The 55864-nt window shown below is 68.2% G+C and carries 53 protein-coding genes and 1 riboswitch (1 of these 54 cut by a window edge); of the genes, 35 read left to right on the top strand and 18 right to left on the bottom strand.

Features of this window, described 5'->3' with window-relative positions; genetic code table 11:
- On the bottom strand, positions 1-96 hold the start of the coding sequence (gene proV, locus RT97_RS24840) for a glycine betaine/L-proline ABC transporter ATP-binding protein ProV (RefSeq protein ID WP_042581521.1). 1158 nt of this gene lie to the left of the window's left edge; only the first 96 of its 1254 coding nucleotides appear in the window; its start codon is at positions 94-96; its stop codon lies beyond the left edge, outside the window.
- 499 nt (positions 97-595) lie between these two features.
- Here proV and fumC point away from each other — a divergent pair, with 499 nt between their 5' ends.
- Complete coding sequence (gene fumC / locus RT97_RS24835) at positions 596-1993, top strand: class II fumarate hydratase (RefSeq protein ID WP_042581520.1); 1398 nt, start codon at positions 596-598, stop codon at positions 1991-1993.
- 56 nt (positions 1994-2049) lie between these two features.
- On the opposite strand, the gene RT97_RS24830 is transcribed toward fumC, so the two are convergent.
- Positions 2050-2667 carry an NAD(P)-dependent oxidoreductase gene (locus tag RT97_RS24830; protein WP_042581519.1) on the bottom strand — a complete coding sequence of 206 codons (618 nt, stop codon included), beginning with the start codon at positions 2665-2667 and terminating at the stop codon, positions 2050-2052.
- 100 nt (positions 2668-2767) lie between these two features.
- On the opposite strand from RT97_RS24830, the gene RT97_RS24825 reads away from it, so the two are divergent.
- Positions 2768-3688: a LysR family transcriptional regulator gene (locus RT97_RS24825; protein ID WP_042581518.1), complete on the top strand. Its 921-nt coding sequence runs from the start codon at positions 2768-2770 to the stop codon at positions 3686-3688.
- Between the two features lie 24 nt (positions 3689-3712).
- Here the strand turns inward: RT97_RS24825 and RT97_RS24820 are convergent, their stop codons facing one another.
- The gene (locus RT97_RS24820) at positions 3713-4348 is read right to left on the bottom strand and encodes a YqhA family protein (protein WP_042581517.1); all 636 of its coding nucleotides are present in this window, start codon (positions 4346-4348) and stop codon (positions 3713-3715) included.
- 147 nt (positions 4349-4495) lie between these two features.
- On the opposite strand from RT97_RS24820, the gene acs reads away from it, so the two are divergent.
- Both acs and RT97_RS24810 read left to right on the top strand, forming a co-directional pair.
- A complete protein-coding gene (gene acs / locus RT97_RS24815) occupies positions 4496-6493 on the top strand; it encodes an acetate--CoA ligase (RefSeq protein ID WP_042581516.1) in 1998 nt (665 codons plus the stop codon).
- A 385-nt stretch (positions 6494-6878) separates the two neighbouring features.
- Positions 6879-7385, top strand: coding sequence for a signal transduction histidine kinase (locus RT97_RS24810; RefSeq protein ID WP_042581515.1), 507 nt, complete (start codon positions 6879-6881; stop codon positions 7383-7385).
- Positions 7386-7400: 15 nt separating this feature from the next.
- Here RT97_RS24810 and RT97_RS24805 read toward each other — a convergent pair whose 3' ends face one another.
- Positions 7401-7709 (bottom strand): c-type cytochrome, encoded by a 309-nt coding sequence (locus RT97_RS24805; protein WP_042581514.1) that lies wholly within the window; start codon positions 7707-7709, stop codon positions 7401-7403.
- Between the two features lie 109 nt (positions 7710-7818).
- Between RT97_RS24805 and RT97_RS24800 the strand changes: the two genes are divergently transcribed.
- Both RT97_RS24800 and RT97_RS24795 read left to right on the top strand, forming a co-directional pair.
- Positions 7819-8073, top strand: coding sequence for a TIGR04438 family Trp-rich protein (locus tag RT97_RS24800; RefSeq protein WP_042581513.1), 255 nt, complete (start codon positions 7819-7821; stop codon positions 8071-8073).
- 53 nt (positions 8074-8126) lie between these two features.
- Positions 8127-8951, top strand: a complete 825-nt coding sequence (locus RT97_RS24795; RefSeq protein ID WP_042581512.1) for a DUF3592 domain-containing protein — start codon at positions 8127-8129, stop codon at positions 8949-8951.
- A 4-nt stretch (positions 8952-8955) separates the two neighbouring features.
- On the opposite strand, the gene ilvD is transcribed toward RT97_RS24795, so the two are convergent.
- Entirely contained in the window at positions 8956-10650 is a 1695-nt protein-coding gene (ilvD, locus tag RT97_RS24790) for a dihydroxy-acid dehydratase (RefSeq protein WP_042581511.1), read from the bottom strand.
- A gap of 100 nt (positions 10651-10750) precedes the next feature.
- Here ilvD and RT97_RS24785 point away from each other — a divergent pair, with 100 nt between their 5' ends.
- The 8 genes from RT97_RS24785 (at position 10751) to RT97_RS24750 (ending at position 18745) form a co-directional block, all read left to right on the top strand.
- Entirely contained in the window at positions 10751-11689 is a 939-nt protein-coding gene (locus RT97_RS24785; protein ID WP_042581510.1) for a LysR family transcriptional regulator, read from the top strand.
- Between the two features lie 99 nt (positions 11690-11788).
- Positions 11789-12058 carry a hypothetical protein gene (locus RT97_RS24780; RefSeq protein WP_042581509.1) on the top strand — a complete coding sequence of 90 codons (270 nt, stop codon included), beginning with the start codon at positions 11789-11791 and terminating at the stop codon, positions 12056-12058.
- A 138-nt stretch (positions 12059-12196) separates the two neighbouring features.
- Positions 12197-13021: a prolipoprotein diacylglyceryl transferase gene (gene lgt / locus RT97_RS24775; protein ID WP_042581508.1), complete on the top strand. Its 825-nt coding sequence runs from the start codon at positions 12197-12199 to the stop codon at positions 13019-13021.
- Positions 13022-13156: 135 nt separating this feature from the next.
- Entirely contained in the window at positions 13157-13825 is a 669-nt protein-coding gene (locus RT97_RS24770) for a GntR family transcriptional regulator (protein WP_042581507.1), read from the top strand.
- Between the two features lie 46 nt (positions 13826-13871).
- Positions 13872-15338 carry a malonyl-CoA decarboxylase gene (locus tag RT97_RS24765; RefSeq protein ID WP_042581506.1) on the top strand — a complete coding sequence of 489 codons (1467 nt, stop codon included), beginning with the start codon at positions 13872-13874 and terminating at the stop codon, positions 15336-15338.
- Between the two features lie 61 nt (positions 15339-15399).
- Positions 15400-16389 carry a Bug family tripartite tricarboxylate transporter substrate binding protein gene (locus RT97_RS24760; RefSeq protein WP_042581505.1) on the top strand — a complete coding sequence of 330 codons (990 nt, stop codon included), beginning with the start codon at positions 15400-15402 and terminating at the stop codon, positions 16387-16389.
- Positions 16386-17186: an enoyl-CoA hydratase/isomerase family protein gene (locus RT97_RS24755; protein ID WP_042581504.1), complete on the top strand. Its 801-nt coding sequence runs from the start codon at positions 16386-16388 to the stop codon at positions 17184-17186. Before RT97_RS24760 ends, RT97_RS24755 begins: the two co-directional genes overlap by 4 nt.
- A gap of 23 nt (positions 17187-17209) precedes the next feature.
- A complete protein-coding gene (locus RT97_RS24750; RefSeq protein WP_042581503.1) occupies positions 17210-18745 on the top strand; it encodes a malonate--CoA ligase in 1536 nt (511 codons plus the stop codon).
- A gap of 6 nt (positions 18746-18751) precedes the next feature.
- Here the strand turns inward: RT97_RS24750 and RT97_RS24745 are convergent, their stop codons facing one another.
- The 3 genes from RT97_RS24745 to RT97_RS24735 form a co-directional block, all read right to left on the bottom strand.
- Positions 18752-20455, bottom strand: a complete 1704-nt coding sequence (locus RT97_RS24745) for a serine hydrolase (RefSeq protein ID WP_042581502.1) — start codon at positions 20453-20455, stop codon at positions 18752-18754.
- A gap of 67 nt (positions 20456-20522) precedes the next feature.
- A complete protein-coding gene (locus RT97_RS24740; RefSeq protein ID WP_042581501.1) occupies positions 20523-21584 on the bottom strand; it encodes a phenylacetaldoxime dehydratase family protein in 1062 nt (353 codons plus the stop codon).
- Positions 21585-21601: 17 nt separating this feature from the next.
- Positions 21602-22636 (bottom strand): carbon-nitrogen hydrolase family protein, encoded by a 1035-nt coding sequence (locus RT97_RS24735; RefSeq protein ID WP_042581500.1) that lies wholly within the window; start codon positions 22634-22636, stop codon positions 21602-21604.
- Between the two features lie 166 nt (positions 22637-22802).
- On the opposite strand from RT97_RS24735, the gene RT97_RS24730 reads away from it, so the two are divergent.
- Entirely contained in the window at positions 22803-23765 is a 963-nt protein-coding gene (locus tag RT97_RS24730) for a helix-turn-helix domain-containing protein (protein ID WP_042581499.1), read from the top strand.
- 7 nt (positions 23766-23772) lie between these two features.
- Here RT97_RS24730 and RT97_RS24725 read toward each other — a convergent pair whose 3' ends face one another.
- The 4 genes from RT97_RS24725 to RT97_RS24710 form a co-directional block, all read right to left on the bottom strand.
- Positions 23773-24198 (bottom strand): universal stress protein, encoded by a 426-nt coding sequence (locus RT97_RS24725; RefSeq protein WP_042581498.1) that lies wholly within the window; start codon positions 24196-24198, stop codon positions 23773-23775.
- Positions 24199-24276: 78 nt separating this feature from the next.
- On the bottom strand, positions 24277-25098 hold the full coding sequence (locus RT97_RS24720; protein WP_042581497.1) for a sulfite exporter TauE/SafE family protein: 822 nt from the start codon (positions 25096-25098) through the stop codon (positions 24277-24279).
- Positions 25099-25380: 282 nt separating this feature from the next.
- Positions 25381-25725 carry a cell division protein ZapA gene (locus tag RT97_RS24715; protein ID WP_042581496.1) on the bottom strand — a complete coding sequence of 115 codons (345 nt, stop codon included), beginning with the start codon at positions 25723-25725 and terminating at the stop codon, positions 25381-25383.
- Positions 25722-25946 carry a hypothetical protein gene (locus tag RT97_RS24710; protein WP_042581495.1) on the bottom strand — a complete coding sequence of 75 codons (225 nt, stop codon included), beginning with the start codon at positions 25944-25946 and terminating at the stop codon, positions 25722-25724. The genes RT97_RS24715 and RT97_RS24710 overlap by 4 nt, the downstream gene beginning before the upstream one ends.
- 166 nt (positions 25947-26112) lie before the next feature.
- Positions 26113-26378: riboswitch (cobalamin riboswitch) on the top strand.
- Positions 26379-26480: 102 nt separating this feature from the next.
- Here RT97_RS24710 and RT97_RS24705 point away from each other — a divergent pair.
- Genes RT97_RS24705 through RT97_RS24635 form a run of 15 tightly spaced genes read left to right on the top strand, consistent with a single transcriptional unit; the run spans position 26481 to position 42281 of the window.
- The gene (locus RT97_RS24705; RefSeq protein ID WP_042581494.1) at positions 26481-28415 is read left to right on the top strand and encodes a TonB-dependent receptor domain-containing protein; all 1935 of its coding nucleotides are present in this window, start codon (positions 26481-26483) and stop codon (positions 28413-28415) included.
- Complete coding sequence (locus RT97_RS24700) at positions 28400-29824, top strand: cobyrinate a,c-diamide synthase (RefSeq protein WP_042581493.1); 1425 nt, start codon at positions 28400-28402, stop codon at positions 29822-29824. Before RT97_RS24705 ends, RT97_RS24700 begins: the two co-directional genes overlap by 16 nt.
- Positions 29814-30389, top strand: coding sequence for a bifunctional adenosylcobinamide kinase/adenosylcobinamide-phosphate guanylyltransferase (locus RT97_RS24695; RefSeq protein WP_080898418.1), 576 nt, complete (start codon positions 29814-29816; stop codon positions 30387-30389). Before RT97_RS24700 ends, RT97_RS24695 begins: the two co-directional genes overlap by 11 nt.
- On the top strand, positions 30389-31258 hold the full coding sequence (locus RT97_RS24690) for an ABC transporter substrate-binding protein (protein WP_042581491.1): 870 nt from the start codon (positions 30389-30391) through the stop codon (positions 31256-31258). The genes RT97_RS24695 and RT97_RS24690 overlap by 1 nt, the downstream gene beginning before the upstream one ends.
- A complete protein-coding gene (locus tag RT97_RS24685; RefSeq protein ID WP_080898417.1) occupies positions 31234-32280 on the top strand; it encodes an iron ABC transporter permease in 1047 nt (348 codons plus the stop codon). The genes RT97_RS24690 and RT97_RS24685 overlap by 25 nt, the downstream gene beginning before the upstream one ends.
- The gene (locus RT97_RS24680; RefSeq protein ID WP_042581489.1) at positions 32277-33050 is read left to right on the top strand and encodes an ABC transporter ATP-binding protein; all 774 of its coding nucleotides are present in this window, start codon (positions 32277-32279) and stop codon (positions 33048-33050) included. The genes RT97_RS24685 and RT97_RS24680 overlap by 4 nt, the downstream gene beginning before the upstream one ends.
- A gap of 14 nt (positions 33051-33064) precedes the next feature.
- Positions 33065-33634 carry a cob(I)yrinic acid a,c-diamide adenosyltransferase gene (gene cobO, locus RT97_RS24675; protein ID WP_042581488.1) on the top strand — a complete coding sequence of 190 codons (570 nt, stop codon included), beginning with the start codon at positions 33065-33067 and terminating at the stop codon, positions 33632-33634.
- Between the two features lie 5 nt (positions 33635-33639).
- A complete protein-coding gene (bluB, locus tag RT97_RS24670) occupies positions 33640-34335 on the top strand; it encodes a 5,6-dimethylbenzimidazole synthase (protein ID WP_042581487.1) in 696 nt (231 codons plus the stop codon).
- Positions 34335-34808, top strand: coding sequence for a MotA/TolQ/ExbB proton channel family protein (locus RT97_RS24665; protein WP_042581486.1), 474 nt, complete (start codon positions 34335-34337; stop codon positions 34806-34808). The genes bluB and RT97_RS24665 overlap by 1 nt, the downstream gene beginning before the upstream one ends.
- The gene (locus RT97_RS24660) at positions 34805-35161 is read left to right on the top strand and encodes a DUF2149 domain-containing protein (RefSeq protein ID WP_042581485.1); all 357 of its coding nucleotides are present in this window, start codon (positions 34805-34807) and stop codon (positions 35159-35161) included. The genes RT97_RS24665 and RT97_RS24660 overlap by 4 nt, the downstream gene beginning before the upstream one ends.
- Entirely contained in the window at positions 35158-39201 is a 4044-nt protein-coding gene (gene cobN / locus RT97_RS24655; RefSeq protein ID WP_042581484.1) for a cobaltochelatase subunit CobN, read from the top strand. The genes RT97_RS24660 and cobN overlap by 4 nt, the downstream gene beginning before the upstream one ends.
- A 21-nt stretch (positions 39202-39222) precedes the next feature.
- The gene (gene cbiB / locus RT97_RS24650; protein ID WP_042581535.1) at positions 39223-40191 is read left to right on the top strand and encodes an adenosylcobinamide-phosphate synthase CbiB; all 969 of its coding nucleotides are present in this window, start codon (positions 39223-39225) and stop codon (positions 40189-40191) included.
- A complete protein-coding gene (locus RT97_RS24645; RefSeq protein WP_042581483.1) occupies positions 40188-41198 on the top strand; it encodes an aminotransferase class I/II-fold pyridoxal phosphate-dependent enzyme in 1011 nt (336 codons plus the stop codon). Before cbiB ends, RT97_RS24645 begins: the two co-directional genes overlap by 4 nt.
- Positions 41199-41202: 4 nt before the next feature.
- The gene (locus RT97_RS24640) at positions 41203-41556 is read left to right on the top strand and encodes a CidA/LrgA family protein (RefSeq protein WP_042581482.1); all 354 of its coding nucleotides are present in this window, start codon (positions 41203-41205) and stop codon (positions 41554-41556) included.
- Complete coding sequence (locus RT97_RS24635; protein WP_042581481.1) at positions 41553-42281, top strand: LrgB family protein; 729 nt, start codon at positions 41553-41555, stop codon at positions 42279-42281. The genes RT97_RS24640 and RT97_RS24635 overlap by 4 nt, the downstream gene beginning before the upstream one ends.
- A 3-nt stretch (positions 42282-42284) precedes the next feature.
- Here RT97_RS24635 and RT97_RS24630 read toward each other — a convergent pair whose 3' ends face one another.
- Together RT97_RS24630 and RT97_RS24625 are read right to left on the bottom strand one after the other, a co-directional pair.
- Entirely contained in the window at positions 42285-43130 is an 846-nt protein-coding gene (locus tag RT97_RS24630) for a PhzF family phenazine biosynthesis protein (protein WP_042581480.1), read from the bottom strand.
- 12 nt (positions 43131-43142) lie between these two features.
- Entirely contained in the window at positions 43143-44120 is a 978-nt protein-coding gene (locus tag RT97_RS24625; protein WP_042581479.1) for a Bug family tripartite tricarboxylate transporter substrate binding protein, read from the bottom strand.
- 125 nt (positions 44121-44245) lie between these two features.
- Here RT97_RS24625 and RT97_RS24620 point away from each other — a divergent pair, with 125 nt between their 5' ends.
- The gene (locus tag RT97_RS24620) at positions 44246-45085 is read left to right on the top strand and encodes a helix-turn-helix domain-containing protein (RefSeq protein WP_042581478.1); all 840 of its coding nucleotides are present in this window, start codon (positions 44246-44248) and stop codon (positions 45083-45085) included.
- 30 nt (positions 45086-45115) lie between these two features.
- Positions 45116-45589: an OsmC family protein gene (locus RT97_RS24615; protein ID WP_042581477.1), complete on the top strand. Its 474-nt coding sequence runs from the start codon at positions 45116-45118 to the stop codon at positions 45587-45589.
- A gap of 280 nt (positions 45590-45869) precedes the next feature.
- Here the strand turns inward: RT97_RS24615 and RT97_RS24610 are convergent, their stop codons facing one another.
- The 4 genes from RT97_RS24610 to RT97_RS24595 all read right to left on the bottom strand — a co-directional run bounded on the left by RT97_RS24610 (position 45870) and on the right by RT97_RS24595 (position 50204).
- Positions 45870-46484 carry an Isoquinoline 1-oxidoreductase subunit gene (locus RT97_RS24610; RefSeq protein ID WP_216595188.1) on the bottom strand — a complete coding sequence of 205 codons (615 nt, stop codon included), beginning with the start codon at positions 46482-46484 and terminating at the stop codon, positions 45870-45872.
- Complete coding sequence (locus RT97_RS24605) at positions 46484-48688, bottom strand: xanthine dehydrogenase family protein molybdopterin-binding subunit (RefSeq protein WP_042581475.1); 2205 nt, start codon at positions 48686-48688, stop codon at positions 46484-46486. The genes RT97_RS24610 and RT97_RS24605 overlap by 1 nt, the downstream gene beginning before the upstream one ends.
- A gap of 4 nt (positions 48689-48692) precedes the next feature.
- Positions 48693-49154, bottom strand: a complete 462-nt coding sequence (locus RT97_RS24600; protein WP_042581474.1) for a (2Fe-2S)-binding protein — start codon at positions 49152-49154, stop codon at positions 48693-48695.
- Between the two features lie 135 nt (positions 49155-49289).
- Complete coding sequence (locus tag RT97_RS24595) at positions 49290-50204, bottom strand: LysR family transcriptional regulator (protein ID WP_042581473.1); 915 nt, start codon at positions 50202-50204, stop codon at positions 49290-49292.
- A gap of 181 nt (positions 50205-50385) precedes the next feature.
- On the opposite strand from RT97_RS24595, the gene RT97_RS24590 reads away from it, so the two are divergent.
- The 3 genes from RT97_RS24590 to RT97_RS24580 all read left to right on the top strand — a co-directional run.
- Positions 50386-51273, top strand: coding sequence for an alpha/beta hydrolase (locus tag RT97_RS24590; RefSeq protein ID WP_042581472.1), 888 nt, complete (start codon positions 50386-50388; stop codon positions 51271-51273).
- Positions 51274-51424: 151 nt separating this feature from the next.
- Entirely contained in the window at positions 51425-52681 is a 1257-nt protein-coding gene (locus RT97_RS24585) for an efflux RND transporter periplasmic adaptor subunit (protein ID WP_042581471.1), read from the top strand.
- 164 nt (positions 52682-52845) lie between these two features.
- A partial coding sequence (locus tag RT97_RS24580; RefSeq protein ID WP_042581470.1) for an efflux RND transporter permease subunit occupies positions 52846-55864 on the top strand: 3019 nt, incomplete at its 3' end.

The following is a 55864-nucleotide window of genomic DNA, read 5'->3' as shown; positions in this document are numbered from 1 at the left end:
CTTCTTCGAAAAACCTTGCCGGACCAATTCGAGTGCTTCGTCCGGCGAATCGCCGAACACCTTGAAGACATGGTCGATGAGAATTCCTTTGGCCATATGCCGGGGCTCCTTGTTGAATGGTTGGACACAGCACCGCCCCGGCAAAGCACGGGACGGCAACGGCACGCCATCAGCCGGCAAGGCTGCCCGAACAGAGTGCGCGAGAAGGCGCGTGCAATGGCCGGGCGAGCCTTGGAGGCTGCCGGCAGGCACTGAAGACGACGTGGCGACGAAACCAGTGCCCGCCGAAAAGTGGCGTGGCAGTGGGGCCGGAACGATCCGGCCGGTGCCGGGCAGGGCCCGGCGGGGGAGAACCTTGCACCGCGACGGGATTCGGAGATCCGCGAGTAGTGCAGGGCCGATCAACATGACTTGTTGGTCGTCTGAAGCCAATGATTATAACTTTTTGACATGACGCGAGTCAATCCAGGGGGCGTAACGTGATGTCGGCGGCGGCCCAATGGCCCCGTCAGATGCGAGCTATTCTTGTTGGCCGATACTCGGGCCCGCGCCCGACCAGGCGGCGCAACCATCCAAGACTGCGGAGCTTTTTCTCATGACGACTTCCCCCAAGACCCGTGCCGAGCGCGATACCTTCGGTCCGATCGACGTGCCGGCCGACAAGCTGTGGGGCGCGCAAACGCAGCGCTCGCTGCAGAACTTCGACATCTCCGGCGAGCAGCAGCCGCGCGAGATCATCAAGGCGCTGGCGCAGGTCAAGCGCGCCTCGGCCGTGGTCAACCACGCGCTGGGCCTGCAGGACGAGAAGAAGACCCAGGCCATCGTGGCCGCGGCCGACGAGGTCATCGCCGGCAAGCATCCGGGCGAGTTCCCGCTGGTGGTCTGGCAGACCGGCTCGGGCACGCAGACCAACATGAACGTCAACGAGGTGCTGGCCAACCGCGCGAGCGAAATCCTCGGCGGCGAGCGCGGGGAAGGGCGCCTGGTCCACCCGAACGACGACGTGAACCGCAGCCAGTCGAGCAACGACGTGTTCCCCACCGCCATGCACGTGGCCGCCGTCGAGGCGATCACGCACAAGCTGCTGCCCGCCATTGCCAAGCTGCGCGGCACGCTGGAACAGAAGTCCAAGGACTTCGCCGACATCGTGAAGATCGGCCGCACCCACCTGCAAGATGCCACGCCCCTTACGCTGGGCCAGGAGTTCTCGGGCTACGTCGCGCAGCTGGCACATGGCGAAGCGCACGTGCGCGCCGCGCTGCCGCACCTGAGCGAACTGGCGCTGGGCGGCACGGCCGTGGGCACAGGGCTCAATGCGCCGAAGGGCTACGCCGAGCAGGTTGCCGCCGAACTGGCCAAGCTCACCGGCCTGCCGTTCGTGACCGCACCGAACAAGTTCGAAGCCATGGCCAGCGTCGATGCGCTGGTGCATGCCCACGGCGCGCTCAAGACGCTCGCGGCCAGCATGAACAAGATCGCCAACGACGTGCGCTGGCTCGCGAGCGGCCCGCGCAGCGGCATTGGCGAACTGAGCATTCCCGAGAACGAGCCGGGCTCGTCGATCATGCCGGGCAAGGTCAACCCGACGCAGAGCGAAGCCGTCACGATGCTGGCCGCGCAGGTGTTCGGCAACGACGTGGCCATCAACATCGGCGGTGCCTCGGGCAACTTCGAGCTGAACGTATTCCGCCCGATGGTGGCGCACAACTTCCTGCAGAGCGTGCGCCTCTTGGCCGACGGCATGGTGAGCTTCAACGACCACTGCGCTGTGGGCATCGAGCCGAACCGCGAACGCATCACCGAGCTGGTGCAGCGCTCGCTGATGCTGGTGACGGCGCTGAACACGCACATCGGCTACGACAAGTCGGCCTACATCGCCAAGAAGGCGCACAAGGAAGGCACGAGCCTGCGCGAGGCGGCGATCGCCTCGGGCCACCTGACGGCCGAGCAGTTCGACCAGTGGGTGGTGCCGGAGAACATGACGGGCCGTTGATCCGATCAGCCCATGACAAAAAGGACCCGCTAGGGTCCTTTTTCATTGCCGGCCGATCAGTAGCCGATGGTGTAGCGCTGGCGCGAGTGCGCGGGCTTCTCGAGCTCGTCGATGAACGCGATCGCGTAGTCCTCGAAGCTGATCCAGCTGCGGCCTTCGGCGCTCACGAGCAGATCGTCCTTGCCGAGGCGGAACTTGCCCGTGCGTTCGCCGTCGACGAATTCGGCCGAAGGCGACAGGAAGGTCCAGTCGAGTTCCTTCTCGCTGCGCAGCGCATCGAGGAACACGCCGCCGGCCGTGGCTTCGGCGCGGTAGGCGTCGGGGAAGTTCGGCGTCTCGATTACCTTGAGGCCGGGCGCCGCGAACAGGCTGCCGGCGCCGCCGACCACCAGCAGGCGCTTGACGCCCGCGCGCTTGACCGGCTCGATGATGGCCGCGGGCGGCACGGTGGCGAAGTGCGCGGCGCTGAACACGGCGTCGTGGCCGGCCAGCGCCTTCTCCAGCGCGGCGCCGTCGAGCGCGTCGACGTCCACGGCCTTCACATTGGCGCGGCCCGACAGCTTTTCGGTGGCCTTGCGTGCGATGGCGGTGACGGTGTGGCCGCGGCGCAGCGCCTCGTCGAGAAGGCGGCCGCCGGCGCGTCCGGTGGCGCCGATGATGGCGATGTGGCTCATGAGTGACTCCAGAAGTGGATGGGATGAATCGCATCTTAGGTTTCTGGTTTCGAAAGAAATACCTCGAAATCCGCGCTTCTTTATTCCTAGAATCGTTCGAATGGACCGATTGAACGCAATGCGGGTGTTTGTGAACGTGGTGGATTCGGGCAGCCTGTCGGCCGCGGCCGAAAAGCTGGACATGTCCCGCCCGGTGGTCACGCGCTATGTGGCCGAGCTGGAGCAATGGACCGGCGCACGCCTCTTGCACCGCACCACGCGGCGCCTGAGCCTCACCGCCGCCGGCGAGGAACTGCTGCCGCGCTGCCGCCAGGTGCTCGAGCTCGCGGGCGACATGCAGGCCGCGGTGCGGCATCCGGCCGAGGCGCCGAGCGGCCAGTTGCGCATCACCTGCAGCGCCTCGTTCGCGCAGGCGCAGCTGGCCGATGCGGTGGCCGACTACGTGCGGCGCTATCCAGCGGTGGCGGTTGACCTGGTGCTGCTCGACCGCGCGGTGAACCTGGTGGACGAGCGCATCGACCTGGCGATCCGCGTGGCGGTGGAGATCGATCCGAACCTCATCGCGCGGCGTCTCACGGTGTGCCGTTCGGTGGTCTGCGCCTCGCCGGCCTACCTGAAGGAACACGGCCGCCCGCTGCGCGTGGAAGAGCTGGCCCAGCGCAACTGCCTCACGCATTCGTACTTCGGGCGCAGCCTCTGGAATTTCACGCGCAAGGACAGCGGGGAGCCGGTGTCCGTCGCCGTGGCCGGCAATGTATCGACCAACGACGCCACGAGCCTGATGCATCTGGCCCGCGCGGGTGCAGGCATTGCGATGCTGCCGACCTACCTGACGTCGGAACTGGTGCAGGCTGGGGAACTGGTGCCGCTCTTCGCGGATTTCGAGCCGCAGGTCGTCGGCATGTACGCGGTGTATGCCTCGCGCAAGCACATGTCGGCCGCGCTGCGCTCGATGCTCGACTTCCTGGCCGAGCGCTTCACCGAGGTGCCGGCCTGGGACGCGCCGCGCGCCGCCGCATAGGACGGGAGCGCGCGGGCTTTCCGGTCAGTGGGGCGCGCCGCCGTGCGAGGCGTTCGCGGTCATCAGCTTGTCGGTGTAGGCGATGGCGATGGCCGAGAACAGGAAGGTGATGTGGATCACCGTCTGCGCGATCAGCACGCGGTCGGTGTAGTTGTCCGCGTTGATGAAGGTCTTGAGCAGGTGGATCGAGCTGATGCCGATGATGGCGGTCGCCAGCTTCACCTTGAGCACCGATGCGTTCACGTGGCTGAGCCATTCGGGCTGGTCGCGGTGGCCTTCCAGGTTCATGCGGCTCACGAAGGTCTCGTACCCGCCCACGATCACCATGATCAGCAGGTTGGAGATCATCACCACGTCGATCAGCGCCAGCACCACCAGCATGATGACAGTCTCGTTGAGGGAGCCGACCGGGGCGGTCGTCTTGTAGCCGATGCTGGTGATCAGGGCCTGCAGCGCGGTCTGGCTGCCGAATGCGGCTTCGACCAGGTGCAGCAACTCGACCAGGAAGTGCACCACGTACACCGCCTGCGCGACGATCAGGCCCAGGTACAGCGGCAACTGCAGCCAGCGGCTGGCGAAGATCAGCTTGGGCAGCGGCCCCATCGGCAGGGTCCGGGTGGGCGGCGGATTCAAGGGGTCGAAAGGATCGGGAGCGGACATCGGGTGGGGGTTCGTGGAGGACCGGCGATTTTATGGGTGCCCCCGTGTCGTACCCGTGATAACCCTGCGAACTAACATCGGACGCGTCAGTGACCCGTAAGTGGCCCGGTCGACATTACGGCCGCACCCATCCAGGAGACAAAGCGAATGAGCAGCGCATCTAAAAACATTGAATCCGTACTGGTCGAGAACCGCGTGTTCCCCCCCGACGCCCGCGCCACCGAGGGCGCCAGGATTTCCGGCATGGCCGCTTACGACGCGCTGTGCAAGGAGGCCGAACAGGACTTCGAAGGGTTCTGGACCCGCCTGGCCAAGGGCAACCTGCAGTGGACCAAGCCGTTCACGAAAACGCTCGATGAGTCCAAGGCCCCGTTCTACGAATGGTTCGGCGACGGCGAGCTCAATGCCAGCGCCAACTGCCTGGACAAGCACATCGGCACTCCCGTCGAGAACAAGACCGCCATCGTCTTCGAGGCAGACGACGGCACCGTCACCAACGTCACCTACAAGGAACTGCTCGACCGCGTGAGCCAGTTCGCCAACGCGCTCAAGGCCTCGGGCATCCGGAAGGGCGACCGCGTCATCGTCTACATGCCGATGACGGTCGAAGGCGTGATCGCCATGCAGGCCTGTGCGCGCATCGGCGCCACCCACAGCGTGGTGTTCGGCGGCTTCTCGGCCAAGGCGCTGCAGGAGCGGATCATCGACGCCGGCGCCGTGGCCGTCATCACTGCCAACTACCAGCTGCGCGGCGGCAAGGAACTGCCGCTCAAGGCCATCGTGGACGACGGCATCGCGCTGGGCGGCTGCGAATCGATCAAGACGGTGTTCGTGTACGAGCGCACGCCCACCGCATGGAACCGCGTCGAAGGCCGCGACAAGACCTTCACCGAAGCGCTCCAGGGCCAGAGCACCGATTGCCCGCCCGTGGCGGTGAACGCCGAGCACCCGCTCTTCATCCTCTACACCTCGGGCTCCACCGGCAAGCCCAAGGGCGTGCAGCACGCCACCGGCGGCTATCTGCTGTGGGCCAAGCTCACGATGGACTGGACCTTCGACATCAAGCCGGACGACGTGTTCTGGTGCACCGCCGACATCGGCTGGATCACCGGCCACACCTACGTCGCCTACGGGCCGCTCGCGGCCGGCGCCACGCAGGTGGTGTTCGAAGGCATTCCGACGTTCCCGCATGCGGGCCGCTTCTGGCAGATGATCGAGAAGCACAAGGTGTCGGTGTTCTACACGGCGCCCACCGCCATCCGCTCGCTCATCAAGGCGGCCGAGGGCGACGAGAAAGTGCATCCGAAGAACTGGGACCTCTCGAGCCTGCGCATCCTCGGATCGGTCGGCGAGCCGATCAATCCGGAAGCATGGATGTGGTACCACCGCAATATCGGCCACGAGAAATGTCCGATCGTCGATACCTTCTGGCAGACCGAGACCGGCGGCCACGTCATCACGCCGCTGCCGGGCGCCACGCCGCTGGTGCCGGGCTCTTGCACGCTGCCGCTGCCGGGCATCATGGCCGCGATCGTCGACGAGACCGGCAAGGACCTGCCCAACGGCGCGGGCGGCATGCTGGTCATCAAGCGGCCGTGGCCCTCGATGATCCGCACGATCTGGAACGACCCCGAGCGCTTCAAGAAGAGCTATTTCCCAGAGGAAATGGGCGGCACGATCTACCTGGCCGGCGACGGCGCGGTGCGCAGCGAAGACCGCGGCTACTTCCGCATCACGGGCCGCATCGACGACGTGCTGAACGTCTCGGGCCACCGCCTGGGCACGATGGAAATCGAATCGGCGCTGGTGTCCAAGACCGACCTCGTGGCCGAAGCCGCCGTGGTGGGGCGCCCCGACGACGTGACCGGCGAGGCGGTGTGCGCCTTCGTCGTCCTGAAGCGAGCCCGCCCGACGGGCGAGGAAGCCAAGCAGATCGCCAACGAACTGCGCAACTGGGTGGCCAAGGAAATCGGCCCCATCGCCAAGCCCAAGGACATCCGCTTCGGAGACAACCTGCCCAAGACGCGCAGCGGCAAGATCATGCGGCGCCTCTTGCGCAGCATCGCCAAGGGCGAGGCGATCACGCAGGACACCTCGACGCTGGAGAACCCGGCGATCCTGGAGCAGTTGTCGCAGACAAACTGATTCAGGATCCGGCCGAAGGCCGGTCAGCGCGAAGCGCGCCGCCGGTGAAGACGGCACTCATATCGCGCAGCGATGTGATGTGCCGGCAGAACCCGGCGATCCTGGAGCAGTTGTCGCAGACAAACTGATTCAGGATCCGGCCGAAGGCCGGTCAGCGCGAAGCGCGCCGCCGGTGAAGACGGCACTCATATCGCGCAGCGATGTGATGTGCCGGCAGAACCCGGCAATCCTCGAACAGTTGTCAGAACGCCTGTAGGACGTGGCCGCCTGTCCGTCCGGCAGCGCCGTACGGGCCCTTTGCCTGAGGTAAAACCAACCCGTTGCCGCGCGCCTGGAGGCGTGCGGCGCCGGTTGTTGTGTTCGATCTTTTCAGAGGAGGCCCCCCATGGGCGTGAGATCCGCTTTCCTGTTCGTCATCGTGTTGCTGATTGCAGCGCTCGCCGCATTGAACTGGGGGACGCTCGCGGCCCCCACCGATGTGTGGCTGGGCTTCATGACCGTCTCGGCGCCGCTGGGGTTGATCATGCTGGGCCTCACGGTGGTGCTGGCCGCCTTCTTCCTGGTCTATGTGCTGTACCTGCACAGTTCGGTGCTGCTGGACACCAAGCGCCACACCAAGGAAATGCAGGTCCAGCGCGACCTCGCCGACAAGGCCGAGGCTTCGCGCTTCACCGAACTGCGCAACTTCTTGGAGGCGCAGGAGAACAAGCACATGGCGCACAACGCCGACCGCCACACGGCGCTTGTGGCTCGCATCGACCAGCTGGAGCACGCGGTGCGCCTGCGCTCCGAACAGACCGACAACACCTTGGCCGCTCACATCGGCCAGCTCGAAGACCGCATCGAGCGCCGGCCGGTGGTGGTTCCGGCCGATATCAATCCTCAGGGTTGAAAAAGCAAAAGCGCATCAACGTGGCGTGGCAAGAACCCACGCCGCCAGCTTCTTCGCATCGGCTTCGCTGACTTGGTTGTTCGCCGGCATCGGCACCGGCCCCCACACCCCGGAGCCACCCTTCACGATCTTGGTGGCGAGGGCGTCGATGGCGCCCTTGTCGTCCTTGTATTTCGTGGCCACGTCCTTGAAGGACGGGCCGAGCACCTTGCGATCGACGGCGTGGCAGCTCATGCAGTTCTTCGACGTGGCCAGGGCCAGGTCGGCGAAGGCGGGCGCCGCGAGGCCAAGGCCCAGGGCTGCGGCGAACAGAACTCTTTTCATGGGGAGATTTATTTCGTAAGGGCTGGGTTACATTCGATGCCAACGCGATTGTAGGTAGCGCCGTGGACCGGCGTCCGGATGCGTTGACAACAACCCGGAGGGATTCGCGATGTGGTTTCTGTTGTTGGGCCTGCTGGGCCTGGGCCTCAAATATTTCGAAGTCGGTGCCGTCGCCGGCTGGAGCTGGTGGATCGTCCTGTCGCCGTTCGCACTGGCCGTCGCGTGGTGGGCATGGGCCGATTCGTCGGGCTACACCAAGCGCAAGGTCATCGAGCGCGAAAACCGTCGCAAGCAGGCGCGCATCGACCGCCAGAAAGCCAACATGGGCCTGCCGACCAGCAACGGCCAGCGCCCGCGCCGCTGAGCGCATAGCCGCTCCCCGGCCACCCTCCCGCGCTGCCTGAACCGAAGCGCGCCATGGATGACGAAGCCGCCACCCACGCGCTGCTCGTCTTCGCACTCTCCCTTTTCGTCGGACCGGCCATCGGCGCGCTCGTGGGCTGGCGAAAGAACCTCTTCTGGGGCGTCGGCATCGGTGCGCTGCTGATCGGCTGCGCAGGCCTCTACGGCGCGGCCACGGTCGGCTGGCAGCGCTATCAATCGATTGCCGGTACGGTGCTGGTGGAAGGGCACTTGGTCGAGTTCGTCGAGGAGCGCAGCAAGGACAGCAAGGGCCGCACGACGACCACGCGCGCCCCGGTTGTCGAATACACCGCGTCCGACGGGCAGGCGCGCAGCGTCAAGGGGCTCGGCGGCGGGCTGTCTGGCAAGGAGCCGGGCGACCCGGTCGAGGTGCGCTACAAGCCAGCCGATCCGTCGCAGGCCTTGGTGGCCGATTTCCAGAACATGTGGGGCATCGTGTGGGGGCTCGGCCTCTTCGGCGGGTTTCCGGCGATGTTCGGCCTGTTCTTCACCGGCATGGCGATCAAGGAAGGCCGGCCCCGGCCCGCATTCGCAGTGAAGGTCCGCGAGGCCACGCCCGCGCAGAAGCGCTGGCGCACGCGCGGCACGGTACTCGCCAACTTGGTGTTTCTCGCGGGCTTCGCCGTGTGCTTTCTCTACCCCGACGAAAGTTTCGGCAAGGGGCTCGGCGCCGGCTTCATGACCATCGGCGCCGGCGCCTTGCTGCACTTCGTCGTGCAGAGCTTTCCGCCTGCAATGGAGTTCGAGTTCCGCAGCATCCTGGGCATCGTGGGCCTGGGCTTCATCGCCTTCGGCTACGGTGCCTGGATGATGATGTGATCGATCAGAACTTGTCGAGCACCGCGCCCGAGCTCGCGCTCGAGGCGTTGAACGCGAACTTGGCCTGCACGCCGCGCGTGTAGCGCGGTGCGGGAGCCTTCCAGCCTTCGCGGCGCTTGGCAAGCTCTGCTTCGGGCACGTTCAGTTCGAGCTTGAGTTCGTGCGCATCGATGGTGATCGAGTCGCCTTCGTTCACGAACGCGATCGTGCCGCCCGCCGCCGCTTCGGGCGCGACGTGGCCGACCACCATGCCCCAGGTGCCGCCCGAGAAGCGGCCGTCGGTGATGAGGCCCACGCTCTCGCCCAGGCCCGCACCGATGAGCGCGCCGGTGGGTGCGAGCATCTCGGGCATGCCCGGACCGCCCTTGGGGCCCAGGTAGCGCAGCACCATCACGTCGCCGGCCACGATCTTGCCGTCGAGGATGGCCTTGAGCGCCGACTGCTCGTCGTCGAACACGCGCGCCGGGCCGGTGATGACCGGGTTCTTCAGGCCCGTGATCTTGGCGACCGCGCCTTCGGGCGAGAGGTTGCCCTTCAGGATGGCCAGGTGGCCTTCGTCGTACATCGGCTTGTCGATCGGGCGGATCACGTCCTGGTCGGCGCGCGGCACGTTGGGCACGTCTTTCAGCACTTCGGCGATGGTCTGGCCGCTGATGGTGATGCAGTCGCCGTGCAGCAGGCCCGCGTTCAGCAGTACCTTCATGACCTGCGGAATGCCGCCGGCCTGGTGCAGATCGACCGCCAGGTACTTGCCCGAGGGCTTCAGGTCGCAGATGACCGGTACCTTCTTGCGCATGCGCTCGAAGTCGTCGATCGACCATTCGACGCCGGCCGTGTGCGCGATGGCCAGGAAGTGCAGCACCGCGTTGGTCGAGCCGCCGGTGGCCATGATCACGGCCACGGCGTTCTCGATCGCCTTCTTGGTCACGATGTCGCGCGGCTTCAGGTCTTTCTTGATCGCCTCGATCAGCACCTTGGCCGATTCCTTGGCCGAGTTGGCCTTCTCGTCGTGCGGGTTCGCCATCGTCGAGGAGTAGGGCAGCGAGATGCCCAGCGCCTCGAACGCGCTGGACATGGTGTTGGCCGTGTACATGCCGCCGCACGAGCCCGTGCCGGGAATGGCGCGCTTCTCGATCTCGTGCAGGTCTTCGTCGCTCATGTTGCCTGCGGCGTTCTGGCCCACGGCTTCGAACACGCTCACGATGTTGAGGTCTTGTCCCTTGTAGCGGCCCGGGAGAATGGTGCCGCCGTAGACGTAGATGGCCGGCACGTTGGCGCGCAGCATGCCCATGAGGCCGCCGGGCATGTTCTTGTCGCAGCCGCCGACCACCAGCACGCCGTCCATCCACTGGCCGCCCACGCAGGTCTCGATGCAATCGGAAATCACCTCGCGGCTCACCAGCGAGTACTTCATGCCCTCGGTGCCCATGGCCATGCCGTCGGAGATGGTGGGGGTGCCGAACACCTGCGCGTTGCCGCCGGCTTCTTCGATGCCCGCGATGGCCGCGTCGGCCAGCTTCTGCAGGCCCGAGTTGCAGGGCGTGATGGTGCTGTGGCCGTTGGCCACGCCGACCATCGGCTTCTTGAAGTCGCTCTCTTCGTAGCCCATGGCATAGAACATCGAGCGGTTGGGGGCGCGGCTCTTGCCTTCGACGATGTTGGCGCTGCGGCGGTTGATCTGGATCGGCTTGGTGTCCATGGTGTCTCTTCTATCGTGGGGAGATCGGGGGAGCCAAGTATCGGACTTCTTATTGATTGGTTCCAATCCAATTTGAAGCATGGATTGATATGCTCGGCATATGAATGAAGCACTGATCGACCTGCGTGCCTGGCGCCAGTTCGTCGCCGTGGCCGAGGAACTGCATTTCGGCCGAGCGGCGCTGCGGCTGCACATGACGCAGCCGCCCGTGACGCAGGCGATCGCCCAACTCGAAAAAACGCTGGGCGTGGTGCTGTTCGACCGCACCCGAAGGCGCGTGGCACTCACGCCCGCCGGCGAGGCGCTGCTGCCTGACGTGCGCGAGTTGCTGGCCCGGGCGCAGGCGCTGCCGGCACGGGCGCGCGCCGCAGCCGCAGGGCAGGTGGGGCGGGTGCGCATTGCGTTCGTCTCGACCGTCGGCTTCGAGCAGTTGCCCGCCTGGGTGCGCGAGTTTCGCGTGCTGTGCCCCGAGGTGGCGCTCGAGCTGGTCGAGGCCACCGGTGACGTGCAGCTCGAGGCCTTCGCGCGCGGAGAGATCGATGCCGGACTGATGCTGCATTCGCCCGGCGCCGCGCCGCCCGGGCTCACGCGGCTGGCCGTGTCCGAGGAGCCGCTGGTGCTCGCGCTGCCGGCCCGGCACGCGCTGGCCCGCACGCAGAAGCTGATGCTGGCCGACGTGCTGGCCGAGCCGCTGGTGATTTTTCCGCGCCGCATCGTGCCTTCGCTGCACGACGCGATCTTCGGGCTCTATCACGCGGCGGGCCGTGTGCCGCAACTCGCGCAGGAGGCCATCCAGATGCAGACCATCGTCAACCTGGTTTCCGGGGACATCGGCGTGGCCTGGGTGCCGGAGAGCGTCACGCAGTTCCGGCGCGCGGGCGTCGTCTACCGGCGCGCCGCGGAGTTCGTGCCAGCCGCGCGGCGCCGCAGCGCGCCGGCGCTTCCCGTCTGCGAGACCAGCCTGGTGTGGCCCGAGGGGGCGGACAACCCGGCGCTCGCGCGCTTCGTGGAATTCGTGCGCGTGCGCGAGCGCGGCTGACCCGGCTTGGGCGGCTGGCGCAGGCGTGCGGGGGGCGCGGCAAATTCTCCGACAAGGGCCTGACCGATCCGGCAAGATCGCGCGCGGAGGACAACGCATATGCACACAGTCATGGTGATGGGCGGCGGCTTCGTGCTGCTGGTGGTGTTTCTGCTGGCCAGCCGGTTTATCGGCGACGGCTCTTCGCTGGCGCTGGCCACCGCCGCCAAGTGGTTCATCCCGGCGTGGTTCATCGGCGCCGGCATCAACATGGCGGTGGGCGTGATCAAGGCAGGGTACTCGGTGGCCGAGGAGCTGCCGATCTTTCTCCTGATATTCGCGGTGCCGGCTGCCGTGGCAGCGCTGCTGAGGTGGAAATTCAGGCCCTGACCCCCGGCCCCCGTCGCGCTAACACCGCGGAACCGGCTCTGCCGGACCGCAGGTGTTGCCCCCGGTAGGGGGGAGGAGAAGCGGCACGAAGTGCGCGAAGCCTGGGGGCGAGTCAAATGCTCCGGGCACAATCCGCGGATGCTCATGTATCCGCAGATCAATCCCATCGCCTTGCAGCTCGGGCCCGTCGCCATTCACTGGTACGGCCTGACCTACCTGGCGGCCTTCGCGCTGTTCTACTTTCTCGGCACCCGGCGGTTGCGCCACGAGCCGTACCGCTCGCTGGTCGGGCAGGGCGCCTGGCAGCGCAAGGACATCGAGGACATCCTTTTCCTCGGCGTGATGGGCGTGATCGTCGGCGGGCGCCTGGGCTATTGCCTCTTCTACAAGCCCGAGTTCTACCTCGCGCATCCGCTGGAGATCCTTTACGTGTGGCAGGGCGGCATGAGCTTCCATGGCGGCATGCTGGGCGTGATCGGCGCGATGGTGTGGTTTGCGCATTCGCGCGCGCGGCCGTTCTGGCAGGTGATGGACTTCGTGGCGCCCTGCGTGCCGACGGGCCTTGCCGCGGGCCGCGTGGGCAACTTCATCAACGGCGAACTCTGGGGCCGTTTCAGCAGCCCCGACCTGCCCTGGGGCATGGTGTTTCCGCAAAGCGGCTCGATGCAGCCGCGCCATCCTTCGCAGATCTACCAGTTCCTGCTCGAAGGGCTGCTGCTGTTCGTGATCATGTGGCTCTACGCGCGCAAGGAGCGCAAGCAGGGACAGGTGGCCTCCGTCTTCCTGATCGGCTACGGCGCGCTGCGCTTCTTTGCCGAGTACTTCCGCGAGCCGGACGACTTCCTGGGCCTCAGGGCATTGAGCCTGAGCCAGGGGCAGTGGCTCAGCGTGCCGATGGTGATCGCGGGCATCGCGCTGTGGTTCTGGTTCGGTCGCGCGAAGACGGTCACCGCACGCGCCTGAAGCAGGCGATCTCAGGGTAATCACGGGCCGCGCGGGGTGCCCGTGACACTTGCGCCACATTTGTTGCGCGCTCACAATTACGCGTAATTACAGGAAATTACGCCGAGCATCCGAGGTCGAAGAGCCCCAATCCCCATGCGCCTGGTCCCCAACTCCCTGCACGACGAAGTCGCCGCCACGCTGCGCGAGCAGATCTTCGAGGGCACGCTGGCGCCGGGCAGTTTCCTGGACGAAGTGGCGCTGTGCGAGCGGCTCGCCATTTCCCGCACGCCGCTGCGCGAGGCGCTCAAGGTGCTCACCGCCGAAGGGCTGCTTCGGCACGAGCCGCGCCGCGGCTGCTTCGTCAACGAAGTCACCGAGCGCGATCTCGACGAGATCTTCCCCGTCATCGCGCTGCTCGAAGGCCGCTGCGCCTACGAGGCGGCGCGCAATGCGAGCGATGCCGAGCTGCACGAGCTCGACGGGCTGCACGAGCGCCTGGAGCGCCATGCCAAGGCGCGCCGCATCAACGACTACTACGCCACCAACCACATCATTCACGAGGCGATCATCAAGCTCGCGGACAACCGGTGGCTCGCGCAAGTGATCGGCGACCTGCGCAAGATACTGAAGCTCGCGCGCCTGCAGCAACTGCATGCGCCGGGCCGGCTCGACCAGAGCCTCTCGGAGCACCTGGCCGTGTTCGCGGCGCTCAAGGCGCGCGACAGCGAAGGTGCCGACGCCGCCATGCGCACGCACCTGACGCGGCAGCGCGAAGCGCTGCGCGAGGTCGCGCGCCAGCAGAAATCCAGGGTGATGCCATGACGATTTGCCGCGGCGCGCCCGAACCCATCCACAGGGGAGTCCAGCGATGAGTGCGACCGAATGGTTCCAAGCGCGGCTGCGCACCGGCGAGAAGTCCAAGGTGCCCGTGGCGCCCGAAGCGGCTGCGAAAAGCGCGCCGAAGAACACGCTCAAGCCCAGCGAGCGCACGACCGCCGAGCGCCTGCAGGTCACGCTGCGCAAGGCCGACGAGGCCCTGTCTCCGCGCGCGCTGCGCCGCGTGCTCGCCGACCTGCAGGCGGTGATCGATCCGCGCGTGAGCGAGGTCGAGGGCGGCCGCCGGGCCCATGCCATTGCCGAGGCCTATGCCGATGCCACGCCCGAGGAGCGCCGGGACTACTGGGCCCTGATGAGCGAGCATTTCGCCGCCGACGCGCAAAAGCTCAAGACCGCGCGCGACCAGCACCAGGCCGCGGTCGGTACGCCCGACGAAGGGCAGGCCGAACTGAAGCTGCGCCGCGCGCTCGTCTCCCCGCGCATGCGTCTCCTGCAGCGCTTTGCGGTCGAGCCCGCGGGCATGCGCTTCCTGGTCGACCTGCGCGCCGACCTGCTGCCGTGCCTGAAGGCCGACAAGCGCCTGCTCGCGCTCGATGCCGAGCTCGAGCACCTGTTCTCCACCTGGTTCGACGTCGCCTTCCTGGAGCTGCGCCGCATCGACTGGGATTCGCCGGCCTCGCTGATCGAGAAGCTCATCCGCTACGAGGCGGTGCACGACATCAAGAGCTGGTCCGACGTGAAGAACCGGCTGGACGACAGCGACCGCCGCTGCTACGGGTTCTTTCACCCGCGCCTGCCCAACGAGCCGCTCATCTTCGTGGAGGTGGCGCTGGTCGATCGCATCAGCGACGGCATCACGCCGCTGCTCGACGAGGCCGCCGTGCCGGTGCTGCCGGCCAAGGCAACCACCGCGATCTTCTATTCGATCAGCAACACCCAGACGGGCCTGCGCGGGGTGAGCTTCGGCGATTCGCTCATCAAGCGCGTGGTCGAGACGCTGCAGGACGAGCTGCCGCGCCTGAAGACCTTCGCCACGCTCTCGCCGATTCCGGGCTTTCGCACCTGGCTCGCAAAGAACGCGGCCGACCTGCTACCGCGCCTGGATGAAAAGCGCGAGGCCGAACTCGGCCGGCTCGTCGGCTCCATGCCGCCCACGGCCGAGCGCCTGCTCGCTGCCGTCGATGCCGCCGCCACGTTCGATGCCAAGTCGCCGCTGCGCCAATGGCTGCTGCAGGCGGCCGCCGAATACCTCGGCCACGCGCTGGTCGACGGCACGCCGGCCGATCCGGTCGCTCGCTTCCACTTGGGCAACGGTGCGCGGGTGGAGCGGCTGAACTGGGCGGGCGATCCGTCGCCCAAGGGGCAGAAGCAGTCGTACGGGCTCATGGTCAACTATCTTTACGACCTCAAGCGCCTGGACAAGCATCGGACCTTGCTGGGCGACGGTAAGGTCGCGGTATCGGGAGACATCGAAAGCCTGTTCTTCAAAAAAGGCTGAGTGTTCAAAAAAGCGGGTGTAGAGAAGGCACCAAAATCCACAACGATCGGAGATGAGACACATGAACCAGAGTTTTCAGCGACGTGATGTTTTGCGCGTGGCCGCCGCCGGAGCGGCCGTTCTTTGCGGCGCCGCGCGTGCCCAGGGGCAGGGCTGGCCGACCAAGCCGGTGACGATGATCGTGCCGTTCCCGGCGGGCGGGGGCACCGACGCCTTCGCGCGGCCCCTCTCGGGCCAGTTCACCAAGGTGGCAGGGCAGACGCTGGTGATCGACAACCGCGGCGGCGCGGGCGGCACCCTGGGCGCGAGCATCGCGGCCAAGGCCCCGGCCGACGGCTACACGCTCTTCATGGGCGCCGTGCACCACGCCATCGCGCCCTCGGTGTATCCCAAGCTGGACTACGACATCGAGAAAGACTTCGTGCCGCTCATGCTGCTGGCCAACGTGCCGCAGGTGGTGGTCATCAACCCCAAGCGCGTACAGGCCAACACGATCCAGGAATTCATCGCGCTGGTGAAGCGCAACCCGGGCAAGTTCAACTACGGCTCGGCCGGCTCGGGCACCTCGCATCACCTGGCGGGCGAGCTCTTCAAGATCCAGACCGGCACCTTCATCACCCACATCCCGTACCGCGGCGCGGGCCCGGCGCTGTCGGACCTGATCTCGGGCAACGTCGACCTGATGTTCGACGGCCTGGGTTCTTCGGCCCAGCACATCAAGAGCGGCCGCATCAAGGCGCTGATGGTCGCTGGCACCAAGCGCAACCCGGCCTTCCCCGACGTGCCGTGCGCCGCCGAAGTGGGCCTGCCCGACTACACCGTGACCACCTGGTATGGCCTCTGGGCCCCCAAGGGCACGCCGGCCGACGTGCAGGCGCGCGCGGTCGACGACATGAAGAAGGCGCTCGCCACGGACGAGCTCAAGTCGATCTGGGCGCAGAACGGCTCCGAGATCCCGACGCTCACCATGGCGGCCTACGGCGGCTTCGTGAACTCCGAAATCAAGCGCTGGTACACGGTCGTGAAGGCGTCGGGCGCCAAGCTCGAATGACGGCTGCGGGCACTGTGGCGCCCCGGCGCGAAAGAGCGTCCGTATCGGTGCGGCGCGACGGCGCTGTGGCGTTCGTCACGCTGGCCAACGCGGGCCGCCTCAACGCGATGACGCGTGCCATGTGGCGCGCGTTGCGCACGGCGGTCGCGGGCCTGGACGAAGCGGGACTTCGATGCGTTGTGATCCGCGGGGAGGGCGGCGCCTTCTGCGCGGGCGGCGATATCTCCGAGTACCCGTCGTTCCGCTTCGAGGAGCCGAGCCTGCGCGAGTTCCACGAGAACGAGGTGTGGGCCGCGCTGCAGACGCTGCTCGATTGCCCGGTGCCCCTGGTTGCGCAGATCGAAGGCGCGTGCATGGGCGCCGGCATCGAGATCGCGAGCTGCTGCGACATCCGAATCGCCGGCGCCTCCGCGAAGTTCGGCGCGCCAATTGCCAAGCTGGGCTTTCCGATGGCGCCGCGCGAAGCGGCCCTCGTGCACGGCGCCATCGGCGACGTGCTCGCGCGCGACATGCTGCTGGCCGCCGGCGTGCACGGTGCCCAGCGCCTGTACGACGCGGGCTTCCTGCTGCAGGTGCTGCCCGACAACGAGGTGGCCACGGCCGTGCAGGCGCACGCCGACCGCATCGCCGCGCTCGCGCCCCAGGCCGCGCGCCTGCACAAGCGCACCTTCTCCATGCTGAAGGCCGGCGCGCCATCCACAGAGAGCCTGCTCGCCACGGCCTACGACTACGCCGATTCCGCCGAGCACCGCGAAGGCATCGATGCCTTCCTTGCCAAGCGCACACCGAATTTCTGAAGTACCGGTTCAAAGACGAAGCGATGAAGAAGCCAACCAACGCCAACCTGTTCGCCGCCCTGCGCGCGGCCTTTCCCGCCGACCTCGACGGCATCGCGGTCGAGACCGACAACGGCCTTTTCTATTCGTGGCGCGACCTCGAACGCGCGAGCGCGATGATCGCCAACCTGCTCGATGCGCTCAAGCTCGAGAAGGGCGCGCGCATCGCGGTGCAGGTCGAGAAGTCGGTCGAGGCGATGCTGCTGTACCTCGCCACGCTGCGCGCGGGCTATGTGTTTTTGCCGCTCAACACCGCCTACCAGAGCGCGGAGATCGAATACTTCATCGGCAACGCCGAGCCCGCGGTCGTGGTGTGCACGACCCGCAACGCGGCGTGGGTCGGTCCCATCGCCAACGCGGCGGGCACGCGGCACGTGTTCACGCTGGACGACGACCGCACCGGCACGCTGCTCGAAGTGGCCGCGCAATGCAGCGACAGGCACACGCCCGCGAAGAAGTCGCCCGACGACCTCGCCGCGATCCTCTACACCAGCGGCACCACCGGCCGCAGCAAAGGCGCGATGCTCACGCACGGCAACCTGCTGTCGAACGCCGAGGTGCTCAAGGACTATTGGGGCTGGACGCCGGGCGACGTCCTGGTGCACACACTGCCCATCTTCCACGTGCACGGCCTCTTCGTGGCGCTGCACGGCGCGCTGCTCAACGGCAGCAAGATGCTTTGGTTCTCGAAGTTCGACCCCAAGCGCATCGTCGCCAAGCTGCCCGAGGCCACCGTGTTCATGGGCGTGCCCACGCTCTATGTGCGCCTGCTGGCCGAGCCCGGCCTCACGCGCAAGGCGGTGCGCAACATGCGCCTGTTCGTCGCGGGTTCGGCGCCGCTGCTCATCGAGACCTTCGACGAATGGAAGGAGCGCACCGGTCACACGATCCTGGAGCGCTATGGCATGAGCGAGACGGTCATGCTCACCTCCAATCCCTACAAGCCCGAGCAGGGCGAGCGCCGCGGCGGCACCGTCGGTTTCGCCTTGCCGGGTGTGCAGCTGCGGGTGCGCGATGAGAACGGCAACGACTGCACCACCGACCAGATCGGCGGCATCGAGGTCGACGGCCCCAACGTGTTCGCCGGCTACTGGCGCATGCCCGAGAAGACGGCCGAAGAGTTCACCGCCGACGGCTTCTTCAAGACCGGCGACGTCGGCAAGATCGACGGGCGCGGCTACATCACCATCGTCGGCCGCAGCAAGGACCTGATCATCAGCGGCGGCTACAACGTCTACCCGGCCGAGATCGAGGGCTACATCAACGAGATGGCCGGCGTGGCCGAGAGCGCCGTCATCGGCGTGCCGCACCCTGACTTCGGCGAGGTGGGCGTGGCCATCGTGATCGCCAAGGCGGGCACGGCCATCGATGCCGATGAGATCGTGGCGGAGCTCAAGGGCAAGCTCGCGAACTTCAAGATTCCCAAGCGCTGCTTCGTGGTGCCGGAGCTGCCGCGCAACACGATGGGCAAGGTGCAGAAGGCGCTGCTGCGCGCCGAGCACAAGGGGTTGTTTGCCTAGGCCCGCTCAATCCTTGGCGATCCTCGGTGCGATCGCGGTGACGCGCGGCTCGTGAAAGATCAGCGCGTCCACCTTCTCCGGTAAAGGCCGGCGGAACTCCACACCGAAGCCTTCGAGCGTCTCGACATTGAAGCGCCGCCCGCCGGCCGGCAGCAGCCGGTAGGTCGGCTGGCCCGGGATCGTCATGTGGAGCCGTTCGTCGGCATCGAGCCTGATCTCGATCACCCGGCCGGCGTGCAGGTAGTCGCCGGCGCACAGCCGGCGGAAGGCCGGGTCCAGCACCTCGCCGGCCGCGACGCGGCGGAACACGATGTCGTCCACCATCTCCTCCAGCGGCACTTCGACGCGATCGATGTGGCCCTGCCGGTCGTAGCGGAAGGTGAGGGTGCGGTCGCTCGGATGCATGACCGTCGGCCGGTTCGGCGTGACGAAGACGTCGTAGTGGCGGTGCTCGAGCACATCTTCCGTGCCGCGCCACTGCCACGCCAGCCCGTCCCCGCGTTGTTCGATGCGGATGCGGCCGTAGGCCGGGTGTTCGTATTCGCCGGCATAGTCTTCGAGCGGATGGCTCGGCCGGGTCTCGCCGTGGCGAACGTCCGCGGCGGCCTTCTTGTCGAGCTTCTGTTGGGCGACGGCCTGCTTGCGTTTCGGTGCCAGCCGGCCGAACCAGTCGACGGGTTCGCGGCCGCAGAGGCGGTCGAGCGCAGCGAAGGTGAGGATGGGCGTGGCGCCGCCCGGCGTGCGGTTCGTCAGCACCACGATGCCGGCGCGGCGCTCGGGCAGCAGCGTCATGAGCGTGCTCCAGCCGGTCCACGAGCCCGAATGCGCCACGGTGCGGTCGCCGCGGTATTGCTCGCAGAAGAGGCCCAGGCCGTAGTGCGAATCGCCGATCTCCGCGTACTCGGAACGGCCCATGTGCACGCGCGGCGTCGTCATTTGGCGCAGCGCCTGCGGCGAGAGCAGTTGGCGGCCATCGGCCTTGCCGTCGAGCAGGAAGCGCGCCCATCTCGCGAGGTCGGCCACCGAGGCGTTGATGCCGCCGGCGGGCGTCGCGCGGATCGGCGACAGCGGCGATCGATGAAGCTCGTCGCCGTCGATCGCATGCGGGCGTGCACTGTCCTGCGCGGCGCCGAGCGCCTCGATGGAAAAACCGAAGTGGGCAAAGCCCAACGGCTTCATCAAGCGTTCGGCGGTGAAGTCCTCGTAGCGCTGGCCGCTGATGCGCTCGGTGATCATTCCCGCGACGAGGTAGCCGAGGTTCGAGTACTGGAACGTGTCGCGCAGGTCCTTGTTCGGCGCGAGGTGCCGGAGCGCCGCGAGCATCTGCGCGTTGCTCAGGTCGCCGGGCATGTGGATCCAGTCGTGGCGCGGCAGTCCGCTGTGGTGGCAGAGGAGGTCTCGCACCGTGAGCCGCTCCGTCGCCACCGCGTCGTGCAGGCGAAACTCGGGAAGCACCTCGCGCACCGGGCGGTCCCAGTCGAGCTTGCGCTCGTCGACCAGCAGCCCGAGGCCCGCGGCGGTGAACGACTTGGTGATCGAGCACAGCAGGAACTGCGTGTCGGTGGTCACGGGCAGGCCGGTGTCGGTGTCGCGCACCCCGTAGCCCTTATGCAGCACCACCTCGCCGTCCTGGATCAACGCCAGCGCGAGGCCGGGCACTTTCCATTCCTGCATCGAGGCTTCGACGAGGCTTTCGAGATCGCTCCACATGGTCGGGGTCCTTGCCTTTGGATTCGCGGGGCCGAATCCTAAGGCAATCCCGCGCGTCGAAACTTTCCTATGCCGCTGCCAGCCCGTTCATGAGCCCGCTGCGCGCGTGGCAGTTGATGTATTCGTAGCTCTGCTCGTCGGCCTTGAGCACCGAGACCTCGTGGTACACGCGCAGCTGCAGCTGGAAGTTCAACGCCTGCACGTAGCGCATGAAGCTGCCGAAGATCGCGACGTGCGTGGGGTGCGATTCGGCCCAGCGCTCCATGTCGGCGAGCGAGCGCCAGTAGCTCAGGCCGAACGACTTCTGCAGCGGCGCGCCCTTCGCGTCGAGGTGGTGCATGTAGCGGTTGCTGTAGCAGCCGATTGCCAGGCCCTGGTCGCGAAGGAATTCCATGCCCTCGCGCAGCACCGGCTCCATGTCCTCGAGGTAGAGCGTGCGCTCCTGGCCGGTGGTGTCGGTCCACTCCTGGCCGGAGCGGATCATCGCGATGTTCTCGTGGCCCGCGATGCGCACGCGCTGGCCTGGCGCCGGCGTGCCCGCGATGACCGCGCGCGTGCCCGAGGGCGACAGCGCATCGGTCTGCGACAGCGGGATGCGGTCGCGCATCGAACCCCAGTAGCCGTGCTCCTGCAATTCGCCGCTGACCTCGCCCATGACCACGCCTACGCCCTCGAAGCGGTCCGGGGTGTTGAACATGGTCTCGAAGTGCTCGACGCGCGGCGAGGCGATTTCGCGGAAGTAGCCGAGGCCTTCGTGCAATCGCTCATCGGAGCGCCACCATGCATCGACGGCGGGCGTGGCGCTCCATCGTGCGAAGGCCGCGGCGTCGTCCCAGTAGGCGATCGCGACCATGTTGTCGAAGCCGTCGGCATCGACGTGGTGCGTGAGGTCGTGATGGCCTGGCCCGTCGGGCAGCGCAAAGTCGCGCGCGATTTTCATCAGTGCGGCGCAGGCGCGGCCCTGCATCTGCGCGCCGCGCGATTGCACGCCGAAATAGCCCATCACCACCTGAGTCACGGAGGTCGGCGCACGGGCCGACCAGACGGGGTAGGGCGGCGTGTAGTCGTCCTCGACGCGGCGGTGCCGCGTGCGGGGGCATTTCAGGTGCTCTGCGATGGCGGATTCCATGGCGGGCTCCGGGGCGCTCAGGCTGCGAGCTGCAGGCGGGGCTCTGAGCCCGCGGCCACTGCTTCGGGGGCACTGCTTTCGGGCTCGGGCGTGCGCTGAAAGACCACGGGCTCGCGGCGCGTCTTGTTGAGCAGCAGCTGCGTGACGTCGGGCCGCGAGTAGTGGCCGCTCGGATCGGCAGCGGCCTTGGCCAGCGAGATCATGCCCAGGTCGATGTCCGCGATCACCAGGCCTTCCTGGTCCTCGGCCAGCGGCGTGCCGAGCGGCGAGCCGTCGGGCGCGTAGATGCGCGCGAAGCCGCCGCCGGTGCGCAGCATCTGCTGCTTGCCCGCGTCGGTGCACATCAGTTCGCTCATCGCGGGCGAGACGGTCGCGCATGGGGCGACCACGAAGCATTGGCCCTCGGCCGCATACACCTGGCTCGCCGCGTTGTTGACCTCCGGCCCGAGCGCGTATGCGGCGCCCCGGTAGAGCGAGAAGCTGGGCCATGCGCCGCAGTGGATCTGTTCGTTCTGCGCATACATCGCGTACTTGCTCAGCGGCTGCAGGTGCTCCCAGCACGAGAGCGAGCCGACGTTGCCGATGGCCGTCTCTGCCACCGCGAGGTCGGAGCCGTCGCCTTCGCCGAACACGGTGCGCTCCACATGCGTGGGCTTGAGCTTGCGGCGCGTCTGCACGGTGTTGCCCTGGTCGTCGATGAGCGCCTGCGCGATGTAGAGGCTGCCCGCCGCCTTCTCGCTGTAGCCGAGCGACACCCAGATGCGGTGCTTGCGCGCCGCGTCTCTGATGCGGTCGAACTCCGCCGAGCCGACGACCAGCGAGTTGTCGTGGTAGCGCTGCACGAACTGCATGCCCCATGCGGGCGAATCCAGCCAGATCCACCACGGGTAGCCGGGCACCCAGGTCTCGGGAAACGCGATGAGCTTCACGCCCTGGCCCGCTGCCTGGGCCATGAGGTCGATGGTCTTGTCGATGGTGCCGTCGAGGTCGAGGAAAACGGGCGCGGCCTGCACGGCGGCGACGCGCAGCTTGGGATGAACGGTGGTGGGCATGGCGAGCCTTTTGGGGTGGTGGATGAAACAACTTCGCACACTCCCAACGCGGGTTTGCGCGGTGGCATGCGGGTTGCTTGAAGCGTAGATTCGCCGCCGCGGAACGCCTTGATCCGAACTGGCGGCGTTCTTGTTCCAGCGTTGCACGCGCTTTCCGGGGAACCCCATGAACCAGTTGCTCAGCACCGATGCCGTGGCGCGCGACCAGCGCCTGGCCTACTGGACCGACATGATCTGCAACGTCTACGTGCAGCTCGGGTGCGACCCGGTGCGGCCGGACGACATCGGCCGCTTCGAGGGCAGCATCCGCCAGCACTCGCTGCCCAGCCTGGACGTGTCGGTGGTCAAGTCAGGCGCGCAGAAGGTAATGCGCACGAGCGGGCACATCGCGCGCTCGGGCGACGACTATTTCCTCGTGAGCATCCAGGCGCAGGGGCGCGGCGTGGTGCGCCAGGACGGGCGCGACGCGGTGCTCTCGGCCGGCGACTTCGCGCTGTACGACAGCACGCGGCCCTACGAACTGCTGTTCGACGACAGGTTCGAGCAGATCGTGCTCAAGCTGCCCGGCGAGCGCCTTCGAAGCGAGCTGCGCGACACCGAGGCGCTGACGGCCACCACGGTGTCGGGCAAGGAGGGCGCTGGGCATCTTCTGCTCGGCATGATCCGCACGCTGCGGGAAGACATCGACACGCTGCAGCCGGCATCGGCGCTGGCCGTGGCGAATGGGGTGCAGAGCATCCTGGTCGCCGGGTTGCAGACGCTGCCGGCGGCGCGTGCGCCGTCGCTGAGCAACCTCACGGCGTACCACCTCGCGCGCGTGAAGCGGTGCATCGACGAGCAACTGGCCGATCCCTCGCTCTCGGTCGGCAGCCTCGCGGCGTCGCTCGGGGTGTCGGCGAGCCACATCCACCGCGTGTTCAAGAGCGAGCCGCTGACGCCCTCGCAGTACATCTGGGAGCGCCGGCTCGAGGCCTGCAGCCGCGACCTGCTGGAGCCGCGTTTGGCAGGCAAGCCGGTGGGGGAGATCGCTTATGGGCGCGGCTTCAACGATGCCGCGCATTTCAGCCGCGCGTTTCGCGAGCGCTTCGGCTGCTCGCCGCGCGAGTGGCGGCAGCAGCGGGTGCAGTAGCCGGGCCTTATTGAACCAGCAGCACCGAGATGTCGGTTTCGCCGACCACCTTGGTCGCCACCGAGCCCATCAGCGCGCGTCCGAAGAGGCCATGGCCGTGGGTGCCGAGCACGATCAGCTCTGCGTGCGCAGCAGTGGCTGATTTCAGGATTTCCTCGGCAGCGTGGCCGTGGCGCTTGTCGATCGTGTAGTTGTCGACACCCTTCTCGGCAAGAAGCGCCTTCACCGGATCGAGCACCTTCGCGCTCTCCTCGGCGTAGTACTCGTTCACGACCTCCTTGCTCAGGTGGCGTGTCACGTGGCCCGAGATGCCGGTGCACACGTTGACCACGACAAGCTCGTGCCCGTCCACGAACATGGCGCGGTTGGCGATCAGGTAGTCCAGCGCCTTGCGGGTGTAGGCGCTGCCGTCGACGGCGATGAGGATTTTCATGAAACCGTTATACGGCTGCGACCTGTGGGTCGCAACCGGTCTCACCCCAGAACCGAAGGGCTATTCCAGCCCCGTGCGTCAGCCTTGGAGACCCTTCCAGAGCATGTATGCGGCGAGCAGGTACAGGATGCTCGCGAACACGCGCTTGAGTTTCTTCACGGGCAGCGTGTGCGCGGCCTTGGCGCCCAGCGGTGCGGTGAACACGCTGCACACGGCAATCACCGCCAGCGCCGGCAGCCAGATGTAGCCGAAGGAGCCTGCGGGCAGGCCCTGCACCGACTGGCCGCTGATCGCATAGCCCATCACGTTGGCCACGGCGATCGGAAAGCCTAGCGCCGCGCTCGTGGCCACTGCGTTGTGGATCGAGATGTTGCACCACGTCATGAACGGCACGCTGATGAAGCCGCCACCCGCGCCGACCAGGCCCGAGATGAAGCCGATCACGCCACCGGCCGCGAGCTGGCCGCCGGTGCCCGGCATCTGGCGCGTGGGCTTGGGCTTCCGGTCGAGGAACATCTGCGTGGCCGAGAAGCCCACGAAGAGCGCGAAGAAGATGGCGAGCGCCGTGCCCTTGAGCAGCGCGAACACGCCCAGGCTGCCGGCCAGGCTGCCGATCACGATGCCGGGGGCCAGGCGCTTGACGATGTCCCAGCGCACCGCGCCGCGCTTGTGGTGCGCGCGCACGCTGGAGACCGAGGTGAAGATGATCGTGGCCATCGAGGTGGCGATCGCCATCTTCACCGCGAGGTCGGAGGGCACGCCGCGGTGACCCATGATGATCGTGATGAACGGCACCATCAGCATGCCGCCGCCGATGCCCAGGAGGCCCGCGAGAAAGCCGGTGCCAAGGCCGAGCGCGGCGAGTTCAAGAATCAGGAGGGGGTCGAGGAGATCGGTCACGCTGCGGGTCTTCGGACAAAGCAACGGCCCCGAGCAGTGGTTGCTGGGGGCCGTGCCGATGGAAAAAGGTGTCTGCAAGTGGGCGCCGAACCCGCATCCTGAACCAGGGTTCAGGTGGGCGAGGGCAGCAAGACTTCGGGTTCATCTGACGCGAGATGATCACGCCCGTCAAGCGATGTACCAAGCCCGGCTCCGGAGAGCATTGGAACAAGGAAATATTAAGCCCGACGCGCACCGCAGACAGTTCGGATTTTACGCTCCGTATGAGTCCAGGGTGTTCATTCAGAGCAAATGACCATCGCCGGCCAGTGCCTGATCGAGCTTTTGAATGAGCTGGGAGGCCTTGGCATCGGCTTCTCCGGGCTCGGCCGGGGCAGGCGCGGGCGCTGTTGCGGCAAGTGCGGCAGGCGCAGCGACTGCCGCCGCCTGTTGCGCCGCGAGGTCGAAGGCCAGGTTCAGCGAAGCCAGCACCGCGATGCGATCGCGTGCCTTGACTTTTCCCGCATCGCGGATCTTGCACATGGCGGCATCCACGCGTTCGACCGCATCGCGCAACTGCGGCTCGCCGCCGTCGGGACAGCCGAGCAAATAGCTCTGGCCCATGATCTGTACTTCTATCTGCTTCATGCGGTGGAGTCTTCGGGAGGTGGTTCAGCCGGCAGCCGCTCGAGCAGCGCATCGAGGCGCGTGCGTGCCGCGGCGAGCCGCGACTTGAGCCCGTCGCGTTCGCGCGTGAGCGCATCGACCTGTTCCTGGAGCAGCGCATTGGTGCGCTGTACCTCTTCGTGACGCACGAGCAAGCGTTCCACACGCTCGGCGATCTGATCGATGGGGCTGGAGGCGGGCATGGTTGGCGATTGTAGTTTCCCGGGGAATCGGCCCCGTCGATAGCGCGCGCGGTGCTTGATTCGTCGTGGCGCCGATTCTGCGGCCTTCACCGGAGGCTTTCAAATTTTCGGCATGCGTTGTCATCCACCGGCCACAACTTTCGGCCTAGCGCCGCCTTTGCAGGGCCTAAAATCCCGCCCGTTGGTGCTCGCGCCGTGGTTCGCACGGCGCAGTTCAACGGGAAGCAGGAGTGAACGCCCCGAGTGATCCGGAGACCCGGACATCGGAACAAGGCCGAAGCCGCCTGCGCTGCCCCCGCAACGGTCAAGCAGACGACGCCGCAAGGCGCCACCCCTTTCCATCCAGCCACTGGGCGCCCTGAAACAGGTGCCTGGGAAGGCGGCAGGGGCCGTTCTGCCAGCCCGGATACCGGCCAACAAGGCGGCCGCCGCATGCATGAACCGATGAATAGGTTCGTGCCTGGGGCGGTCATTGCGCCCCGAGGCGCCGGCGGGGAGGCCGGCCAGGGGCATTGACGTTCGTTCGGCTGATTCATGACTTCCTGCGTTTCTCTTTCCCGCGGCTGCGCTCCTGCGCGCCGTTCCTTCGCCTGCCTGCCGCTCGCGCTGGCCTCGGCCTTCGGCGGTCTTGCGCTGATCCCGCTGTCCGCGCTTGCAGAGGACGCCGCGCCCGCGCTGCCCCAGACGGTGGTCACGGCCAACCGCACGCCGCAGCCGCTGTCGGACCTGGTGGGCGACGTGTCCATCATCGACCGCGAGACCATCGAGCGCAGCGGCGCGACCGGCGTGGCCGACGTGCTGGCGCGCCAGCCGGGCATCGAGATCACGCGCAACGGCAGCGTGGGCAACACCACCAGCCTCTTCATCCGCGGCGCCGAAACGCGCTTCACCGCCGTCTACCTGGACGGCGTGCGCATCGACTCGCAGACCACCGGCGGCGCCGGTTGGGAAAGCATTCCGCTCTCGCAGATCGATCGCATCGAGGTGCTGCGCGGCCCGGCCGCCGCGGTGTACGGCTCCGACGCCATCGGCGGCGTGATCCAGCTCTTCACCAAGCGCGGTGAGGAGGGCGTCTCGCCCTATGCCGGCATCGGCTTCGGCAGCCACGGCCTGCGCAAGATCGAAGGCGGCGTGAGCGGCAGGTCGGGCCTTCTCGACTATTCGTTCGGCGTCGCGCACGAAGAGAGCAAGGGCTTCAACGTGCAGCCCGCCGACAAGCGCACGCCCTCGAAAGACGGCTTCGCGAGCCCCGACCGCGACGGCTACCGCAGCACCTCGGGCAACCTGAAGCTGGGCTTGCAGATCACGCCCGACCAGCGCCTCGACGCCACCTTGCTCCAGAGCAACATCGAGGCCGGCTACGACCCCTCGGTCAGCTTCAGGACCAAGCCGCCGATCCTCTTCAAGAACGACATCTCGACCAATTCCCTGCGCACCGCGGGCCTCACGTGGTCGGCCAAGTGGAACGACATCTACAGCACCCGCGTGCAGGTGACCGACTCGCAATCGGTCTACAAGACGCAGCCTTCGTTCTACCGCACCGAAACCAACCTGCGCGGCTACCTGTTCCAGAACGAGTTCCGCTTCGGCCCGCACCTGGTGACGGCCACGCTGGAGCGCCGCGAAGACGCGCTGGAGAACGCACCCACCACCTCGACCAGGCTGCTCTCGCAAGACCGCTCGCAGAACGCGCTGTCGCTCGGCTACGGCTTCGTGCAGGGCCCGCATTCGCTGCAGCTGCACGTGCGCCGCGACAAGGACAGCGAGTTCGGCGGCAAGACCACCGGCAGCGCCGCCTACGGCTTCGCCATCCTGCCGTCGCTGCGCTTCACCGCCTCGGCCGGCACGGCCTTCCGCGTGCCGACGCTCTACCAGCGCTTCAGCGAATACGGCGTGGCAACGCTCAAGCCCGAGGACAGCCGCAACGTCGAACTGGGCCTGAACTACGCCAAGGACGGCACCACCGCCGGCATCGTGGTCTACCGCAACCGCGTGCGCAACCTGGTCAACTTCGTGGGCACCGCCAGGGGCTGCGCCTCGGCGTTCGGCTGCTACACCAACGTGAACCGCGCCACGCTGCAGGGCGCAACGCTCTCGGCCAGCCAGCGCCTGGGCGACGTCACGCTGCGCGCCTCGCTCGACGTGCAGGACCCCAAGGACGCCGACACCGGCAACCTGCTCGCCCGCCGCGCCAAGCGCCACGGCACGCTGGGCGCCGACTGGCGCGTGGCCGGCTGGACGCTGGGCGCCGAGGTGCAGGCTTCCAGCCAGCGCTTCGACGACACGGCCAACACCGTCAAGCTCGGCGGCTACACGGTGCTGAACCTGTCGGCCAGCACGCAGATCACGCGCGACCTGAACCTCATCGCACGCATCGACAATGTGGGCGACAAGGACTACCAGTTCGCACGGCTCTACGCCAACGGGGGCCGCAGCGCCTACCTCGGCCTCAAGTGGACACCGCAGTAAACGACCCCTCGCCACGACGCGCCGCCGCCGCCACCTGTGCCGCGGTGCTGATCGCCGCGCCGGCTTCGGGGCAGGGCAAGACGACGGTGGCCGCCGCGCTCGCGCGGCTGCATGCGCGCCAGGGCCGGCGGGTGCGGGCCTTCAAGTGCGGGCCGGACTTTCTAGACCCGCACTGGCTGGCGCTGGCCACCGGCGCGTCGGTGCATTCGCTGGACCTCTGGATGACGGGCGAGGCCGACTGCCGCTCGCGCCTGCGTGCAGCGGCGGCCGAGGCGGACCTCGTGATCGTCGAAGGCGTGATGGGTTTGTTCGACGGCACGCCGAGCGCGGCCGACCTCGCCGAGCGCTTCGGCCTGCCGGTGCTCGCCGTGATCGATGCGCATGCGATGGCCGGCACCTTCGGAGCGCTGGCTTACGGCCTGCAGAATTTCAGGCCGGGCCTGCCATGGGCCGGCGTGCTCGCCAACCGCGTGGCCAGCGAGCGGCATGCGGGCATGCTGAAGGACGCGCTGCGGGAGCCCTCGCAATGGATGGGCGCCTTGCCCCGCGACGCGAGGTTCGCATTGCCCGAGCGGCACCTGGGCCTCGTGGGCGCGGGCGAGCTCGACGACGCGATGGCGCGGCTCGATGCGGCCGCCGATGTGCTGGCCGAGGCGCCGCTGGGCCAATTGCCGATCTCGCAGCTGCCGCAGGTGCGCTTCGATGCGCCCGAAGTGGAAGACGCGGCCGCGACGCAACTGCTGGCGGGCCGCACCATCGCCATCGCGCGCGATGCGGCGTTCTCCTTCATCTATCCCGCCAACCTCGACGTGCTTGTGGCCCTCGGCGCGCAGCTCGCGTTCTTCTCGCCGCTGGCGGGCGATGCCTTGCCGGCCTGCGATGCCGTCTGGCTGCCGGGCGGCTACCCCGAGCTGCATGCCCAGGCCCTGTCCGCGAACGAGCCGATGCGCGCCGCGCTGGCTGCGCACGCCGCCGCGGGCAAGCCCGTGTGGGCGGAGTGCGGCGGCATGATGGCGCTGTTCGACGAACTGGCCACGCACGCCGATGCAGCGCCGCAGCACGTTCACCGCCTCTGGGGCCTGCTGCCCGGCCGCGTGACGATGCAGAAGCGCCTCGCCGGTCTCGGCCCCCAGCAACTCCAGTTGGGAAGCCACACGCTGCGCGGCCACACGTTCCACTATTCGAGCTGCGAGACGCCGCTCGCGCCTTCGGCCCGCACCGCCCGTCCCGGCGCCACGCAGGCCGTCGGGGCACGCGCCGGCGAGGCCTTCTATGTGCACGGCCCGGTGCGGGCCAGCTATTTCCATGCATGGTTCGCCTCCAGCCCGGAAGCCACGGCGCAGCTCTTCGGCGCGATGCCTGTCGCGCCGGGCCAGGATGCAGCAAAGGAAGAGACCGATGACCGTTGAGCACGAATTCATCCTCGGTGGGCAAAAGAGCGGCAAGTCGCGCCGCGCCGAGCAACGCGCGGCCGACTGGCTCGCTGCCGCGCCCGGCACCCACCGCGCCGTGCTGATCGCCACCGCCCAGGCCTATGACGACGAGATGCTCGAGCGCATCGTGCGCCACCAGGCCGACCGCGCCGAGCGCGTACCCGCCCTGCGCACCATCGAGGAGCCGATCGAGCTCGCGCGCGCCATCGTCACGCAGAGCGCACCCGAGACGCTGGTGGTGGTCGACTGCCTCACGCTGTGGCTTACCAACCTCCTGATGCCGCTGCGCACCGAAGCCGCGCGGCCGGTGACGCGCACGCCCTCGGCGCACGCCACCATGCTGCAGATCGCGCTGCGCGAGGCGCGCGGGCCGGTGGTGCTGGTGGGCAACGAAATCGGCCTGGGCGTGATCCCGCTCGGCCGCGAGACGCGCGCCTTCGTCGATGCGCTGGGGCGGCTGAACCAGGACGTGGCCGCGGCCTGTGGCCGCGTGACGCTCATGGCGGCCGGCCTGCCGCTGAGCCTGAAGGCGCCCGCCTGATGAAGCTGCAACGGATATCGTCGTTCGCCGCCGCCATCGGCCTGTCGCTGTGCGCGTTCGCCGCGCACGCCTTCGACGTGGTCGATGAACGCGGCGTCACCGTGAGCCTGCCGCAGACGCCGCAGCGCATCGTCACGCTCTTGCCGTCGCTCACCGAATCCGTGTGCGCGCTCGGGGCCTGCGAGCGGCTGGTGGGCGTGGACAACTATTCCAATTCGCCGGCCGCCGTGCGCGCCTTGCCGCAACTGGGCGGCGGGCTCGAACCGAATGTGGAAGCCATCGTCGCGCTCAGGCCCGACGCGGTGCTGCTGGCCAAGTCGTCGCGCGTCACGCAGCGGCTGGAGGCGCTGGGCCTCAAGGTACTGGTGCTCGAACCCAAGAGCCACGCCGACGTGCAGCGCGTGCTCGACAAGCTCGACCAGGTGCTCGGCACGCACGAGGCGCCGCGCGTGTGGCGCGTGATCGATGCGAGCGTGTCGGCTGCTGCGCAGTCGGTGCCCGCGAGCATGCGGGGCAACCGCGTGTACTTCGAGATCAACAGCACGCCGTATGCGGCGGGCGAGTCGTCGTTCATCGGCGAGACGCTCACGCGGCTGGGCATGAAGAACATCGTGCCGGCGAAGCTCGGGCCGTTTCCCAAGCTCAACCCGGAGTACGTGGTGCGCGCGAATCCAGACCTCATCATGGTCAGCGTCCGCAGCGCGCAGGGGCTGGAGCAGCGGCCCGGCTGGGGCGGCATCCGCGCGGTGCGGGAGGGGCGCATCTGCCGCTTCGATGCATTGCAGTCCGATGTGCTGGTGCGGCCCGGTCCTCGCATGGACGAGGCCGCACGCTTGATGGCGCAATGCCTGGTGGACAAGGCCCGGTGAACGCCGCACGCACGCACTCTGCCCACCTGCGCCGCGTCGTGGTGTTTGGCGCAGCATTGGCGGTGCTGGGCGTCGCGCTGCTGCTGTTTGGCCTCGGCATCGGAAGCACCGGCTTCGAGAGTCTGCTCGCCGCGCGGCACGACCCGGTGGCGCTGCAGATCGTCTGGGACATCCGCCTGCCGCGCACGCTCGGCGCGTGGCTCGCGGGCGCGCTGCTCGGGCTCGCGGGTGCGGTGGCGCAGGGGCTGTTCCGCAATCCGCTGGCCGACCCGTATCTGCTCGGCAGCGCCTCGGGCGCTTCGCTGGGCGTGGCGGTGGCGCTGATGCTGTTCGGCGGTTCGGCTGCGAGCACGCAGTGGGTGATGCGCCTGGGCCTCACGGGTGCGGCCTTCGTCGGCGCGGTGCTCGCGGTGCTGCTCACGCTCACGCTCGCGCGCGGCGTGCAGCAGACGCTGCGGCTGTTGCTGGCGGGCGTGATCGTCGGCGTGGTGCTCGGCGCCGCGAAAGACCTGATCACCATCGCCTCGGCCGACATCCTGCAGGCCATCCAGGGTTTCATCCTCGGCAGCACCGGCCTGGTCGGCTGGAGCGCCTGCGCGGTGATGGGCGCGGTCTGCGCGGCGTGCCTGCTGGCCGCATGGGCGCTGGCGCCGGTGCTCGACGGGCTGGCGCTGGGCGAAGCGACCGCGCGCAGCCTCGGCCTGCCGCTGGGCGCCATGCGTGCGGCGCTGGTCGTGGTGCTCGCGCTGGCGACCGGCGCCGCCGTCGCGCAGACCGGGCTGATCGCCTTCGTCGGCCTGGCCGCACCGCACCTCGTGCGCTCGGTGGTCAAGACCACGCATGCGAGGCTGATCGTGCTCGCGGCGCTGATGGGCGGCCTGCTGCTGATGGCTGCAGACCTCCTGGCGCGCTGGCTGATCGCGCCGCAGGAACTGCCGGTGGGCGTGCTCACTGCGGTGCTCGGCGGCAGCTACCTGCTGTGGCTCATGCATCGACGCAGCGCGCGTGGAGGCCTGGCATGAACGGCCCCGCCATCGAAGCCCGCCAGCTCAGCGCCACGCTCGGAACGACCGAGGTGCTGCACGCGATCGACCTGAAGCTCGCGTCCGCCCGCTGGACCAGCATCGTCGGGCCGAACGGCGCGGGCAAGTCGACGCTGCTCAAGGCGCTTGCGGGCCTGCTCGCGCACCGCGGCGAGGTCAGGCTGTTCGGTGAAGCAGGGAGCAGGATCCCGGCCCGCATCCGCGCGCAGCGGCTCTCGTGGCTGGGCCAGAGCGGCACGGGCGAGGCGAGCGCCGATGACCTGATGGTCTACGACGTCGCCATGCTCGGACGCCTGCCGCACCAGCGCTGGCTTGCCGCCCCGAGCGTGGCCGACCGCGACGCGGTGGAGCGCGCCTTGCGCGGCACACAGGCCTGGGACTGGCGCGACCGTCCGCTCGGCCAGCTCTCGGGCGGCGAACGCCAGCGCGTGCTGCTGGCCCGCGCGCTCGCGGTCGAGGCCCAGGTGCTGCTGATGGACGAGCCGCTCGCCAACCTCGACCCGCCGCACCAGGCCGACTGGATGCAGACCGCCCGCACGCTCGTGGCGGAGGGCCGCACCGTGGTCAGCGTGCTGCACGAATTGCCGATGGCGCTGGCGGCCGACGAAATGGTCGTCATGGACAAGGGCCGCGTGGTGCACCACGGCGGCTGCGACGACGCCACGACCCACACCGCGCTCGAACAGGTGTTCGACCACCGCATCCGCGTGCACCGCGTGGCGGACCAGTGGATCGCGCTGCCGAAGTAACAAAGACACATCCCATGCAGATCGAAACTCCCCCCAGCGAAAAGCCGTACGAAAAGCCCGAGGGCGAACGCCGCGGCATCGTCATCGTCAACACCGGCGACGGCAAGGGCAAGAGCACCGCGGCCTTCGGCCTCGCGCTGCGCGCCCACGGCCGCGGCAAGGCCGTGAAGATCTACCAGTTCATGAAGGTGCCCTCGGCGCGCTTCGGCGAGCACCGCATGTTCGAGCAGATCGGCATTCCGATCGAAGGGCTCGGCGACGGCTTCAGCTGGAAGAGCCAGGACCTCGAACGCTCCGGGCAGCTTGCGCGCGACGGCTGGGAGAAGGCCAGGGCGGCGATCCTCTCGGGCGAATTCTTCCTCGTGGTGCTCGACGAGATCACCTATCCGCTGATCTACGGCTGGCTGCCGCTCGAAGGCGTGCTCGAAACGCTGCGCGCGCGGCCCAAGCACGTGCATGTGGCGCTGACTGGCCGGCGCTGCCCGCCCGAACTCGTCGAGCTGGCCGATACCGTGACCGAGATGACGCTGGTCAAGCACGCGTTCAAGGCCGGCATCCCGGCGCAGCGCGGCATCGAAGATTGAGCACGATGGCGCAGCAGCAGCACGCATTCGCGGCCGACGAGGCGAGGGCGGTGTACCGCGCCATCCGCGAGCGGCGCGACATGCGGCACTTCGCGGGCGGCGAGGTCGCGCCCGAGGTGCTGCGCCGTCTACTCGAAGCGGCGCACCACGCGCCCAGCGTCGGCTTCATGCAGCCGTGGCGCTTCATCCGGGTTCGCGATGGCGCGTTGCGCGCGCGGCTGCACGACGCGGTCGAGCGCGAACGCGTGCTCACGGCGCGAGCCCTCGGCGAGCGTGAAGACGAGTTCATGCGCCTGAAGGTGCAAGGCCTGCTTGACGCGGCCGAGCTGATCGCCGTGTCGCTCGCCGACGATCGCGACAAGCATGTGTTCGGCCGCCGCACCCTGCCGCAGATGGACCTGGCCTCGGCCTCCTGCGCCATCCAGAACCTCTGGCTTGCGGCCCGTGCCGAAGGGCTGGGCATGGGCTGGGTCTCGCTGTTCGATCCGGCCGAATTGAGCGCCTTGCTCGGCCTGCCTGAAGGCGCCGAGCCCATCGCCTTGCTGTGCCTCGGGCCGGTGCACGATTTCTACGAAGAGCCGATGCTGCAGCGCGAACGCTGGGCCAGGCGCGAGCCGCTCCCGGCGCTCGTGTTCGACGAATGCTGGGGCCAGCCGTCGGACCTGTTTTCCCTCGTCCCCTCCGCCGTGGAACCTGCCTGATGCTGGCTTTCGATACCGTTCTCTTCGAACTCGCGCGCCTGTTCCTCTGGCCCGTGACGCTCGGCGTGCTGCTTTCCTTCGTCTATGCGGTGTATTGCCTGGGCGCCTTCGGCATCGAATACCTGCAGCGCCGACGCGACCCGATGCGCGTGCTGGCGCTGCAGCGCCATGCCGATGCGAGCCAGGAGCAGATGGAGCTGGTGGTGCTCAAGCAGCTGGAGGGCGTGCGCCTGTGCAGCCGCGTCGCGCCGATGCTCGGGCTGATCGCCACGATGATCCCGATGGGGCCGGCACTGGTGGCGGTGGCCTCGGGCGAATCGCAGGGCGTGGCGCAGAGCCTCGCGCCCGCATTCGCCGCCGTGATCGTTGCGCTGGCTTCGGCCTCGATCACCTTCGTGGTCTACACCGTGCGCCGGCGCTGGCTGATGCGCGAGCTGGTGACGGTGCTCGATGCGCGGGATCGCTTGTCGTGAGCCGCAGGCAGTTTTCGATCCTGAGCAGCCTGGACACCGACGACGACGATCCGGTGCTCTCGACCATCAACCTGATCGACGTGTTCATGGTCGTCATCGGCATGCTGATGATCGCGGTCATCAACAATCCCATGAATCCGTTCGCGCAGGACAAGGTCACGATCATCCGCAACGAGGGCAAGCCGGACATGGAGATCATCACGCGCGAGGGGCAGAAGGTCACGCGCTTCAAGGCCAGCGGCGCCACGGGGCAGGGCGACGGCGAGAAGGCCGGCACGGCCTGGCGGCTGAAGGACGGCACGATGGTCTATGTGCCTGCGGATGCCGTACCGGCGGCGCAGGACGGGAAGTGACGCGGTTTCTTGCCTGGCTCCTGTTGATGGCGCTGGCGTTCTGCGCGCAGGCTGAGCCGGATGGGCCTTCGCGCATCGTGGTGCTGAGCACGTCGCTGGTGTCGCCGGCGCGCGTGGCGCGGTTGCAGGAGGCGGCGCACGAAGCCGGGTTGCCGCTGCAGGTGGTGTCCGCCGCGAAGGATTCGCCTGAAGCGCTGGCTGCGGCGCTGCCCGGCGCGCGGCTGCTGGTGATCGACGCGCCGCACATCAGCGTGGCGCAGGCTGCGGCGGCGCGCTTCGGCGATGCGATTTCGCGCACTGCCGTGCCCTATGTGTTGATCGGCGAGTTCGCGCTCGTTGCGAAGGGGCAGGCATCCAGCGCCGCGCCTCTTGCTGCAGAGCGCGGCGTCGATGCGGTCTGGGCGCAACGGCTGCGGGAGTACTGGCGGTTCGCAGGCACCGCCAATCTCAAGTCGGCGATGAACGCGCTGGCGCAGATCGACGATGTGAACGGTCTGCCGCCGCCCGTGCCGACGCCGCTCTCGGGCTTCTATCACCCGCGCTGGTCACGCATCGAAACGGATATCTCTGCAGTTGCCGGGCTGGCTGGCACCGCCGGAACCGTCGCCATCGCCGTCAACAGCGCCACCGTGACGGGCGACGACACCGGCTGGCTCGACACGCTGATCGCCGCGCTCGAACAGCGCGGCCTTCGCGCCTACGCCTTCTACGGCCCGCGCCAGGAGAAGGACCTGTTCTTTCGCATGACGCATGCAGCCGGTGGAGACGAACGCCGCGTGGCCGACCTGATCGTCAACGCCTCGCTGGTCTTCACGCCGAACGAGCGCAAGGCCGAGCTGGAGCGCATCGGCGTGCCGGTGCTGCAGACCCTGCCGTCGCTCGCGATGGACGCCGCGCAGTGGGCCGCAAGCAAGGACGGCCTCGCGCAGACTGACATCGCCTCGTACTACAGCCCGAGCGAACTCGCCGGCATGACCGACCCGATGCTCGTGAGCGCGCGCGATGCCGCGACCGGCACGCTGCAGCCGCTGCCTGCGCAGATCGACGCGGTGGCCGGCAAGGCGGCCGCGCTGCTGCGGCTGCAGCGCACGGCGCCCGCGGACCGGCGCGTCGCGATGCTGGTCTACAACTACCCGCCGGGCGAAGCGAACTTCGGCGCGTCGTTTCTCAACGTGCCGCGCAGCGTGAACAACATGCTGGCGGCGATGCAGTCGGCCGGCTACCGCACGGAGATGCCCGGCGCGGACGCAACCATCGCGCAAGTGCAGGCGACGATGAAGGCCTACTACCCGGTCGATGGCGTCGATGCGTTGGAGCCGCTGCTGGACAAGGGGCTGGCCGATTCGTTGACGCTCGCACGCTACGTCGCGTGGTTTCGTTCGCTGCCCGCCGAAACGCAGCGGCGCATCGAGGCGTACTGGGGGCCGCCGGAGAAATCGACGATGCTGCGGCCGGTCGGTGGCGAGCCAGCCTTCGTCATCCCGCGCGTGCAGTTCGGACATGTCGTCGTGCTGCGCCAGCCGCCGCGCTTCGAGCCCGGCACGCAGGTGGCGGGCAAGGCCGAGCGGGTCTACCACCGCTCGGCCATTCCGCTGAGCCACGGCTATCTGGCCACGTACCTCTGGCTGCGCACCCAGTTCGATGCGAGCGCGGTCGTGCACGTGGGCACGCACGGCACGGTCGAATGGTCGGCGGGCAAGGAGCGGGGGCTCTCGGTACAGGACGACCCGCTGCTCGCGCTCGGCGAACTGCCCAACGTCTACCCGTACATCATGGACAACCTCGGCGAAGCCACCACTGCCAAGCGGCGCGGCCGCGCGACGATGGTGAGCCACTCGACGCCCATGTTCGCGCCCGCGGGCTTTCGGCCCGGCGTGCAGACGATGCACGAGCGCATGCACGACTGGGAGACGCTGTCGCCCGGGCCGGTGAAGACCGCGATGGAACGGGAGCTCACCGCGGCGTTTGTCGAGCAGCACTACGACCGGGACCTGAAATGGACGCCCGCCCGCATCCGCGCCGACTTCGCGGGCTTCATCGCGGTGCTGCATCCGTACCTGGACGAACTCGCGCAGACCGCGCAGCCGCTGGGCCTTGCCACCTTCGGGCAGGCGCCCGATGCGCATCGGCGCCGCATGACCATCCTGCAGATCCTCGGCAAGCCCTTGGCCGAGGCACTGGGCGAAGACGTCGATGAGGCCTTCCTGGTCGATGCGAAGAACATCGCGGCTTCGCGGCTGGCGCGCTGGGTCGAAGTCGCGGTGAAAGATGTCGATGCGGCGAGCGCGATGGGCGCAGACGCCACCAAGGCCGAAGCGCTGCGATCCATGGCGCTGCGCGCGCAGAAGATCGACGCCGCACTCGCGCACAACGAAGAAATCGAAGGCCTGCTCACCGCCCTCGATGGCCGCTACGTCAAGGCCAGCTACGGCGGCGACCCGGTGCGCAACCCCGACAGCCTGCCGACCGGCCGCAACCTCTACGGCTTCGACCCGAGCCGCGTGCCGACGCGCGCCGCCTGGGACATCGGCGTCGCCGCGATGGATGCGTGGATCGCCGAGCATGCCAAGGGGCACGCCGGCAAGCCACCCGAAAAGATTGCCTTCACCCTCTGGGCCGGCGAGGCCTCGCGCCACCAGGGCGTGATGGAGAGCCAGGCCTTCTACGCCATGGGCGTGAAGCCGCGCTGGGACGAGGCAGGGCGCATCGCCGGCATCGAGGTGCTGCCCGCATCGACGTTGAAGCGGCCGCGCATGGACGTGCTGGTCAGCGTCACTGGCTCCTACCGCGACCAGTTTCCCAACGTGATGCGCTGGCTCGACGAGGCGGTGCAGCAGGTCGCGGCGCTGGACGAACCCGGCAATGCGGTCGCGCAGCACAGCACGGCGCTGGCCCGCAAGCTGCGCGCCGAAGGCGCCACGCCGGCGGAGGCGAAACGCTGGTCGACCGCGCGCGTGTTCTCGAACGAGCAGGGCAGCTACGGCGCAGGGCTCGAAGAGGCCGCGCTTGCAAGCGATGTGTGGTCATCGCAGCGGCGCGGCGGCGGCGATGCGCAGATGGCGCAGCTCTACATGGACCGCATGGGGCACGCCTACGGCCAGGGGCTCGACGGCACGGCGCGGCCGGGTGCGTATGCCGGCAATCTCGCGCAGGTCGACGCGGCGCTGATGGCGCGCACGTCGAATCTCTACGGTGTGCTCACCAACGACGATCCCTTCCAGTACCTGGGCGGCATCGCGCAGGCTGTGCGGCAGCTCACGGGCAAGGACCCGGCGCTGTACGTGCAGAACCTGCGCGACGGCGGCGCGGTGCGCACCGACACCGCCGCCGGCGCCATCGCACGCGAAATGCAGACGCGCTACCTGCACCCGCAATGGATCGAGGCGCAGAAGGCCGAGGGCTACAGCGGCACGCTGCAGGTGCTCAAGACCGCGCAGTTCCTTTGGGGCTGGCAGGTCACCGCGCCCGGCACGGTGCGGCAGGACCAGTGGCAGTCGCTGCACGACGTGTACGTGCGCGACCGATACAAGCTGGGCACGCGCGAATGGCTGGAGGGCGACAACCGCGCCGCCTTCGCGCAGACGCTGGAGCGCTTGCTCGATGCGGTGCGGCTGGACTATTGGAAGCCCGATGCCGCGACGCGGCGCGAACTGGCAACGGCGTACGCCGAAGCGGTTCGCGCCACAGGCTTGCGCGAACGCAATGCGGCGGTGCAGCGCTTCGCGCAGGCGGAACTGGCGCCGCGGGTCGCCGCACCGGTCGAAGTGCGGCAAGCGCAGAGGTCGCTCGCGGCAGCGCCGGTCCCCGCACCTTCGCCGACACCGGCGCCCGACGAGATTGCGCGCACGCCAGACAACAGCGCCCAGCCCGTGACGGGCCTGAAGCTCGACCCCACGCCCGACGAGGCCCCGCCACCGAAGGCGGAGACGGTGGTGCTCCGTCTCTGGGTCGCGTTCGGTGCTGCATTGCTCATTGCGCTCGGCGCCTTCGCGCAATGGCGGCGCGGCCGGTCACGGCACCCGGCCGCCGCCCGCGCCTGATTCGCGAGAATGACGGCGCCCATGCCTGCCTTTTCCTTCGCCCATGCCATCGTCGCCGTCGCGGCGCTGTGGCTCGCGCTGGCCATCGACCGCTGGCTGGGCGAACCGACAGCGCGCTTGCATCCGGTGGTGTGGATGGGCCAGTACCTCGGCTGGATCGGCTCGCGCATCGCACCGCAGCCGCACCAGGCCAGGCGCGTGGACCTGTCGCTCTTTTTCATCGGCGCTTTGACGTGGTGCGTCGGCGGCATGGCGGTCTGGTGCGTGGCGCTGCTGTTGCAATCGCTCGTCACGCTGCATCTGCCCGCATGGGCTGCGGCCGTGCTGCTGGGGCTGCTGCTCAAGCCGCTCTTCGCATGGCGGATGCTGCGCGACGAAGTGCTCGCGGTCGAGGCGGCGCTGGCCGTGTCGCTCGACGCGGGCCGGGCGCAACTGGCCCGATTGGTGAGCCGCGACGTCGCCGCGCTCAGCGAACGCGAGGTGCGCGAGAGCGCGATCGAATCGCTCGCCGAAAACCTCAACGATTCACTGGTGGCCCCGCTCTTCTGGTTCGTGCTGCTCGGCCTGCCGGGCGCGGCCCTCTACCGTTTCGCCAACACGGCCGATGCGATGTGGGGTTACCGCGGCCTGCGCAACGGCCACGACTGGACCTGGCTCGGCAAATGGGCCGCGCGCGCCGACGATGTGCTCTCGTGGGTTCCCGCACGCATCACCGTGCTGCTGCTGGCTTTGGCTGCATGGCAATGGCCGAGTGACCTAGGGCGCGAGGCGCGCCGCACGCCGTCGCCCAACAGCGGCTGGCCGATGGCAGCGATGGCGCTGCTGGTCGGCGTGCGGCTGGCCAAGCCCGGGGTCTACACCTTGAACGGCGAGGGCCGCAAAGCTGCGGCGGCCGACACGCAACGCACCGCCGTGCTGGGCGGCAGGGCGGTGCTGGTTTGGGCGGTGGCCGCGTCGGTGGCGATCCTTGCGATGGCGAGGTGGCCATGACATTCGCCGACGCCCTGCACGGCGGCCCCGACGAGACCGGTGCGGCGCCGCACGACTTCTCGACCAACGGCAACGCGGTGGGCGCCTGTCCGGCGGCCGTGGCCGCATTGCGCGCGGTCGATGCCGCGCACTATCCCGATCCGCGCTACACGTCGTTGCGTGAAAGGCTCGCTGCTTTTCATGGGGTTCGGCGCGAACGCATCGCGATCGCCGCGAGCGCGAGCGAATTCATCCATCGCATCAGCGCGGCCGTTGCGCAGGGCGGCAGTCGGCAGGTCTGGCTGCCGGCGCACAGCTACGGCGACTACGAGCGCGCTGCAAAGGCCTGGGGCCTTGAGGTGCTGCGTGCGCCCGAGCCGCACGACGGCGCGGTGCTGCACTGGTGCTGCGAGCCTTCGAGCCCGCTCGGGCAGGCGCAGGGCGATCTCGCGTTGCATGCGCGATCCGGCAGCACCTGCGTGCTCGACATGGCCTACGAGCCGCTGCGCCTCGAAGGCCGGGCGTCGCTCGATGCCGCGCAGCGCAATCGCGTCTGGCAACTCTGGACGCCGAACAAGGCGATGGGCCTCACCGGCATCCGCGCTGCCTATGCGATCGCTCCCGACGACGCTGCTGCCGTGCTCCTGATGCAGCGGCTCGAACGGCTCGCACCGTCGTGGCCGCTCGGCGCACACGGCGTGGCGCTGCTCGAAAGCTGGACCGGCGACGAAGCGCAAGCCTGGCTCTCCGAAAGCCTGCAGACCTTGCGCAACTGGAAGGCGCAACAACGCGCGCTCTGCGAATCCCTCGGCTGGCATTGCTTGCCGAGCGACGCCAACTTCTTCTGCGCCCGCACCGACACTCCGTATCCGCAACGTGCCGCAAGTTTGCGCGCCGACGGCATCAAGCTGCGCGACTGCGCTTCCTTCGGCCTGCCCGGCCACGTGCGCCTGGGCGTGCTGCCGCCCCAGAGCCAGGACTCGCTGAAGCAGGCCTGGACACGCGCAGCCGCTTGCCGCGAAGATTGAAAACATGCTCTACGCCATCACCTCGCTTTTCCTTTGCCAGTTGGCCGGCGAACTGCTCGTGCAGTGGCTGGGCCTGCCGATTCCGGGTCCGCTGATCGGCATGGTGCTCATGTTTGTGGCGCTGCTCGTGCGCGGCAGCGTGCCGCAGGTGCTCACCGAGACCTCGGGCCATCTGCTGCGCAACCTGATGCTGCTGTTCATTCCCGCCGTGACCGGCGTCATGCTGCATTTCGAGCGGGTGGGGCGCGAGTGGCTGCCGTTCCTCGCGGCCGGCATCGTCGGCGCGGCCTTCACGATGACCGTGACCGCGCTCACCTTCCGCTGGATGATCCGCATCACCGGAAAGAACGCCGAATGACTGCGCCCGCCAGGCTCTCCGAGATCTGGGTCTTCCTCGCCCAGTCGCCGCTGCTGTGGCTCTCGCTCACGCTGCTCGCGTACCTGGGCGCGCTGTGGCTGCACAAGCGCAGCGGCGCGAACCCGATGGTCAATCCGGTGTTGATCTCCGTTGTCGTCATCGTGACGGTGCTGCTCGCGACGCGCACGCCCTACGACACTTATTTCGAAGGCGCGAAGTTCGTGCACTTCCTGATCGGCCCTGCGACCGTGGCGCTGGCGGTACCGCTCTACGGCCAGATCGCGCGGCTGCGGCGGCTGTGGCTGCCGATCGGCGTGGCGCTGCTGATGGGATCGGTGGCGGCCATCGTCTCGGCCATCGGCATCGCGTGGGTGCTGGGCGGATCGCACGAGCTGATCATGTCGCTCGCGCCGAAGTCGGCCACCATGCCCATCGCGATGGGCGTGGCCGAGAAGATCGGCGGACTGCCGTCGCTGGCCGCGGTGGCGGCTGCGGTGGCAGGCATCTCGGGCGCGATCATGGCGACCGGCCTCCTGAACCTGCTGCGCATCAAGGAGCCCGCGGTGCACGGCTTTGCGGTCGGCATGGCGGCGCACGGCATCGGCACCGCGCGGGCCATCCAGGTGAACGAGACGGCCGGCGCGTTCTCGGCGCTGGCGATGGGCTTGAACGGCATCGCCACGGCGCTGCTGGTGCCATTGCTGGTCAAGCTGCTGGGCGCCTGACGCTCACATCGCCCGCGCTTCGCCGCGCAGCCAGCAGCCTTGCGCTTCGTCGCCACGCGCAGGAAGCCGCACGCCGATCATCGAAGGCGAGCCCATCGCTTCGCCTTGCCGGACCGTCACGAGCGTGGCCGCATCGCCTGCCAACGACTGCTCGCGCAGGCCCCACGCCAATGCCGCGGCGGCGATGCCGGTGGCCGCGTCTTCCGGGTAGCCCGACGAGCGCGGGAACTGCCGCGCGCTGACGGCCGGGCCCTTGCCGTCGGCGAGCGCAAAGGGGTAGAGGCCGGTGGATGCAAGCCGGTCGCACAGCGCCTCGACGCTGCCCAGGTCCACGCGCAGTGTGTGCAGCAGCTCGAGGCTTTCGAGGCGGACCAGCGTCTTGACGCGGCTCGTCGCCGAGTTGAGCACGGGGCCGACGATCTGAAGCATCTCCACGTCGAGGCAGCGCGCAATTTCCTGCACCAGCGGATCGCCCACCACCTGGACCCGGGCGCGCGGCTGGCTGATCTCGACCGTGCCCTGCAGGTACCGGCCCTGGACCGTTCCGCTCAGGGTCTCGACGGCCACCGGCTCGCCGTTCCACAGGCCGCGCTCGTGCAGCAGCCACAGCGCGCCGATGGTCGCGTGGCCGCACATCTCCATCTCGTGGCGCGGCACGAAGTAGCGCATGCGGAACCGATGGTCGGCGCTCGACGGCTTCAGCACGAACACCGATTCGTGCCCGCTCATGCGCGTGCGTTCCTGCATCTGCTCTGTGGTCATGTCGTCGGCATCGAGCCAGACGGGCGCCGGGTTGCCGCCGGTGTCGGCGCCGGGGAGGGCGAATACGCGAACGAGCTGCACGGTCATGTCTTCGTCTCCTCAATCGGCCTTCGCGTTGACGGCGCGGGCGATGCCGCCCCACAGCGCGATGTCGGCGCGGATCTTCTGCGCGAACGCTTCAGGGCTCAGGCTCTGCGGGGCGACGCCCTTGGAGAGCATGTCGGCGCGCAGATTGCGGTCCTGCAGCACCTTGTCGAGTGCGGTGCGCAGGCGCTGCAGCACGTCCTTGGGCGTGGCGGCGGGCGCCAAGAGGCCATACCAGAGCTCGGGCTTGAAGTCCTTGATGCCCGAGGCCTCGAAGGTCGGGAGCTCGGGAAACACGGCCGAGGGTTGGCTGATTGCCAGCGCGCGCATCCGCGAGGCGCGCACCTGCGGCGCGAGCGCCACCGGGTTGTCGAACAGCGCCTGCACCTGGCCGGCCATCAGGTCGGTCTGCGCGGGCGCCGCGCCGCGGTAGGGGATGTGCGTCATGTCGACGCCGGTGCGCTGCTTGAAGAGCTCAGCCGCCAGGTGGCTCGCGGTGCCGTTGCCGATGCTGCCGTAGTTGAGCGCGCCGGGCTTGGCCTTGGCGTCGCGGATGAATTCGGAAAGGTTCTTCGCCGGCAGTTCGGGCGACACCACCAGCACGAAGGGCGTGGTGCCCAGCGTGCCGACCGGCGTGAGGTCTGCCAGCGGGTCGTAGGGGAGCTTGGGATAGACGGCCTGCGCCGAGGCGATGGTGGTGGTCGTCGCGGCCACCAGCGTGTAGCCGTCGGGCGCCGCCTTGGCCGCGTAGCCCGTGCCGACGGTGCCGCCCGCGCCGGCGCGGTTGTCGATGATCACCGGTACGCCCAGCTCGGCCTGCAGCTTGACCTGCACCGCGCGGAAGATCACGTCGGTGCCGCCGCCCGCGGGGAAGGGCACGACGATGGTCACGGGCTTGGCGGGGTAGGCGGCATGCGCGGCCGCCGCTGCGGCTGCCAGTGCACCGGCCGCGGCCAGGCGGAGGCCGGCGCGCACGAGGGACGAGGGGTTCATGAGGGTTCCTTGCAGGATCGGATCGACGAGAGGGATGCGGCCTAGTCTTGTCGAAGGCGCTCATCGGGGTGCGCCGGATCGCGACACCCTCGCGCACGAAAGCGACATTGGCGACAATCCCGCCCATGCCACCGAAAGACGCCCATCCGGGCCTGCGGATTTCGCCGTTCATCGACCGGCTCGCCCACAAGGCGACGATGGTGGCGAACGCGCGCGAGGGCTACGCGACCAGCACGCATGCGCACGATTGCGACATGCTCTTCGTGCCGCTCGCGGGCCGCTTCGACATCGTCGACGCGCGAGGCGATGCGCTGCAGTCGTCGCCCGGTCACTTCCTCTGGTTCGCCGCCGGTGCGGCCCACGCGACGAGCGCGCAGACGCTGCGGCAGACGCATGTCGCGGTGTATGTCGATTCCGAGTTCTGGGAGATGGCGCTACGCGCCCAGGGCGTGCATGCACCGGCGCAGGGCATGCGCGCCGGCAGTGCCGCGCTCACTGCGCTGTCGCAGCAGATGCTGTCGCTGGCGCAGGCGGGCGAGACGGAGGAACGCGTCGTCGCGCATTGCGGCGCACTCGTCATGGAGGCGGCGCGGCTCACGGCGCATCCGCTTGTGCAGCCGAACGACCGCGGCGCGCCCGCGCAGGTGCTTGCGGCGCTGCTGGCGGACGACATCGAGGCCGACCTCGCGCGAGCGCTCTCGCTCGATGCGTTCGCCGAAAGGCACCGGCTGTCGCGGCGCCAGGTCGAGCGGATCTTCAAGACCGCGTTCGAGGTGTCGCCGCTCGAATTCCAGCAGCGCAAGCGCCTGGAGCGCGCGCGCTACCTGCTGGAGACCACCGGCGACTCGGTGCTCTCGGTGGCGCAGCAAGTGGGGTGGGAGTCGGGCTCCTACCTCTCGCGCATGCTGGGCAAGGCATGGTCCATGACCGCCGCGCAGATCCGCGCCTCGGCACCGCATCCCTGAACCCACACCTCATAACGGAGAACGACGACCATGTCCGAATACACCGCAGAAGTCCTGTGGCAACGAGGCGGCCAGGACTTCCTGGCCAACAGCTACAGCCGGAGGCACTCGCTGCGCTTCGATGGCGGCGCGGAGTGGGCGGGGTCGTCGTCGCCGCACGTGGTGCCGCTGCCTTTTTCCGATGCATCGGCGGTGGACCCGGAAGAAGCATTCGTCGCGTCGCTGTCGAGCTGCCACATGCTGTGGTTCCTCACGATGGCGGTGAAGCGCAAGTTCTGTGTCGACCGCTACTTCGATGCGGCGAGCGGCGTCATGGAAAAGAACGCAGAGGGCAAGATGGCCATGACCGTGGTCACGCTGCGGCCCGAGGTCACGTTCTCGGGCGACAGCTTGCCCACGCGCGAGCAGATCGAGCACATGCACCATCGCGCGCATGAAGAGTGCTTCATCGCCAATTCGGTGAAGACCGATGTGCGCTGCGAGCCGGTCTATCGGGCCGATTAAGCACACGGTGCGCGCGCATTTGTCAGGGCGTGTGCGCAGGCCACCGGGTACTCCCCTCCGCGAATGTCCCCCGGCCTGCGGCCTCCTCCTTGATTTCGCTGCGGAGAGCACCCGATGCCCTGCGCACTTGGGCACGCTGCTGGTGATCGGCGATCAACGTCCGCTCTGAGGCGTTCGCGCTGGCGGTGGGCCCGGTTTCGCGAAATCAAGGAGGAGGGCGAAGCCCGGGGGACATTCGCGAAACCGGGCCCGCCGTCGGCGTGATCGCCGCCCTGAACGCTCAGGACTTCGGGCAATAAGCCCCAGCCTCCGCCCACGCGCGAATCAACGCCCCGAACTGCACCTGCGTCCCCGGCGCCGGCGTGCGGTTCGCCCCCGGCTTCCAGGCCCAGCCGACCAGCGTGTCCTCCGACATGTGCTTGACGAGCGCGGCCAGGTCCATGTTGTCGTTGCGCGACTTGTCCTTGATCTGCTCGCAGATCAGAGCGAGCGACTTGCCCTGCCACGCCATCGAAGCCGGTGCCAGGTGCCACTTCGGATGGCCCGGCACACCCGAGCTTTCGAAGTTCGCGGCCTGGTGGCAGGTGGCACAGCGCATGCCCGGCGCGCCGAAACCGTCGGCGCCGCGTATCACCCAGGGCTGGTGCGGATTCATCGCATCGGTCTGCGTGGGACGCTCGCCGCCGGGGTGGCAGTTCTGGCAGCGCGGGCTGTTGATGACCTTGCCGGCCTCGATGAAGAGGGCGGCTGCGCGGTCCTGCTTGTTCTCGATGCGGTCGAACTCTGACGCAGGCTTGAGCGTGGTGGGATTGGTCGGCGTTGCGAGCTGCGCAAACACATGGCCTGCGAACACGAGCCCGATCAGGGCGGCGGAGAAGGAGGAGAAGCGCTTCATCATGCGTCCCCCCTGACCATCGGCAACTGCGAGGGTCGCGGCTTCCCGAGCCGCGCCAGCGCATTCGCCACTGCGGGCCCGATCGGAGGCACGCCGGGTTCGCCGACGCCCGTGGGCTTCTCTTTCGAGTCGATGATCTTCACCTCGATCTCGGGCATCTCCTGGATGCGCAGCGACCGATAGGTGTCGAAGTTGCGCTGCACCGGCCGGCCTTCGTCCAGGCTCACCTGCGCATAGAGGATGTGGCCGAGGCCGAAGCCGATGCCGCCTTCCATCTGCGCGCGCACGATGTCGGGGTTGACCACCGTGCCGCAGTCCACCGCGCACCACACCTTGTGCACGCGCGGCTCGCCGTTCTCGCTCATCGACACCTCGGCGATTTCGGCCACGAAGGTGCCGAAGGATTCGGCCACCGCCACGCCGCGCGCACGTCCGCGTTCGGGCTGGGTGCCCGACCATTTCGCCATCTCGGCCACGGCCTTGAGCACGCCCGCATGGCGTGCCGACTTGCCCATGAGCGAGAGGCGCCCGCCGACCGGGTCGAGCCCGGCCGTCTCGAGCAACTGGTCGATGAAGCACTCGGTGGCGTAGGCCGTGTGCGTGCTCCCCACCGAGCGCCACGAAGTCACGGGCACGCTGCCCTTGGCGATGTGCGCGTCGCAGCGGAAGTTGGGAATGTCGTAGGGGATGCTCTTGGCGCCCTCGACCATGGTGCCGTCGATGCCGTCTTTCATCATCATCTCGAAGGCGGTGCCGATGACGAACGACTGGCCCACGATGGTGTTGCTCCATGAGGCCACCTTGCCGTCGCGCAGGACGCCGCGCAGGCGGTGCACGAAGGCGGGGCGGTAGAAGCCGCCGGTGATGTCGTCCTCGCGCGTCCACACGATCTTCACCGGCTTGTTGGCACCGAGCGCCTTGGCAGCTTCGGCCAGGTCCAGGATCATGTCTTGGCCCAGGTCGATGCGCCGCCCGAAACTGCCGCCCGCGAGCATGGTCTGGATCTCCACGTCCTCGGGCTTGATGCCGAAGACCTTGGCGATCTGCATCTGGTCGAGCGTCTGGATCTGGCTGCCGTAGCGCGCCTTCACGCGCCGGCCGTCCCACACGAGAAAGCCGTTGAGCGGCTCCATCGGGCCGTGCGCGAGGTAGGGAAAGACGTACTCGGTCTCGACCACGCGCTCGCCGGCCACCTTGGATGCGACGTCGCCCTGGCTCGCGGCCACGGTGCCGGGGGAGCGCGCGAGCTGGCGGTAGTCCTCCACGATCTGCGCGCTGCTGCGCTTCTCGGCGGCCGCGTCGTCCCACACGACCTTCAGCTTCTCGCGGCCCTTGATGGCCGACCAGGTGTCCTTCGCGTAGACGGCCACGCCGGCGGAGATCTGCTTCACTTCGACCACGCCGTTGACCGCGCGCGTGGCGGTCGCGTCGAACGAGGCGACCTTGCCGCCGAAGCGCGGCGCCCGCGCAACGACCACGGTGAGCATGCCAGGCTCGTGGATGTCCATCCCGAACTGCGCCGTGCCGTTGGTCTTGCCAGGCACGTCGAGCTTCTTGACCGCGCCCTCGCGGCCGATGAGGCGGAAGGACGACGGGTCTTTCAACGGCGCGTCCTGCGGCACCGGCAGCTTCGATGCGGCCATCGCGAACTGGCCGAAGCGGCCTTGGCGGCGCGAGGCCACATGGCGCAGCACGCCGCGTTCCACCGCGATGTCGGCGGCGGGCACCTTCCATGTGTTGGCGGCTGCCTGCACCAGCATCGCACGCGCGACCGCGCCGGCCTGGCGCATCTGCTCGTAAGAATTGGCCACCGCGCTCGATCCGCCCGTGCCCTGCAGCGGGCCGAAGGAGATGTTGTTGTAGAGCTTGGCGTCGGCCGGTGCATGCTCGGCGCGCATCTGCGACCAGTCAGCGTCCATCTCCTCGGCCACCAGCGTGGTGAGGCCGGTCATCGGGCCCTGGCCGAATTCGATGTGCTTCACCAGCACGGTGACGGTGTTGTCGGTGGACACGCGCACGAAGGCGTTGGGTGCGAGCACAGCGGCCTTGGCTTTCGCCGCCGTGGCTTGCGCGGCGCGTGTGGTCGGTGCCAGGTACACGCCGACCAGCAGGCCGGTGGTGGCCTGGAGCACCGCGCGGCGCGAGATGCCGGTGGTGCCTTTGGCTTCTGGTGCCGCGGGGAGGATGGTGGTGTCGGTGCTCATCGCATCACCCCTGCAGCGCGCGCGCCGCGTCATGGATGGCCGCGCGGATGCGCACATAGGTCGCGCATCGGCAGAGGTTGCCGTTCATCGCGAGGTCGATGTCGCGATCGGTCGGCTTCTTCACTTCTTTCAGCAGCGCGACCGCGCTCATGATCTGGCCCGACTGGCAGTAGCCGCACTGCGGCACGTCGCGCGCGATCCATGCGGCCTGCACCGCGCGGGCCTCGCGGCTGGTCGCGCCCTCGATGGTGGTGATGGCGCGCTTGCCGACCGCGGACACCGGGATCGAACAGGAGCGCAGCGGCTGCCCATCGATGTGCACCGTGCAGGCGCCGCACTGGGCCACGCCGCAGCCGAACTTGGTACCGGTCAACTGGAGGTGGTCGCGCAGGACCCAGAGCAGCGGCGTGTCGTCGTCCACGTCGACGCGCCGCGTCTTTCCGTTCACTTGGATCTGATGAATCATGGCTGCCCTTCGTTGGGTGGCTAGATAAAAAGAACTACCTGGCCCGGGCGCCTTCAAGCGATGTCATTCGAGGCGTTGCAGAGCCTCGGTCGGTGTACCTTGTCCCGCTCGCGGATGCAAGCGATGCAAGCGCGCTCAGCGCCGCTGCAGGCGCGGGTTCTTGGCGAACAGCTCGGCCGCCCAATCCACGAAAGCCCGCACCTTCGCACTCAAGTGCCGGTTCGGCGGATACACCACGTGGATCGGCAACGGATCGCGGCTCCAATCGGCGAGCACCTCGACCAGCTCGCCGCTTTCCAGATGCGGCTCGGCCATGAAGGTGATGCACTGCGAAATGCCGAAGCCGCCCAGCACCGCCGCCATGTGGGCGTTGCTTTCGTTCACCGACACCCGGTACGGCCCGTTCAGCTCAATGCGCTCGTCGCCCTTGTGGAACTCGTGCGGGTAGATGCGCCGCGTGGTGCCCGAGAAGTAGCTCACCACCGTGTGGCGCTTCTCGATGTCGTTGGGGTGCGCGGGCGTGCCGTAGCGCTTGATGTACGCGGGCGAGGCCACCGTCACGAAGTGCAGGGTGCCGATGCGCCGGGCCACCAGCGACTGGTCGCTGAGCTCGCCGGCGCGGATCACGCAGTCGACGTTGTCGCTGATCAGGTCGACCGTGCGGTCGCTCACGCCCAGGTCGACCTGGATGTCCGGGTAGCGGTCGCAGAAGCTCGCCAGGTTGGGCAGGATGATCTGCCTGGCCACCGAAGTGCCGACGTCGATGCGCAGCCGCCCCGTGGGGCTGGCCTGCGCATTGGTCATGCTGGCCTCCATGTCGTCGAAGTCGTTCAGCAGGCGGGCCGCGCGTTCGAAGTAGGCCGCGCCGTCGGGCGTGACCGTCACGCGGCGCGTGGTGCGGTTGAGCAACTTCACGCGCAGGCGCGACTCCAGCGCCTGGATCTGCTTGGTGACCGTGCCCTTGGGCAGGGCGAGCGAGTCCGCCGCCCGGGTGAAAGTGCCGGCCTCCACGACGCGGACGAAGATGCGCATGGCCTGGATTTGATCCATCGAATGCCTGTTCTGGTGCCCGGCCCACGCCGGAGGGAGGCGGATTCTCACACAAGGCGGCCAACCCGCCGTGGCATACGGATTGTTAGCCGTTTGGAAACAGAGTGGGGTCAGCTCGCCTGTTTTATGTCACACACGGCGCCTTATATTTCAACCATCGCCCATCCCCCTGAGGTCGCCCATGTCACCCGTTCCATCGTCCCGTTCTGCCGAAGCCGCCGCAGCAGCCGCTGCGGTGCAAGGCGTGGAAGCCGATCTTCTGATCGAGCTGCCCGGTCGCGAACCGGTGGCCGCGCGTGTCTACGGACAGCGCGCCAAGGGTGAGACGGCACCGCTGGTGCTGCATTTCCATGGCGGCACCTTCGTGTGCGGCGGCCTGGACAACGGGCGCAACGTGGGCCGTCTGCTGGCCGGCGCTGGCGCCGTGGTGGTCTCGCTGGCCTATCCGCTGGAGCCGTTCCCGGAGCCCATCGAAGTCGGCTATGCCGCGCTCGAATGGCTCTACAAGCAGCGCACCAAGCTGGGCGGCAAGGGCGCGCTGGTCTACCTGGCCGGCGAGGAAGCCGGTGGCAACCTGGCTGCTGCGGTCGCGCTGATCGCTCGGGACCGGGCCCATCCGCCGCTGGCAGGCCAGATCCTGCTGTCGCCGATGCTCGACCCGTGCGCAGGCACCGCGTCGCTGCGCAAGGCGACCAACGACGCCCCCGAATGCCGCTGGGCCAGCGGCTGGGAAAAGTACCTGAGCTGCCCGTCGAACGCGACGCACCCCTATGCGGTGCCGAGCGGGTCGCTGCGCCTTTCCGCCCTGGCACCCGCGCTGGTGCTGGTGGGGCAGGACGACGCGATGCGCGACGAGGCCATGACCTTCGCGGGCCGCCTGCGCGCGGCCGGCATCGAGGTCACCAGCAGCGTGCTGCCCGGTGCGGCGAACTGGCCCAAGGCGCTGTACGACCCGGACAACGAGGGTTGTCGGGACTGCGCGGCCAACGTGCAGCAGCACTTTCGCGAGTTCTTCAGCGCGACGACGCCACCTCCGGCGCAGCCTCCCGCAGCGCCCGAGCCCAGCTAGACCCGCAAGAGTCAGCACCGCCCACTGACAGCCGCCGCCTCCCCTGAGGCGGGCGTCCGGCCCCTCTTTTCCCTGAAATCCGCCTCCTGGTGCCAAAAGCGCCGGGGTGGCCTGTTGCATCCCAAAAAGTCATCGAGAAGGACGAAACATCATGTCGAACAACGAACAACAAAAGCTGTCTTCCGCCGCCCGCAAGGGGCTGTGGCCCGCCGTGACCGGCCTCACGGCACTGCTGGCAGTGGCCGCCGCGGTGGTGGGCATGTACAGCTTCAAGGCCGAGGCCACGGCACCGGTCGCGGCGCAACAGGGCACGCCGGTGTCGGTCGCGACCGTCGCATCGAGCGAGATCAACGCCTGGGACGAGTTCTCGGGCCGCCTCGAAGCGGTCGAACGCGTCGATGTGCGGTCCCGCGTGGCGGGCGCCGTGCAGGCGGTGCACTTTCGCGAAGGCGCGCTGGTCAAGCAGGGCGAGCTGCTGATCACCATCGACCCCGCACCGTACGCCGCCGAAGTGGAGCGGGCCCAAGCGCAGGTCGCCTCGGCGCAGGCCCGCCAGTCGTTCAGCCGCAGCGAACAGGAACGCGCCAAGCGCCTGTGGGACGAGCAGGCCATCGCCCAGCGCGAGCTGGACGAGCGTGTGAACGCCGGCCGCGAAGCCGAAGCCAACCTGCGCGCCGCGCAAGCGTCGCTGCAGTCGGCCCGCCTGAACCTGGGCTACACCCAGGTGCGGGCGCCGGTGTCCGGCCGCATCGGCAAGCTCGAAGTGACGGTGGGCAACCTCGTCGCCGCGGGCCCCGGCGCACCGGTGCTGACCACGCTGGTCTCGGTGAGCCCGATCTACGCGAGCTTCGATGCCGACGAGCAGGTCATCACGCGTGCCCTGAAGGACCTGCCGGCCAACGCCGGCGCTCGCGGCCAGATCGACACGATCCCCGTGCAGATGGGCACCGCGGGCCTGGAGGGCACGCCCTTCACCGGCAAGCTGCAGCTGATCGACAACCAGGTCGACGCCCGCAGCGGCACCGTGCGCGTGCGCGCCTCGTTCGACAACAAGGACGGCGCGCTCATCCCCGGCCAGTTCGCCCGCATCCGCATGGGCCAGGCGCGCAACGACACCGCGCTCCTGGTGAGCGAACGCGCCATCGGCACCGACCAGAACAAGAAGTTCGTGATGGTCGTGGGTGAAGACAACAAGGCGGTCTACCGCGAGGTGGCGCTCGGCGCATCCATCAACGGCCTGCGTGTCGTGAGCAAGGGCCTGAAGGCCGGCGATCGCGTGGTGGTCAACGGCCTCCAGCACATCCGCCCGGGTGCGCTGGTGGTGCCGCAGCAAGTGACGATGGACGCCAAGGCCGACGCCGCCAAGCAACAACAACCGGAACGCGTGGCCGAGGCCGCCAAATCCTGATCGCCCCCAGGCTGGCTTACTTCGTGTAGCGCCAACCCCCTCGCGGGGGCAACACCAGCGGCCCGGCAAAGCCGGTTCCGCGGTGTTCCTGGAAATGGGAGCCACTTTGATGCCGCGTGCTTGCATGCGGCGTGGACCGCCACGACGCGGTGGAGTTAATAAACATGAATCTCTCTAAATTCTTCATCGACCGGCCGATCTTTGCCGGCGTGCTGTCGCTATTGATGCTGATAGCCGGCCTGATCGCGCTGCGCGGGCTGCCGATCTCGGAGTACCCGGAAGTCGCGCCGCCTTCGGTGGTGGTGCGCGCCCAGTACCCGGGCGCCAACCCGAAGGTGATCGCCGAAACCGTGGCCACGCCGCTGGAAGAGCAGATCAACGGCGTCGAAGGCATGCTCTACATGGGCAGCCAGGCCACGACCGACGGCGTGCTCACGCTGACCGTCACGTTCCGCCTGGGCACCGACCCCGACAAGGCCCAGCAGCTGGTGCAGAACCGCGTCTCGCAAGCCGAGCCGCGCCTGCCCGAGGAAGTGCGGCGCCTGGGCATCACGACCGTCAAGAGCGCGCCCGACCTCACGATGGTGGTTCACCTCGTGTCGCCGAACAACCGCTACGACATCAACTACCTGCGCAACTACGCGGTGCTGAACGTGAAGGACCCGCTCGCGCGCATCGAAGGCGTGGGCCAGGTGCAGATCTTCGGCGGCGGCGACTACTCGATGCGCGTCTGGCTCGACCCGCAGAAGGTCGCGCAGCGCGGCCTCTCGGCTTCCGACGTGGTGGCTGCCATTCGCGGCCAGAACGTGCAGGCCGCGGCCGGCGTGGTCGGCGCATCGCCGGGCCTCTCGGGCGTGGACATGCAGCTCTCCATCAATGCGCAAGGGCGCCTGCAGAGCGAAGAAGAGTTCGGCGACATCATCGTCAAGAGCGGCACCGACGGCGCCGTGACCCGCCTGCGCGACATCGGCCGCCTCGAAATGGGCGCCGCCGACTACTCGCTGCGCTCGCTCCTGAACAACGACCCGGCCGTCGGCATGGGCGTGTTCCAGGCGCCAGGCTCCAACGCGCTCGACATCTCTTCCAACGTCCGCAAGACGATGGAAGAGCTCAACAAGAACATGCCCGAGGGCTTGGAATACCGCATCGCCTACGACCCGACGCAGTTCGTGCGTGCATCGATCGAATCGGTGATCCACACGCTGCTCGAAGCCATCGCGCTGGTGGTGCTGGTCGTGATCCTGTTCCTGCAGACGTGGCGCGCATCGATCATTCCGCTGCTGGCCGTGCCGGTGTCGGTGATCGGTACCTTCGCGGTGCTGCACGTCCTCGGTTTCTCGATCAACGCGCTGAGCCTGTTCGGGCTGGTGCTGGCGATCGGCATCGTGGTGGACGACGCCATCGTGGTGGTGGAGAACGTCGAGCGGAACATCGAGGCCGGATTGACGCCGCGCGAGGCGACCTACCGCGCGATGCGCGAAGTGTCCGGGCCCATCATCGCGATCGCGCTGGTGCTCGTGGCCGTGTTCGTGCCGCTGGCCTTCATCAGCGGTCTCACGGGGCAGTTCTACCGCCAGTTCGCGGTGACCATCGCGATCTCGACGGTGATCTCGGCCATCAATTCGCTGACGCTGTCGCCGGCGCTCGCCGCCTTGCTGCTGCGCGGCCACGACCAACCGAAGGACGCACTGACGCGCGGCATGGACAAGGCCTTCGGCTGGCTCTTCCGCGGCTTCAACCGTCTCTTCCATCGCGGCTCGGAGGCCTACAGCGGCGGCGTGAAGAACGTCATCTCGCGCAAGGCGCTGATGCTGGCGATCTACGTCGCGCTGATCGCGGTGACCTTCGGCCTCTTCAAGGCGGTGCCCGGCGGCTTCGTGCCGGCGCAGGACAAGCAGTACCTCATCGGTTTTGCCCAGCTGCCCGACGGCGCCACGCTCGACCGCACCGACGAAGTGATCCAGCGCATGGGCGAGATCATGAAGAAGAACCCGAACGTGGAAGACGCCATCGCCTTCCCGGGCCTGTCGATCAACGGCTTCACCAACAGCTCGAACTCGGGCATCGTGTTCGCCACGCTCAAGCCCTTCGACCAGCGCAAGCGCGCCGACCAGAGCGGCGGCGCGGTGGCCGGGCAGCTCAACGGCGCCTTCTCAAGCATCCAGGACGCGTTCATCGTGATGTTCCCGCCGCCACCGGTGGCGGGCCTGGGCACCACGGGCGGCTTCAAGCTGCAGATCGAAGACCGCGCCTCGGTCGGCTACGACCAGATGGACGCCGCGGTGAAGGCCTTCATGGCCAAGGCGCAGGCAGCGCCCGAGCTCACGGGCATGTTCACGAGCTGGCAGGTCAACGTGCCGCAGCTGTACGCGGACATCGACCGCACCAAGGCCCGCCAGCTCGGCGTGCCGGTGACGGACATCTTCGACACGATGCAGATCTACCTGGGTAGCCTGTATGCCAACGACTTCAACAAGTTCGGCCGCACGTACTCCGTGCGCGTCCAGGCCGATGCGCCTTACCGCGCCCGTGCCGAAGACGTGGGCCTCCTGAAGGTGCGCTCGACCTCGGGCGAGATGGTGCCGCTGGCCGCGCTGATGAAGGTCAACTCGACCTTCGGTCCGGAACGCGCCATGCGCTACAACGGCTACCTCGCGGCCGACATCAACGGCGGCCCGGCCCCCGGCTATTCGTCGGGCCAGGCGCAGGACGTGATCACCAAGATCGCGGCCGAGACGCTGCCCAAGGGCGTGAGCTTCGAGTGGACCGAGCTGACCTACCAGGAAATCCTGGCCGGCAACTCCGCCTTCCTGGTGTTCCCGCTGGCCATCCTGCTGGTGTTCCTGGTGCTGGCCGCCCAGTACGAGAGCCTGACGCTGCCGATCGCGATCATCCTGATCGTGCCGATGGGCATCATGGCCGCGATGGCCGGCGTATGGATATCGGGGGGTGACAACAACGTCTTCACGCAGATCGGGCTGATCGTGCTGGTGGGGCTGAGTGCGAAGAACGCGATCCTGATCGTGGAGTTCGCACGGGAGCTGGAGTTCGCCGGACGCACGCCCATCCAGGCCGCGATCGAAGCGAGCCGCCTGCGCCTGCGCCCGATCCTGATGACGTCGCTCGCCTTCGTGATGGGTGTGCTGCCCCTCGTGCTCTCGACCGGCGCGGGCTCGGAGATGC

It is taken from the genome of Variovorax paradoxus (assembly GCF_000834655.1).
In the GTDB taxonomy this organism is placed as follows: domain Bacteria; phylum Pseudomonadota; class Gammaproteobacteria; order Burkholderiales; family Burkholderiaceae_C; genus Variovorax; species Variovorax paradoxus_F.
This window is presented reverse-complemented; position numbering and strand designations above follow the sequence as displayed.

Excerpts from the sequence above, each read along its gene's own strand:
- RT97_RS24805 (WP_042581514.1), bottom strand. The coding sequence starts at position 7,709 with ATGAAAAGAGTTCTGTTCGCCGCAGCCCTGGGCCTTGGCCTCGCGGCG.
- lgt (WP_042581508.1), top strand. The coding sequence starts at position 12,197 with ATGCTCATGTATCCGCAGATCAATCCCATCGCCTTGCAGCTCGGGCCC.
- RT97_RS24590 (WP_042581472.1), top strand. The coding sequence starts at position 50,386 with ATGTCACCCGTTCCATCGTCCCGTTCTGCCGAAGCCGCCGCAGCAGCC.
- RT97_RS24680 (WP_042581489.1), top strand. The coding sequence starts at position 32,277 with ATGAACGGCCCCGCCATCGAAGCCCGCCAGCTCAGCGCCACGCTCGGA.
- RT97_RS24830 (WP_042581519.1), bottom strand. The coding sequence starts at position 2,667 with ATGAGCCACATCGCCATCATCGGCGCCACCGGACGCGCCGGCGGCCGC.
- RT97_RS24645 (WP_042581483.1), top strand. The coding sequence starts at position 40,188 with ATGACATTCGCCGACGCCCTGCACGGCGGCCCCGACGAGACCGGTGCG.
- RT97_RS24630 (WP_042581480.1), bottom strand. The coding sequence starts at position 43,130 with ATGACCGTGCAGCTCGTTCGCGTATTCGCCCTCCCCGGCGCCGACACC.
- RT97_RS24730 (WP_042581499.1), top strand. The coding sequence starts at position 22,803 with ATGAACCAGTTGCTCAGCACCGATGCCGTGGCGCGCGACCAGCGCCTG.
- RT97_RS24825 (WP_042581518.1), top strand. The coding sequence starts at position 2,768 with ATGGACCGATTGAACGCAATGCGGGTGTTTGTGAACGTGGTGGATTCG.
- RT97_RS24795 (WP_042581512.1), top strand. The coding sequence starts at position 8,127 with ATGGATGACGAAGCCGCCACCCACGCGCTGCTCGTCTTCGCACTCTCC.
- RT97_RS24595 (WP_042581473.1), bottom strand. The coding sequence starts at position 50,204 with ATGGATCAAATCCAGGCCATGCGCATCTTCGTCCGCGTCGTGGAGGCC.
- cobO (WP_042581488.1), top strand. The coding sequence starts at position 33,065 with ATGCAGATCGAAACTCCCCCCAGCGAAAAGCCGTACGAAAAGCCCGAG.
- RT97_RS24810 (WP_042581515.1), top strand. The coding sequence starts at position 6,879 with ATGGGCGTGAGATCCGCTTTCCTGTTCGTCATCGTGTTGCTGATTGCA.
- RT97_RS24695 (WP_080898418.1), top strand. The coding sequence starts at position 29,814 with ATGACCGTTGAGCACGAATTCATCCTCGGTGGGCAAAAGAGCGGCAAG.
- RT97_RS24820 (WP_042581517.1), bottom strand. The coding sequence starts at position 4,348 with ATGTCCGCTCCCGATCCTTTCGACCCCTTGAATCCGCCGCCCACCCGG.
- fumC (WP_042581520.1), top strand. The coding sequence starts at position 596 with ATGACGACTTCCCCCAAGACCCGTGCCGAGCGCGATACCTTCGGTCCG.
- RT97_RS24770 (WP_042581507.1), top strand. The coding sequence starts at position 13,157 with ATGCGCCTGGTCCCCAACTCCCTGCACGACGAAGTCGCCGCCACGCTG.
- RT97_RS24685 (WP_080898417.1), top strand. The coding sequence starts at position 31,234 with ATGCCTGGTGGACAAGGCCCGGTGAACGCCGCACGCACGCACTCTGCC.
- RT97_RS24715 (WP_042581496.1), bottom strand. The coding sequence starts at position 25,725 with ATGAAGCAGATAGAAGTACAGATCATGGGCCAGAGCTATTTGCTCGGC.
- RT97_RS24780 (WP_042581509.1), top strand. The coding sequence starts at position 11,789 with ATGCACACAGTCATGGTGATGGGCGGCGGCTTCGTGCTGCTGGTGGTG.
- RT97_RS24710 (WP_042581495.1), bottom strand. The coding sequence starts at position 25,946 with ATGCCCGCCTCCAGCCCCATCGATCAGATCGCCGAGCGTGTGGAACGC.
- RT97_RS24745 (WP_042581502.1), bottom strand. The coding sequence starts at position 20,455 with ATGTGGAGCGATCTCGAAAGCCTCGTCGAAGCCTCGATGCAGGAATGG.
- RT97_RS24605 (WP_042581475.1), bottom strand. The coding sequence starts at position 48,688 with ATGAGCACCGACACCACCATCCTCCCCGCGGCACCAGAAGCCAAAGGC.
- RT97_RS24750 (WP_042581503.1), top strand. The coding sequence starts at position 17,210 with ATGAAGAAGCCAACCAACGCCAACCTGTTCGCCGCCCTGCGCGCGGCC.
- RT97_RS24755 (WP_042581504.1), top strand. The coding sequence starts at position 16,386 with ATGACGGCTGCGGGCACTGTGGCGCCCCGGCGCGAAAGAGCGTCCGTA.
- RT97_RS24725 (WP_042581498.1), bottom strand. The coding sequence starts at position 24,198 with ATGAAAATCCTCATCGCCGTCGACGGCAGCGCCTACACCCGCAAGGCG.
- ilvD (WP_042581511.1), bottom strand. The coding sequence starts at position 10,650 with ATGGACACCAAGCCGATCCAGATCAACCGCCGCAGCGCCAACATCGTC.
- RT97_RS24785 (WP_042581510.1), top strand. The coding sequence starts at position 10,751 with ATGAATGAAGCACTGATCGACCTGCGTGCCTGGCGCCAGTTCGTCGCC.
- RT97_RS24705 (WP_042581494.1), top strand. The coding sequence starts at position 26,481 with ATGACTTCCTGCGTTTCTCTTTCCCGCGGCTGCGCTCCTGCGCGCCGT.
- RT97_RS24600 (WP_042581474.1), bottom strand. The coding sequence starts at position 49,154 with ATGATTCATCAGATCCAAGTGAACGGAAAGACGCGGCGCGTCGACGTG.
- RT97_RS24610 (WP_216595188.1), bottom strand. The coding sequence starts at position 46,484 with ATGAAGCGCTTCTCCTCCTTCTCCGCCGCCCTGATCGGGCTCGTGTTC.
- RT97_RS24735 (WP_042581500.1), bottom strand. The coding sequence starts at position 22,636 with ATGCCCACCACCGTTCATCCCAAGCTGCGCGTCGCCGCCGTGCAGGCC.
- RT97_RS24760 (WP_042581505.1), top strand. The coding sequence starts at position 15,400 with ATGAACCAGAGTTTTCAGCGACGTGATGTTTTGCGCGTGGCCGCCGCC.
- RT97_RS24690 (WP_042581491.1), top strand. The coding sequence starts at position 30,389 with ATGAAGCTGCAACGGATATCGTCGTTCGCCGCCGCCATCGGCCTGTCG.
- RT97_RS24615 (WP_042581477.1), top strand. The coding sequence starts at position 45,116 with ATGTCCGAATACACCGCAGAAGTCCTGTGGCAACGAGGCGGCCAGGAC.
- RT97_RS24765 (WP_042581506.1), top strand. The coding sequence starts at position 13,872 with ATGAGTGCGACCGAATGGTTCCAAGCGCGGCTGCGCACCGGCGAGAAG.
- bluB (WP_042581487.1), top strand. The coding sequence starts at position 33,640 with ATGGCGCAGCAGCAGCACGCATTCGCGGCCGACGAGGCGAGGGCGGTG.
- acs (WP_042581516.1), top strand. The coding sequence starts at position 4,496 with ATGAGCAGCGCATCTAAAAACATTGAATCCGTACTGGTCGAGAACCGC.
- cbiB (WP_042581535.1), top strand. The coding sequence starts at position 39,223 with ATGCCTGCCTTTTCCTTCGCCCATGCCATCGTCGCCGTCGCGGCGCTG.
- RT97_RS24800 (WP_042581513.1), top strand. The coding sequence starts at position 7,819 with ATGTGGTTTCTGTTGTTGGGCCTGCTGGGCCTGGGCCTCAAATATTTC.
- RT97_RS24625 (WP_042581479.1), bottom strand. The coding sequence starts at position 44,120 with ATGAACCCCTCGTCCCTCGTGCGCGCCGGCCTCCGCCTGGCCGCGGCC.
- RT97_RS24635 (WP_042581481.1), top strand. The coding sequence starts at position 41,553 with ATGACTGCGCCCGCCAGGCTCTCCGAGATCTGGGTCTTCCTCGCCCAG.
- RT97_RS24620 (WP_042581478.1), top strand. The coding sequence starts at position 44,246 with ATGCCACCGAAAGACGCCCATCCGGGCCTGCGGATTTCGCCGTTCATC.
- RT97_RS24740 (WP_042581501.1), bottom strand. The coding sequence starts at position 21,584 with ATGGAATCCGCCATCGCAGAGCACCTGAAATGCCCCCGCACGCGGCAC.
- RT97_RS24640 (WP_042581482.1), top strand. The coding sequence starts at position 41,203 with ATGCTCTACGCCATCACCTCGCTTTTCCTTTGCCAGTTGGCCGGCGAA.
- RT97_RS24665 (WP_042581486.1), top strand. The coding sequence starts at position 34,335 with ATGCTGGCTTTCGATACCGTTCTCTTCGAACTCGCGCGCCTGTTCCTC.
- RT97_RS24585 (WP_042581471.1), top strand. The coding sequence starts at position 51,425 with ATGTCGAACAACGAACAACAAAAGCTGTCTTCCGCCGCCCGCAAGGGG.